The sequence below is a fragment of the Streptomyces sp. NPDC029296 genome, assembly GCF_055569255.1.
On sequence record NZ_JBVHXT010000021.1, the window covers coordinates 1 to 56,504 of the forward strand.

49 protein-coding genes and 1 pseudogene are annotated in these 56,504 nt (G+C 70.8%); 24 read left to right on the forward strand and 26 right to left on the reverse strand.

Translation table 11 applies throughout. The features are described from left to right. Positions 1-94 precede the first annotated feature (94 nt). On the reverse strand, positions 95-1,921 hold the full coding sequence (locus tag ACZ4W9_RS19510) for an endonuclease/exonuclease/phosphatase family protein (RefSeq protein WP_467937302.1): 1,827 nt from the start codon (positions 1,919-1,921) through the stop codon (positions 95-97). A gap of 267 nt (positions 1,922-2,188) precedes the next feature. Between ACZ4W9_RS19510 and ACZ4W9_RS19515 the strand changes: the two genes are divergently transcribed. Together ACZ4W9_RS19515 and ACZ4W9_RS19520 are read left to right on the forward strand one after the other, a co-directional pair. Next, positions 2,189-3,613 carry a hypothetical protein gene (locus ACZ4W9_RS19515; protein ID WP_467937304.1) on the forward strand — a complete coding sequence of 475 codons (1,425 nt, stop codon included), beginning with the start codon at positions 2,189-2,191 and terminating at the stop codon, positions 3,611-3,613. Between the two features lie 415 nt (positions 3,614-4,028). Beyond that, a complete protein-coding gene (locus ACZ4W9_RS19520; protein ID WP_467937306.1) occupies positions 4,029-5,483 on the forward strand; it encodes an alkaline phosphatase PhoX in 1,455 nt (484 codons plus the stop codon). Between the two features lie 135 nt (positions 5,484-5,618). Here the strand turns inward: ACZ4W9_RS19520 and ACZ4W9_RS19525 are convergent, their stop codons facing one another. Further along, positions 5,619-7,067: an MFS transporter gene (locus tag ACZ4W9_RS19525; RefSeq protein ID WP_467937308.1), complete on the reverse strand. Its 1,449-nt coding sequence runs from the start codon at positions 7,065-7,067 to the stop codon at positions 5,619-5,621. Positions 7,068-7,217: 150 nt separating this feature from the next. Here ACZ4W9_RS19525 and ACZ4W9_RS19530 point away from each other — a divergent pair, with 150 nt between their 5' ends. Then, entirely contained in the window at positions 7,218-7,793 is a 576-nt protein-coding gene (locus ACZ4W9_RS19530; protein WP_467937310.1) for a TetR/AcrR family transcriptional regulator, read from the forward strand. Positions 7,794-7,956: 163 nt separating this feature from the next. Here ACZ4W9_RS19530 and ACZ4W9_RS19535 read toward each other — a convergent pair whose 3' ends face one another. The 7 genes from ACZ4W9_RS19535 to ACZ4W9_RS19565 all read right to left on the reverse strand — a co-directional run bounded on the left by ACZ4W9_RS19535 (position 7,957) and on the right by ACZ4W9_RS19565 (position 15,262). Further along, a complete protein-coding gene (locus tag ACZ4W9_RS19535; RefSeq protein WP_467937312.1) occupies positions 7,957-9,138 on the reverse strand; it encodes a TerD family protein in 1,182 nt (393 codons plus the stop codon). Positions 9,139-9,208: 70 nt separating this feature from the next. After that, a complete protein-coding gene (locus ACZ4W9_RS19540; protein ID WP_467937314.1) occupies positions 9,209-10,198 on the reverse strand; it encodes a zinc-dependent alcohol dehydrogenase family protein in 990 nt (329 codons plus the stop codon). Beyond that, entirely contained in the window at positions 10,195-11,019 is an 825-nt protein-coding gene (locus tag ACZ4W9_RS19545; protein ID WP_467937316.1) for a carbohydrate ABC transporter permease, read from the reverse strand. The genes ACZ4W9_RS19540 and ACZ4W9_RS19545 overlap by 4 nt, the downstream gene beginning before the upstream one ends. Then, complete coding sequence (locus tag ACZ4W9_RS19550; protein WP_467937318.1) at positions 11,016-11,951, reverse strand: carbohydrate ABC transporter permease; 936 nt, start codon at positions 11,949-11,951, stop codon at positions 11,016-11,018. Before ACZ4W9_RS19550 ends, ACZ4W9_RS19545 begins: the two co-directional genes overlap by 4 nt. Further along, positions 11,948-13,318: an ABC transporter substrate-binding protein gene (locus ACZ4W9_RS19555; protein WP_467937320.1), complete on the reverse strand. Its 1,371-nt coding sequence runs from the start codon at positions 13,316-13,318 to the stop codon at positions 11,948-11,950. Before ACZ4W9_RS19555 ends, ACZ4W9_RS19550 begins: the two co-directional genes overlap by 4 nt. A gap of 79 nt (positions 13,319-13,397) precedes the next feature. Then, complete coding sequence (locus tag ACZ4W9_RS19560) at positions 13,398-14,168, reverse strand: DeoR/GlpR family DNA-binding transcription regulator (RefSeq protein ID WP_467937322.1); 771 nt, start codon at positions 14,166-14,168, stop codon at positions 13,398-13,400. A 284-nt stretch (positions 14,169-14,452) separates the two neighbouring features. After that, positions 14,453-15,262 (reverse strand): NAD-dependent epimerase/dehydratase family protein, encoded by an 810-nt coding sequence (locus ACZ4W9_RS19565; protein WP_467937326.1) that lies wholly within the window; start codon positions 15,260-15,262, stop codon positions 14,453-14,455. A gap of 240 nt (positions 15,263-15,502) precedes the next feature. Here ACZ4W9_RS19565 and ACZ4W9_RS19570 point away from each other — a divergent pair, with 240 nt between their 5' ends. Together ACZ4W9_RS19570 and ACZ4W9_RS19575 are read left to right on the forward strand one after the other, a co-directional pair. Continuing rightward, on the forward strand, positions 15,503-16,444 hold the full coding sequence (locus tag ACZ4W9_RS19570) for a 5-dehydro-4-deoxyglucarate dehydratase (RefSeq protein ID WP_467937329.1): 942 nt from the start codon (positions 15,503-15,505) through the stop codon (positions 16,442-16,444). Further along, complete coding sequence (locus ACZ4W9_RS19575; RefSeq protein WP_467937331.1) at positions 16,441-17,604, forward strand: hypothetical protein; 1,164 nt, start codon at positions 16,441-16,443, stop codon at positions 17,602-17,604. Before ACZ4W9_RS19570 ends, ACZ4W9_RS19575 begins: the two co-directional genes overlap by 4 nt. Before the next feature lie 70 nt (positions 17,605-17,674). Here ACZ4W9_RS19575 and ACZ4W9_RS19580 read toward each other — a convergent pair whose 3' ends face one another. Together ACZ4W9_RS19580 and arr are read right to left on the reverse strand one after the other, a co-directional pair. Next, positions 17,675-19,384, reverse strand: a complete 1,710-nt coding sequence (locus ACZ4W9_RS19580; protein ID WP_467937333.1) for an RICIN domain-containing protein — start codon at positions 19,382-19,384, stop codon at positions 17,675-17,677. A gap of 103 nt (positions 19,385-19,487) precedes the next feature. After that, positions 19,488-19,916 (reverse strand): NAD(+)--rifampin ADP-ribosyltransferase, encoded by a 429-nt coding sequence (gene arr, locus ACZ4W9_RS19585; protein ID WP_467937335.1) that lies wholly within the window; start codon positions 19,914-19,916, stop codon positions 19,488-19,490. Positions 19,917-20,141: 225 nt separating this feature from the next. Between arr and ACZ4W9_RS19590 the strand changes: the two genes are divergently transcribed. The 13 genes and pseudogenes from ACZ4W9_RS19590 to ACZ4W9_RS19650 all read left to right on the forward strand — a co-directional run bounded on the left by ACZ4W9_RS19590 (position 20,142) and on the right by ACZ4W9_RS19650 (position 34,985). Further along, positions 20,142-20,798 carry a GntR family transcriptional regulator gene (locus ACZ4W9_RS19590; protein ID WP_467937337.1) on the forward strand — a complete coding sequence of 219 codons (657 nt, stop codon included), beginning with the start codon at positions 20,142-20,144 and terminating at the stop codon, positions 20,796-20,798. Continuing rightward, positions 20,795-21,706 carry a dihydrodipicolinate synthase family protein gene (locus ACZ4W9_RS19595; protein ID WP_467937339.1) on the forward strand — a complete coding sequence of 304 codons (912 nt, stop codon included), beginning with the start codon at positions 20,795-20,797 and terminating at the stop codon, positions 21,704-21,706. The genes ACZ4W9_RS19590 and ACZ4W9_RS19595 overlap by 4 nt, the downstream gene beginning before the upstream one ends. Then, positions 21,703-23,436: an L-arabinonate dehydratase gene (gene araD, locus ACZ4W9_RS19600; RefSeq protein ID WP_467937341.1), complete on the forward strand. Its 1,734-nt coding sequence runs from the start codon at positions 21,703-21,705 to the stop codon at positions 23,434-23,436. The genes ACZ4W9_RS19595 and araD overlap by 4 nt, the downstream gene beginning before the upstream one ends. Positions 23,437-23,515: 79 nt before the next feature. Continuing rightward, positions 23,516-24,451, forward strand: a complete 936-nt coding sequence (locus ACZ4W9_RS19605) for a carbohydrate ABC transporter permease (protein ID WP_467937343.1) — start codon at positions 23,516-23,518, stop codon at positions 24,449-24,451. Next, a complete protein-coding gene (locus tag ACZ4W9_RS19610; protein ID WP_467937345.1) occupies positions 24,448-25,332 on the forward strand; it encodes a carbohydrate ABC transporter permease in 885 nt (294 codons plus the stop codon). Before ACZ4W9_RS19605 ends, ACZ4W9_RS19610 begins: the two co-directional genes overlap by 4 nt. A 175-nt stretch (positions 25,333-25,507) precedes the next feature. Beyond that, positions 25,508-26,647 (forward strand): Gfo/Idh/MocA family protein, encoded by a 1,140-nt coding sequence (locus tag ACZ4W9_RS19615; RefSeq protein ID WP_467937347.1) that lies wholly within the window; start codon positions 25,508-25,510, stop codon positions 26,645-26,647. Then, a complete protein-coding gene (locus ACZ4W9_RS19620; protein WP_467937349.1) occupies positions 26,647-27,492 on the forward strand; it encodes a DUF6807 domain-containing protein in 846 nt (281 codons plus the stop codon). The genes ACZ4W9_RS19615 and ACZ4W9_RS19620 overlap by 1 nt, the downstream gene beginning before the upstream one ends. Beyond that, entirely contained in the window at positions 27,489-28,994 is a 1,506-nt protein-coding gene (locus tag ACZ4W9_RS19625) for a glycoside hydrolase family 43 protein (RefSeq protein ID WP_467937351.1), read from the forward strand. The genes ACZ4W9_RS19620 and ACZ4W9_RS19625 overlap by 4 nt, the downstream gene beginning before the upstream one ends. Before the next feature lie 29 nt (positions 28,995-29,023). After that, positions 29,024-30,118, forward strand: a pseudogene (locus ACZ4W9_RS19630) (pectate lyase family protein); the annotation flags it as partial. Between the two features lie 89 nt (positions 30,119-30,207). Continuing rightward, complete coding sequence (locus ACZ4W9_RS19635; RefSeq protein WP_467937353.1) at positions 30,208-31,548, forward strand: ABC transporter substrate-binding protein; 1,341 nt, start codon at positions 30,208-30,210, stop codon at positions 31,546-31,548. A gap of 106 nt (positions 31,549-31,654) precedes the next feature. Next, a complete protein-coding gene (locus tag ACZ4W9_RS19640; protein WP_467937355.1) occupies positions 31,655-32,434 on the forward strand; it encodes a rhamnogalacturonan acetylesterase in 780 nt (259 codons plus the stop codon). A gap of 97 nt (positions 32,435-32,531) precedes the next feature. Next, positions 32,532-33,818 carry a pectate lyase family protein gene (locus ACZ4W9_RS19645; RefSeq protein ID WP_467937357.1) on the forward strand — a complete coding sequence of 429 codons (1,287 nt, stop codon included), beginning with the start codon at positions 32,532-32,534 and terminating at the stop codon, positions 33,816-33,818. Positions 33,819-33,869: 51 nt separating this feature from the next. Then, a complete protein-coding gene (locus ACZ4W9_RS19650; RefSeq protein ID WP_467937359.1) occupies positions 33,870-34,985 on the forward strand; it encodes a pectinesterase family protein in 1,116 nt (371 codons plus the stop codon). Positions 34,986-35,013: 28 nt separating this feature from the next. Here the strand turns inward: ACZ4W9_RS19650 and ACZ4W9_RS19655 are convergent, their stop codons facing one another. The 5 genes from ACZ4W9_RS19655 to ACZ4W9_RS19675 all read right to left on the reverse strand — a co-directional run bounded on the left by ACZ4W9_RS19655 (position 35,014) and on the right by ACZ4W9_RS19675 (position 39,585). Continuing rightward, the gene (locus tag ACZ4W9_RS19655; RefSeq protein WP_467937361.1) at positions 35,014-35,871 is read right to left on the reverse strand and encodes a hypothetical protein; all 858 of its coding nucleotides are present in this window, start codon (positions 35,869-35,871) and stop codon (positions 35,014-35,016) included. Then, positions 35,868-36,437 carry a SigE family RNA polymerase sigma factor gene (locus tag ACZ4W9_RS19660; protein ID WP_467937363.1) on the reverse strand — a complete coding sequence of 190 codons (570 nt, stop codon included), beginning with the start codon at positions 36,435-36,437 and terminating at the stop codon, positions 35,868-35,870. Before ACZ4W9_RS19660 ends, ACZ4W9_RS19655 begins: the two co-directional genes overlap by 4 nt. Positions 36,438-36,717: 280 nt before the next feature. Further along, positions 36,718-38,172 carry a peptidoglycan D,D-transpeptidase FtsI family protein gene (locus ACZ4W9_RS19665; protein WP_467937365.1) on the reverse strand — a complete coding sequence of 485 codons (1,455 nt, stop codon included), beginning with the start codon at positions 38,170-38,172 and terminating at the stop codon, positions 36,718-36,720. Between the two features lie 113 nt (positions 38,173-38,285). Next, positions 38,286-38,786, reverse strand: a complete 501-nt coding sequence (locus ACZ4W9_RS19670; RefSeq protein ID WP_467937367.1) for a GNAT family N-acetyltransferase — start codon at positions 38,784-38,786, stop codon at positions 38,286-38,288. Positions 38,787-38,811: 25 nt separating this feature from the next. Next, positions 38,812-39,585 (reverse strand): IclR family transcriptional regulator, encoded by a 774-nt coding sequence (locus ACZ4W9_RS19675; RefSeq protein ID WP_392076441.1) that lies wholly within the window; start codon positions 39,583-39,585, stop codon positions 38,812-38,814. Positions 39,586-39,731: 146 nt separating this feature from the next. On the opposite strand from ACZ4W9_RS19675, the gene ACZ4W9_RS19680 reads away from it, so the two are divergent. Continuing rightward, positions 39,732-41,261, forward strand: coding sequence for an aldehyde dehydrogenase (NADP(+)) (locus ACZ4W9_RS19680; protein ID WP_467937369.1), 1,530 nt, complete (start codon positions 39,732-39,734; stop codon positions 41,259-41,261). Here the strand turns inward: ACZ4W9_RS19680 and ACZ4W9_RS19685 are convergent. Continuing rightward, on the reverse strand, positions 41,239-42,615 hold the full coding sequence (locus tag ACZ4W9_RS19685; RefSeq protein WP_467937371.1) for an MFS transporter: 1,377 nt from the start codon (positions 42,613-42,615) through the stop codon (positions 41,239-41,241). The genes ACZ4W9_RS19680 and ACZ4W9_RS19685 overlap by 23 nt on opposite strands. 70 nt (positions 42,616-42,685) lie before the next feature. Between ACZ4W9_RS19685 and ACZ4W9_RS19690 the strand changes: the two genes are divergently transcribed. Continuing rightward, on the forward strand, positions 42,686-43,663 hold the full coding sequence (locus ACZ4W9_RS19690) for a GlxA family transcriptional regulator (protein WP_467937373.1): 978 nt from the start codon (positions 42,686-42,688) through the stop codon (positions 43,661-43,663). Positions 43,664-43,855: 192 nt separating this feature from the next. Here ACZ4W9_RS19690 and ACZ4W9_RS19695 read toward each other — a convergent pair whose 3' ends face one another. The 3 genes from ACZ4W9_RS19695 to ACZ4W9_RS19705 all read right to left on the reverse strand — a co-directional run bounded on the left by ACZ4W9_RS19695 (position 43,856) and on the right by ACZ4W9_RS19705 (position 46,157). After that, positions 43,856-44,461, reverse strand: a complete 606-nt coding sequence (locus ACZ4W9_RS19695) for a protein kinase (protein ID WP_467937375.1) — start codon at positions 44,459-44,461, stop codon at positions 43,856-43,858. A gap of 370 nt (positions 44,462-44,831) precedes the next feature. After that, entirely contained in the window at positions 44,832-45,179 is a 348-nt protein-coding gene (locus tag ACZ4W9_RS19700) for a hypothetical protein (RefSeq protein WP_467937377.1), read from the reverse strand. 27 nt (positions 45,180-45,206) lie between these two features. Next, on the reverse strand, positions 45,207-46,157 hold the full coding sequence (locus tag ACZ4W9_RS19705) for a radical SAM/SPASM domain-containing protein (RefSeq protein WP_467937379.1): 951 nt from the start codon (positions 46,155-46,157) through the stop codon (positions 45,207-45,209). A gap of 417 nt (positions 46,158-46,574) precedes the next feature. On the opposite strand from ACZ4W9_RS19705, the gene ACZ4W9_RS19710 reads away from it, so the two are divergent. Together ACZ4W9_RS19710 and ACZ4W9_RS19715 are read left to right on the forward strand one after the other, a co-directional pair. Beyond that, entirely contained in the window at positions 46,575-47,912 is a 1,338-nt protein-coding gene (locus ACZ4W9_RS19710; protein WP_467937381.1) for a hypothetical protein, read from the forward strand. A gap of 25 nt (positions 47,913-47,937) precedes the next feature. Beyond that, positions 47,938-48,546: a YdcF family protein gene (locus tag ACZ4W9_RS19715; protein WP_467937383.1), complete on the forward strand. Its 609-nt coding sequence runs from the start codon at positions 47,938-47,940 to the stop codon at positions 48,544-48,546. Between the two features lie 656 nt (positions 48,547-49,202). Here ACZ4W9_RS19715 and ACZ4W9_RS19720 read toward each other — a convergent pair. The 3 genes from ACZ4W9_RS19720 to ACZ4W9_RS19730 form a co-directional block, all read right to left on the reverse strand. Further along, complete coding sequence (locus tag ACZ4W9_RS19720) at positions 49,203-50,102, reverse strand: radical SAM/SPASM domain-containing protein (RefSeq protein ID WP_467937385.1); 900 nt, start codon at positions 50,100-50,102, stop codon at positions 49,203-49,205. A gap of 163 nt (positions 50,103-50,265) precedes the next feature. Then, positions 50,266-50,469 carry a hypothetical protein gene (locus tag ACZ4W9_RS19725; protein ID WP_467937387.1) on the reverse strand — a complete coding sequence of 68 codons (204 nt, stop codon included), beginning with the start codon at positions 50,467-50,469 and terminating at the stop codon, positions 50,266-50,268. A gap of 217 nt (positions 50,470-50,686) precedes the next feature. Then, positions 50,687-50,914, reverse strand: coding sequence for a hypothetical protein (locus ACZ4W9_RS19730; protein ID WP_467937389.1), 228 nt, complete (start codon positions 50,912-50,914; stop codon positions 50,687-50,689). 382 nt (positions 50,915-51,296) lie between these two features. Between ACZ4W9_RS19730 and ACZ4W9_RS19735 the strand changes: the two genes are divergently transcribed. Beyond that, on the forward strand, positions 51,297-52,268 hold the full coding sequence (locus tag ACZ4W9_RS19735) for a helix-turn-helix domain-containing protein (RefSeq protein ID WP_467937391.1): 972 nt from the start codon (positions 51,297-51,299) through the stop codon (positions 52,266-52,268). A gap of 910 nt (positions 52,269-53,178) precedes the next feature. Then, the gene (locus ACZ4W9_RS19740; protein WP_467937393.1) at positions 53,179-54,099 is read left to right on the forward strand and encodes a hypothetical protein; all 921 of its coding nucleotides are present in this window, start codon (positions 53,179-53,181) and stop codon (positions 54,097-54,099) included. 612 nt (positions 54,100-54,711) lie between these two features. Here ACZ4W9_RS19740 and ACZ4W9_RS19745 read toward each other — a convergent pair. The 3 genes from ACZ4W9_RS19745 to ACZ4W9_RS19755 all read right to left on the reverse strand — a co-directional run bounded on the left by ACZ4W9_RS19745 (position 54,712) and on the right by ACZ4W9_RS19755 (position 56,465). Next, on the reverse strand, positions 54,712-55,191 hold the full coding sequence (locus tag ACZ4W9_RS19745) for a hypothetical protein (RefSeq protein ID WP_467937395.1): 480 nt from the start codon (positions 55,189-55,191) through the stop codon (positions 54,712-54,714). Between the two features lie 13 nt (positions 55,192-55,204). Then, the gene (locus tag ACZ4W9_RS19750; protein WP_467937397.1) at positions 55,205-55,492 is read right to left on the reverse strand and encodes a hypothetical protein; all 288 of its coding nucleotides are present in this window, start codon (positions 55,490-55,492) and stop codon (positions 55,205-55,207) included. A gap of 271 nt (positions 55,493-55,763) precedes the next feature. Continuing rightward, a complete protein-coding gene (locus ACZ4W9_RS19755) occupies positions 55,764-56,465 on the reverse strand; it encodes a hypothetical protein (RefSeq protein WP_467937400.1) in 702 nt (233 codons plus the stop codon). Positions 56,466-56,504: the final 39 nt, after the last annotated feature.

Consider the following 56,504-nt stretch of genomic DNA (forward strand, 5'->3'; position numbering starts at 1 on the left):
CTGCCCGACCGGAGCGGGCAGCCGGTGCTCGCCGTGGAGAACCTCGCCATCGGCTTCCCGGACCGGCACCGGGGCGTGGACATCGTGTCCCGGGTTACGGGCGCAGCCGCAGCACCTGCGGGTCGTGGTCGCTGATCTGGTCGTGGAACTCCGAGTTGATGTGCACGCTGTCGTAGTCGAAGTCACCGCCGCGGCGGATCGCCGGGCTGATCAGGATCTGGTCCAGGACCTGCTGGTTGCCCTGGTAGTCGTAGGTGTAACGCTCGCTCCCCGGCAGGGACTTGATCGCCGACCACAGCGCCCCGTCGTCCTCCAGGATTTTCGTGGTGCCGGAGAACTCGAAGTCGTTCATGTCACCGAGCGCGATCACGTCCGCGTTCTTCTGCACGGCCAGGACGTCCTTGACGAACGCGTTCACCGCCGTCGCCTGGGCGTGCCGCTGGATCTCCGAGCTGCGCACCGGGGGCTGGTACTGCGAGGTCAGAGGCTGGTCGCCCCCCTTGGAGTTCAGGTGGTTGGCGATCACGAACACGGTCTTGCCGCGGAAGACGAACTCGCCCGCCAGCGGCTTGCGGCTGTTGGTCCAGGCCGCGCTCGCCGGGTCGATCCGGCCCGGCGACACCGTCAGCCGCGCCTTGCCGTGCACCTTGGCGACCCCGACGGCGGTGGTCGAGTCGCCGCCCGCGCGGTCGGTGAAGGAGACCCGCTCGGGGTTGAACAGGAACACCTGGCGGATGTTGCCGCCGGGCTCGCCGCCGTCCTGGCCGTCGACCGGGTTGACCGAGCGCCAGTCGTACACCGGGCCGCCCGCCGCGGCGATGGCGTCGATCAGCTTGGTCACGGTCCGGTCCGCGTCGACCGTGCCGTCGTTCGTGGCGCCGTTGTTGTCCTGGATCTCCTCCAGGGACACGATGTCCGGCGACTGGAGGTGGTGCACGATCGCGGCGGCGTGCTGCTCGAAGGTGGCGTCCGACGGGTCGAGGTTCTCCACGTTGTACGTCGCCACCGCCAGCTCGCGGCCCGACTGCTTCCGCGTCGTCTCGCGCTCCAGACCGCCGCTCTCCAGCGTGCCGAGGCCGCTCGCGACCAGCGTGTAACCGCCGTACTGGTTGAAGTCCAGCGGGCCGGTCGTCGTACCGGAGAGGGTGTCGCCGACGTCCGCCTTCGGGAAGTCGGCGGCGGAGCCCAGCGACTGGATCTGGAGCCGGCCGGTGTTCTGGGAGTCGTAGGAGCCGTAGACCGTGCCGCCGCGGCGGTTGCGGTGCTCCCACGGCTTCACGGTGACCCACAGCTCGCTGTGCGAGTCGGTCGCGGTGACCACGCGGGCGTCGGCGACCCGGACGTTCATGCCCTCCAGGGACTCGTAGTAGTCCAGCGCGTACGCCGACGGGTCCAGGGCGAGGCCGTTGACCGAGCCGCCCGCGGCGGTGTCGCCCGCGGGCGCGTAGGCGTCCGGTACCGCGTCCTCGTCGATCACGGCCGGCGCCGGGACCGCGTTGCCGGTGGAGACGGTGGTGACCTGCGGCTTGGTGATCTCGGTCAGCGACTGGTTGCCGGAGGAGGCGCCGCCCGGGACGTACTCGGTGACCGTGCCGGTCACCGTCACCGCGTCGCCGACCGCGACCTTCGGCGTGGAGCTGGTGAAGACGAAGACGCCCTCGCTGGTGGCCGGGTCGTCGTCCGGGGCCGCGTCCTGGAGCCAGAAGCCCCGGGAGGAGCCGTAGGTGCGGGTGGCGGTGACGATGCCGGGCACGTCCGTGACCTTCTGCCCGGCGTACGGCGATATCCGGGTCGTGCCCTGGATGTCGTGGACGCGCACCGAGTCGGCGTGCGCGGGGGAGGTGAGGACGACGGCGGACGCCGCGCCGCAGACGGCGGCGACGGTGAGCGCGGCGAGGCGCGCGGAAGACCTGCTCGGCAAGGGATTCCCTCCGGGACGTGCGTGGGCGCCGGGACGAGGACGGAAACGGAGACCGTGTGGGGCGGGTGGCCCTGTGTGACACGCGTAGAGCCGAGTGAACAGTTGTCCCCCTGCTTCTACGCGCGTCAATCTCCTGCCTGCCCCGGGGAGTTGTCAAGGTTTCGGCCATGTACGACTCCTTGCGCGGAGATGAACCGGGCGGCATGGGTGGAAATCCGTCTAGGCTGAGCGGCTGAGCCCGTTTCACGGTCCGAGGAGATCCAGCCGATGTCAGACAGCTCCCCCCTGCCGCCCGCGCGGCTGCACCCCGAAGCGGAGCTGGCGCGTGCCGCGCTGTCCACCCCCCTGCTGTCCCGGGCCGCGCGCCTCGCCCGCTGGGCCGGGCCGGACACCCGGGTGGACGCCGGCGGCTCGCTGGCCGAGGAGCAGCTGCCGGCCGCCGCCGGCCTGCTCGGCCTGACCGGGGACGACGCCGCCGCCTACGCCGGCGAGGCCTGGCGGGTCGCCGTGGACGCGGGCCTGATCGAGATCGTGGACGAGGAGGCCGGGACCGTCCGCGCGGGGGAGAGCCTGGCGCTGCTCACGGGCTCCCCGCGCGAGGTGCTCGCGGTGTGGCGCACCGCGCTGGAGACCGTCATCGCCGACGCGGCCGTCCCCGACCTGGACGACCTGGCCGACGCGATGGACGAGAGCGGCAAGGTCGATTTCTCGTCACTCGACTGGGATCCGCGGGCCGAGGCGGACTTCCTGGACGGCGTCCTCGGCAACCTCTATCTGCTGACCGTCGGTGAGGACGGCCCCGACGGGGTGCCCGTGCCGCTGCCCGCCCTCGCCGCGTCGATGCTCGTGCCCGACGGCATGGGCGAGCCCACCAACGACGTCCTGGAGCAGGTCTCCGACGCGATGATGCGGCTCGACGACCAGTTCCGCGCGCTGGAGCCGGCCGGGGTCGTGGCCTACCGGCCGGTGGACGAGGCGCTGATGGCCGACGCCGAGGAGGAGCCCGCGGCGCCCGTGGACGAGACCGACGTCTCCCGCTACGGCGTGGTCCGGCTCACCCCGCTCGGCGTGTACGGGCTGCGGGCCCGGCTGCTGGAGGCCGGGTTCGACGCGCCGGCCGTGGGCGACCTGGCCGACAAGGGCGCGGACGCGCTGCTCGACGGCACCGCCCGGTTCGGGCAGTCCGCCGCCCGCGCCGAGACCGAGCAGTGGCTCGCCCGCCGCGAACCCCTCGCCGGGGCCCGGGAGCTGCTGGCGGCGGCGCGCGGCGCGGACGCCGGGGGCCCGCTGCGCCGGCTGCGCTGCCAGCAGGCGCTGTCGCTGGTGGGCGCCGAGGCCGAACCCGCGCTGCGGGAGGTGCTGGACGACCCCGAGCTGGGCGGTCTGGCCCGGGTGTGGCTGAGCGAGCGGGGGGCCGAGGAGGTGCCGGCGCCCTCCCAGGAGCTGGTGTTCTGGCTGACCATCGACACGCTGGCCGCGCAGCTGGCGGCCGAGGGCAACTCCGAGGAGCTGCGGGCGCTGGTGGAGGGGCTGGCGGCACCGCACAGCGGGTTCTTCGCGGCGGCCTGGCGGGTGGACCACCCCGCGACCGCCGAGGTGCTGGACGCGATGGGCCGGCTGCACCCGGACAAGAAGGTGGCCAAGGAGGCCCGGAAGGCGGCGTTCAAGGCACGGTCGCAGCACGGGGGATGAGCGCGGAGGGGCCGTGGTGACGGGCGCGGGCGGCCAGGCGGTCGCCGATGCCCGGGGCCGTGGACTGCTGACGCCCGGGGCGTGGGGCGTCGGTGCCCGGGGCCTTGTCGGCCAGGGCCCCGGGCGGCGGCGTGCCCCGGCCCGGCCGGATCCCCGAGGGGGTGGCGGTACGCGGGCCCGGACCGGCGTCCGGCCGCGAGGTTCCCCGCGTCCCTCGGGCGCTGCCCGCCGTACCGGGTTCCGGTCCGGGCCGTCGTCCTCTACGCGGTCATGGTCTGCCGCATACGGATTCATGGAACAGGCGCCGCGGTGGTCGTCCGGCGTTCAACTCCTGTTCACGGATGGGCGGGAGCGTGGCGCCGAACCGAGGCCCCCCACCCTCCACGACACCGCAACCGTCGTCACAGGAGACACCATGTCGCTCACCCGCAGGGACTTCGCCAGGACATCCGCGCTCACCGGCGCCGGGGTCGCCCTGGCGGGCAGCGTCGGCGCCCTCGCCACCGCGCCGAACGCCCTTGCCGCCACGGAGACCGGGAGCGGCGAAGCCGCCTCGGCGCACGGGGGCCACGACCACCACGGCGTCGGCTACGGCCCGCTGCTCCCCGACCCGGACGGCATCCTCGCCCTGCCGGCCGGCTTCCGCTACGAGATCATCACCTACAGCGGCCGGACCCGCCTGGAGTCCGGCGAGTTCACCCCGTCCAACCACGACGGCACCGCCGCCTTCGAGGGCCGGCGCGGCACCACCCTGCTCGTCAACAACCACGAGCTGGCCGGCGCCCGCGCCCAGTGGCCGCACCCGGTGCCGCTCACCGAGGGCCTGGTCTACGACCCGGCCGCGGCCGGCGGCTGCACGGTGGTCGAGGTCCGCCGGGGCGGGGAGGTCGCCGAGTGGGTGGGCATCGCCGGCACCGCCACCAACTGCGCGGGCGGCAGCACCCCCTGGGGCACCTGGCTGACCTGCGAGGAGACCGAGGACAAGGCCGGGAAGAACGGTTTCACCAAGGACCACGGCTATGTCTTCGAGGTCGACCCGGAGGACCGCCGGGCCAACCGCGACCCCAAGCCGGTCAAGGCGTTCGGCCGCTATGCCCACGAGGCCGTCGTCATCGACCCCAAGCGGGGCCACGCCTACCTCACCGAGGACGCCTCCGGCCCCAACGGCCTGTTCTACCGCTGGGTCCCGCCGACGGGCTTCCGGCACGGCCGCGGCAGGCTGCGCACCCTCGCCGACGACGCGGGCGTGCTCCAGGCCTTCAAGTGCTTCGACTCCGGCGGCCGGTTCGTGGACGACCTCTCCCGCGCCACGAAGACCGGCACCGTGTACGGCGTGGACTGGGTGGACGTCCCCGACCGGGACGCCCGGACGGTCTCGGTGCGCAAGCAGTTCACCGAGGGCCAGGTCACGCGCGCCCGCAAGCTGGAGGGCATGTGGTGGGCCGACGGCGGTGTCTACGTCGTCTCCTCCTTCGCCCGCCAGGAGAGCCCGGTCCAGCACGACGGCCAGGTCTGGTTCTACGACCCCAAGCGGCGCACCCTGACGCTGAAGGTGCTGCTCGGGGTGAACCCGGACCCGGCCGTCGACGGTGCCTTCGACGGCCCCGACAACATCACCGTCTCCCCTTACGGGGGCCTGGTCATCGCCGAGGACGGCGAGGGCGTCCAGCACCTGTTCGGCGCCACGGAGAGCGGCCGCACCTACCCGATCGCCCGCAACGAGCTGAACATCGGCACCCCCCGGGAGCCGGAGTACAGCGAGTTCACCGGTGTCACCTTCTCGCCCGACGGCCGGACCCTGTTCGCCAACATCCAGACGCCCGGCATCATGCTCGCCATCACCGGCCCCTGGAAGCGGCACCGCCGCTGATCCTCCCGGATTCCCAGCCGTCGACCACGCCTGGACGCCGCGGCGGCCGTCGTGCCCGTCGCGGCGCCGGCGTGGGACGGGGCGGTGATCGGCAGGGCCGGTGCGCAGGCGCCGGTGGCCCGTCGGACGCCCCCTTCACGCGCGGAGACTCCGGCGCCCGCCGGTCAGGACCGTGGCCGCCACCAGCAGGGCGGTCAGTGTGAGCAGGGCACCGGCGGCGAAGGCGTGGGCGGTGCCGTGGGTGAGGACGGCGTCCGGGGAGCCGGTGGCGTGCCGGGTCGCCGTGCCGTACACCGTGACCAGGACGGAGAGTCCGACGGTGCCGCCCAGCCACTGGAGGGTCTGGAGCAGGCCGGAGGCGGCGCCGGCCTGCCGCGGGGTGACGGCGGACAGGATCGTCGCGTTGAGCGGCAGGAAACTCAGGCCCATGCCCAGGCCGATCAGGGCCAGCGGGCCGAGCAGTCCGCTCGCGTAGCCGTCCCCCGGCCCCAGCAGGGCCAGCCGGCCGGTGCCGAGCGTGGCCAGGGACAGGCCGCTCAGCAGCACCGGCCTAGTGCCGAACCGGGCCAGCAGCCGGGGCACCAGCCGTACGGTCGTGAACATCACCAAGGTCAGCGGCAGGAAGGCGAACCCCGCGCGGAGCGGGCTGTAGCGCAGCACCTGCTGGGCGAACAGGGTGAGGAAGTAGAACGCGCCGAACATGCCCGCGGGCAGCAGCAGGATGCTCGCGTACCCGCCGGCCCGGTCCCGGTCGGCGAACAGGGACAGCGGCAGCACGGGCTGGTCCGCCCGGGACTCCAGCAGCAGGAAGCCGGTGAGCAGGACGGCCGCGGCGGCGAAGCCGGCCGGCGCCCCGGGGTCGCTCCAGCCGCCCTCCGACACCCGGATGAACGCGTACACCAGCGAGGTCGTGCCGGCCGTTCCGGTGAGCGCGCCCGGCAGGTCGAACCGGCCCGCGTGGCGCCCGGTCTCGGGGACGAAGCGGGGCAGGGCGAGGGCCAGCGCCAGGCCGAGGGGGACGTTGACCAGCAGCGCCCAGCGCCAGGACGCCCACGAGGTGAGCATCCCGCCGAGGACCAGGCCGACGGAACCGCCGATGCCGGCCATGGAGGAGTAGACGCTCAGCGCGCGGTGCCGGGGCGGGCCGTCGGGGAAACTCGTGGTGATCAGGGCCAGGGTGTTCGGCGCGATCAGGGCGGCGCCGACGCCCTGGAGCGCGCGGGCGGCCAGGAGCCGGCCGCTGTCGGTGGCGAGGCCGCAGAGCAGGGACGACAGCGCGAACAGCAGGACACCGGCGGTCAGGGTGCGGCGGCGGCCGAGGAGGTCGCCGATCCGTCCGCCGAGCAGCAGCAGGCCGCCGAAGGCGAGGGTGTAGGCGTTGAGCACCCAGGACAGGGCGGTGGGACGGAAGCCGAGGCCCCGCCGGATGTCCGGCAGCGCGACGTTGACGACGGTGGAGTCGACGCCGACCATCAGGTAGGCGGTGACGATGACGAGGAGGGTGGTGGCGAGCCGCGCGGGGGCCGGTGCCAAGGGGGCGGCGGAGGACGATGCCGACGTGGACGGGGTGGACGGGGTGGACATGCGGTCTCCCGGTCTGGGGTCCCCGGGCGCGCGGCTTCACGCGGGCAGGGGTGAGCTGCCCACGGAGTACTACGGCGGTAAGCGGGGACTGTCTCCGTTTAGTGCTCGATAAGATACGGAGACGGTCCCCGGTTGGCAAGGAGTGAGTGGATGACGCAGGCCAGGCCCATGCGCGCGGACGCTCGGCGCAACTACGAGCGGTTGCTGAAGGTGGCGGCACAGGCTTTCGCCGAGCATGGAGAGAACGCGTCACTCGACGACATCGCCAAGCGGGCGGGGGTGGGCTCGGGCACGCTGTACCGGCATTTCCCGACCCGGCAGGCGCTGTTGGAGGCGGCGTACGTGGACCGGATCGAGGCGCTCGGGGCGCGGGCCGACGAGCTGGCGAAGCGGCTGCCCGCGGGGGAGGCGCTCGCGGAGTGGCTGTACGAGCTGGCCGTCGGCACGATCCAGGTGCGCGGGATGAAGGCGCTGCTCGGCTCCGCGGTGACGGACGGCGGGGCGGCGGCGCTGACGACGTGCGGGAACGTGGTGAAGGCGGCCGTGGCGAGGCTGGTGGTGGCGGCGCAGGCGGAGGGGGCGCTGCGGGGGGACGTGGAGCCGATCGAGGTGCTGCGGCTGACGCACGGGGTGGCGTCGGCGGCGGAGCTGGCGGGGGCGGGGGAGGAGGAGATCCGCCGTTATCTGCGTCTGCTCGGCGAGGGGTTGCGGGGCGGCGGGGACTGACCGGCCGAGGTGCTCGCCGCTGCGGGCTGCCGGCCGGCCGAGGGTGCCCTTCGGCGCGGGTGGGGCGGTGCCGGGCGGGGGCGGGATCCGCTCGTCCGGGCCGGCGGGGTGCCTTACCGGCCCGGGGCGGGGGTGGAGGCCGCCCCGGGGGTGTGCCGGTGTCCTACAGGGCCTTCGCCGCCGGGTCGACCATGTTGCGTACCGTGCGGGCCTTGACGAAGTCGCCCATCGCCGTCATGTCCCATTCGCCGGAGAACTGGCGGATGAGCTTGGCCATCATGACGCCCGTGCGGGGCTCCGCGGCGGTGAGGTCGAAGCGGACCAGTTCCTCGCCCGTGGCCGCGTCGATCAGGCGGCAGTAGGCCTTGGCGACCTCCGTGAACTTCTGGCCGGAGAAGGAGTTCACGGTGAAGACCAGGCCGGTGACCTCCTGGGGCAGCCGGCCGAGGTCGACCGTGATGACCTCGTCGTCGCCCCCGCCCTCGCCGGTCAGATTGTCACCGGAGTGCCGGATCGCGCCGTTGAGGATCACCAGGTTGCCGAAATAGCAGCTGTCGATGTGGTTGCGCTGCGGGCCGTAGGCGATGACCGAGGCGTCGAGGTCGATGTCCCTGCCCCGGAACGCCGGTTCCCAGCCGAGGCCCATCCGCACCTGCGACAGCATCGGCCGGCCGCCCTTGACCAGGGACACCGTCTGGTTCTTCTGGAGGCTGACCCGGCCCTTGTCCAGATTGATCTTCCCGGCGCCCGGCACCGGCGCGGGCGGCGGGGCCGCCGGCTGCGGCGGGGTCACCGGCTGCGGCGGTGCCTGGGGAGCCGCGGGGGCCGCCGCAACCGGCGTGGCGGCGGCCGGCTCCTCCACCGTCACCCCGAAGTCGGTCGCGATGCCCGCGAGCCCGTCGGCATACCCCTGGCCGACCGCCCGCGCCTTCCACTGGCCGCCCCGGCGGTAGATCTCCACGATCACCAGCGCGGTCTCGGTGCCGAGCCGCGGCGGGGTGAACGTCGCCAGCACGGCCCCGCCGTCCGCGTCCCGGATCGTGGCCGTCGGCTCGATGCCCTGGAAGGTCTGGCCGGCCGCGTCCGGGCTGGCCGTGACGACGATCTTCTCGATCTGCGGCGGGACGGCGGCGGTGTCCACCGTGACCGCGTCGGGGGCCGTGCCGCCGCCCGAGCGGTAGGTCACGCCGGGGCCGCTGGGCTGGTTGTAGAAGATGAAGTCGTCGTCGGAACGCACCTTGCCGTCGCCGGTGAGCAGCAGGCCCGACACGTCGAGCCGCACCGGGGCGGACACGTCCACCGTCACGCGCGCGGTCGGCAGAGGGATGTTCGAGCCTGGGGTCATAGCTGTCATGCCGGGTGAACGAACGACACCGCTTTACCGTTCCCTTACCGGCCACAACCCGCCGAACGGACTACGGCACCACCACGATCTTCCGCCCCACGCCCGCCGCGAACTGCTCCAGCGCCTGCGGGTAGCGCTCCAGCGGGACGCGGTCGCTGATGAACACCTCCGGGTCCAGCACCCCGTTCGCGAACAGCTCCGCCGCCCGCTCGAAACTGTGCAGCACGGCCATGGAACCGGTGATCGTGATCTCCTGGTTGTAGATCCGGTACGGGTCGATGGTCACGCGGGTCGCGTAGTCCGCCACGCCGAACTGGAGGAACGTGCCCGCCTTCGCCACCCGGTCCAGGCCGTCCTGGATCGCCGCCGCGTTGCCGGTCGCGTCCACGACCACGTCCCAGCCCCGCGGCCGGTCCAGTTCGTCCGCGCTGCCCGCCGCTGCCGACACGCCGAGCCGGCGGGCGGTCTCCAGGCGGGCCGGGTTCACGTCGACCACGTCCACGCTCGCCGCGCCGGTCCGCTTGGCCAGCTCCAGCATCATCAGGCCCATCGTCCCGGAGCCGTAGATCAGCACGTGCGCGCCGAGGCGGGCGCGGAGCACGTCGTAGCCGCGGACCGCGCAGGACAGCGGCTCCACCAGCGCCGCGTCCTCGGTGCGCACGTGCTCGGGCAGCCGTACGCAGTTCGCGACGGGGGCCACGGCGTAGCGGGCCGCGCCGCCCGCCGTCGTCACGCCGATCGCCGCCCAGCGCTCGCAGAGGTTGTTGTGGCCCGTACGGCAGTAGCGGCACTCGTGGCAGTACAGGGAGGGGTCGACCGCGACCCGGTCGCCGACCGCCACCTCCGTGACCCGGGTGCCGACCCCGACCACCTCGCCGGCGAACTCGTGTCCCGGCACGATCGGCAGCTTCGGCGCGAACTCGCCCCGGAGGATGTGCAGGTCCGTGCCGCACAGGCCGCAGGCGGCGACCTCGACGACGACCTCGCGGGGTCCTGGCGTCGGGTCGGGCACCTCGGCGACGACGGCGCGGCCCACGGACTCGATGACGGCGGCCTTCATTTCACGGCTCCCAACGACAGGCCCTGGACCAGCTTGTCCTGGGCGGCGAACCCCGCGGCGAGCACCGGCAGGGAGATGACGAGCGACGCGGCGCACACCTTGGCCAGGAACAGGCCCTGACTGGTGATGAAGCCGGTCAGGAAGACGGGGGCGGTCTCGGCGACCACGCCCGTCAGGACCCGGGCGAAGAGCAGTTCGTTCCAGCTGAAGATGAAGCAGATCAGGGCCGTGGCGGCGATGCCGGGCAGGGCGATCGGGGCCACCACGCGGGTGAGGACGACCGGGAGGCGGGCGCCGTCCACCCGGGCCGCCTCGATGACCGCGACCGGCACCTCGGCGAGGAAGGACTGCATCATCCACACCGCGATCGGCAGGTTCATCGAGGTGTAGAGGACGACCAGCAGCCAGACGTTGTCGAGCAGGCCGGCGTTCCTGGCGAAGAGGTAGACGGGCAGCAGGCCCGCCACGGCCGGCAGCATCTTCGTCGACAGGAAGAAGAACAGCACGTCCGTCCACTTGCGCACCGGCCGGATCGACAGGGCGTAGGCGGCCGGGAGGGCGAGCAGCAGGACGAGGAGCGTGGAGGCGACCGAGGCCACCGCGGAGTTGGCCAGCGCGGGCCAGGGGCTCGACCCGCCGCCGCTGCCGAAGAACTCGCGGTAGCCGTCCAGGGTCAGCGCGGCGGTGAAGGACGGCGGGTTCGTCGCCGCGTCCGTCTCCGAGTGGAGGGACGTCAGCGCCATCCAGGCGATGGGCAGGAAGAACACGATCCCGGCGAACCAGGCCAGCAGGCCCGGCCCGTGGCGGCGTACGGCCCTCATGCGCGGGACACCTCCTCGCGGAACAGGGACGACACCACGCGCAGCGCGAACGTGGCGATGACGAGGGAACCGATGACGACGAGGACGCCCGCGGCGGAGGCGAGGCCGTTCTCGTGGGCCTGGTAGAAGCTCTGGTACACGGTGTAGGGCAGGTTCGCGGTGCCCAGGCCGCCGGAGGTGATCGTGAACACCGCGTCGAAGTTCTGCACGATGTAGATCGAGCCCAGCAGGGCGCCCAGTTCGAGGTAGCGGCGCAGGTGCGGCAGCGTGAGGTGGACGAAGATCTGCCAGTCGCCCGCGCCGTCCACCCGGGCCGCCTCGACCTGCTGCTGGTCCCGGCTCTGCAGCCCGGCCAGCAGGATCAGCATCATGAACGGCGTCCACTGCCACACCAGGGAGGCCTCCACGGCGAGCAGCGGGGTGCGGGACACCCAGTCCGGCTGCGGGCCGCCCACCGCGTGCGACAACCCGTTCAGGAGGCCGTATTCGGGGTTGTAGAGCACGTGCTTCCAGAGCAGGGCCGCGGCCACCGGCACCACCAGGAACGGGGCGATGAGCAGGGTGCGCACGATGCCCCGGCCGCGGAACCTCCGGTCCAGCAGCAGCGCCAGCGCCAGTCCGAGGATCAGGCTGGCCAGCACCACCGCCGCGGTGAGCAGCACGGTCGTCCACACCGAGTGGCGCAGGTCCGCGTCGGTCAGGACCTGGCGGTAGTTGTCCAGGCCGGTGAAGCGGCGGGCCTTCGGGTAGAGGGCGTTCCAGTCGAAGAAGGAGATCACCAGCGTGGCCACGAACGGCAGCTGGGTCACGGCGATCAGGAAGACGAGGGCGGGCAGCAGCGGGGCCCGGGTGGCCCAGGCGCGCAGCCGGGCGGGGGGCCGGCGCGCGGCGCGTGCCGGGGCGCGGGTCGGGGGCGCGGTCGTCGCGGTCATCGTCCCTCGTACTCCTCGGAGATCCGTTCGGCGAGCCGCTGGGACTTGCGCAGGGCCGAGGCGACGGACTGGCGTCCGGCGATGGCCGCGCTGATCTCCTGGGAGACCTTGGTGCCCAGATCGGTGAACTCGGGGATGCCGACGAACTGGATGCCGGGCGCGGGGCGCGGCTGGACGCCGGGGTCGTTGGGGCGGCTGCTCTCGATGGCCTTCCTGGTCATCTCCTGGAAGGCGGCGGCGGAGGCGCGGTAGTCGGCGTCGGCGTACGTGGACGCCCGTTTGCCCGCGGGCACGTTCGCCCAGCCGCTGGTCTCGCCGACCAGCCGTTCGTAGCCCTTGCCGGACGCCCAGGACACGAACTTCCAGGCCTTGTCCGGGTTGCGGGAGGAGCGCTGGATGCCCCAGGCCCACGTGTAGAGCCAGCCGGAGGACCCGGTGCGCTCCACGGGCGCGGGGGCGTAGCCGAGCCGGCCGCGCACCGGGGAGCCCTTCGCCTCCAGCAGGCCGGCCGCGGAGGTGGCGTCGTACCACATGGCGGTCTTGCCCTGGGTCATGTTGTTCAGGCACTCGGCGAAGCCGGACTGGGCGGCTCCGGACTCGCCGTGCCGGCGCACCAGGCCGACGTAGAACTTGGTCGCCTTCTCGAAGGCGGGGGAGTCGAGCCGGGCCGTCCAGTCCTTGTCGAACCAGGTGCCCCCGAAGGTGTTCACGACGGTGGTGAGCGGCGCCGTCAGCTCGCCCCAGCCGGGCAGGCCGCGCAGGCAGATGCCCCGCATGCCGGGCCGGGCGCCGTCCGCCTTCGCGGCCAGCTCGGCGACCTGCCGCCAGGTGGGCCGGGCCGGCATCGTCAGGCCCTTCGCGGCGAACACGTCCTTGCGGTACATGAGGAAGGACGACTCGCCGTAGAAGGGCTGTCCGTAGAGCTTGCCGTCGGTGCCGGTGAGGGCCTCGCGCATGGGCCGCAGGATGTCCGGTTCGTCGTACGACGGGTCCTTCGCCACGTACCGGTCCATGGCGTGCAGCCAGCCGTTGCGGGCGTAGATCGGTATCTCGTAGTTGGACAGGGTGGCCACGTCGTACTGGCCGGCCTGGTTGGCGAAGTCCTGGCTGATCTTGTCGCGGACGTCGTTCTCCGGCAGGACCGTGAAGTTCACTTCGATGCCGGTGTCCCGGGTGAAGTGGGCGGCGGTCAGCTTCCGCAACTCGGTCATCTGCGGGTTGTTGACCATCAGGACGTTGATGGCGTCGCCGCCGGAACCGGACCCGCCCGCACCGGCCCAGCAGCCGGACAGCAGCGGGGCGAGCAGCGTCCCGGCGGCGGCCGCGGCGAGCGCGGCTCGCGGCCTCGGTCGGCTCGGGGTGCGCATGGATCGCTCCTGGATATAGGGGGAGATAAGGGGCGTGAGAGGGTGTGCCGCGGCCCTGCGGGGAGGGCGGGCCGGGCGGTCAGACGCGGATGACCTGGGGGCCCAGCAGGGAGTAGCGGTGGGCCTCGGCGGACGGCAGGAGGGTGCTGGTCACGATCGCCTCCAGCGAGCCGACCTCCGCGAACCGGCAGAAGCTGACCGCGCCGAACTTGCTGTGCACGCCCACGAAGACCGTACGGCGGGCCGCCCGCACGGCCTGCGCCTTCACCTCGCTGACCGCCGGGTCGGGGGTGGTCAGGCCGTACTCGCGGGATATGCCGTTGGCCCCGATGTAGGCGAGGTCGATCACGAAGCCGGCCAGCATCTTCGTCGTCCAGTGGTCGACGGTGGCCAGCGTGCCCGGGCGGACCCGGCCGCCGAGCAGCAGCACGGACGCGTGGTCGGCCTCCGCGAGGGCGCCCGCGACCGGCAGGGAGGCGGTGACGACGGTCAGCGGGCGGTCCCGGGGCAGCGCCTCGGCGATGAGCCGGGGGGTGAAGCCCTCGTCGACGAAGACCGTCTCGGCCTCCCCGAGCAGCCCGGCCGCCGCGGCGGCGATCCGGCGCTTCTCGGGCACCCGGCTGGTGGCGCGGAAGGCCAGCGTCGTCTCGAATCCGGCGCTCTCCACCGGATAGGCGCCCCCGTGGGTGCGGCGGACCAGGCCGTGGTCCTCCAGTGCCCGCAGATCGCGCCGGATGGTCTCCTTGGCCACGCCGAGTTCGGCGGCGAGGGCGGTGACGTCCACCGAGCCGGCGGCGCGTGCGACGCGCACGATCTCCCGTCGGCGTGCCTCCGCGGTCCAGGCGTCCATGTCGTCACCCGCTTCCCTGGGGAATCGCCCGTTCGGGCCCATGGGGGAAGTTCTACCGTCGGCGACCGGCGCTGACCAGGTCTGTCATGGGCCCGATCCTGCCCGTTCGGGCCCGCTTCGCACGGGGCGCGCCCGCGGCGGACCTGCGCGGCCGTCCGCGGCGGGGTGGGTTCGGGCACGGCGGATGCCCGGATGCGGCGGCGGGCGGGCCCGTTCGGTGCCCGCCCGCGCGCGTGGACGTCCGTTTCCGGCCGCCGGGCGGTCACCCGGGAGCCGGCCGGGGTTCAGTACGGCCAGATCGGCGGGTCGTTCACGAAGTGGCCGCCCAGGTGGGCGTGGGCCGGGTTCTCCGGGTCGAGTTCGCCCTGTTCGGCGATGAGCTTTCGCGCGTACGGCTCGGAGTCGTCCCGGGGTTCGTAGCCGAGCGCCCGCGCGCTGCTCAGGTCCCACCACAGGCGGGTGTTGGCGGAGGAGCCGTAGACCACCGTGTGGCCGACCCCCTCGGCGGTCAGGGCCGCGTGGAAGAGGCGGGCGCCGTCGGCCGGGCTCATCCACACCGAGAGCATGCGCACGCTGGTGGGCTCGGGGAAGCAGGAGCCGATGCGCACGGACACGGTCTCCAGGCCGTGCTTGTCCCAGTAGAACTGGGCCAGGTCCTCGCCGAAGGACTTCGACAGGCCGTAGAAGGTGTCCGGGCGGCGCGGGGTGTCGACCGGGATCGGCGGCTCGCCCGCGCGGGGGGCCGGGGTGAAGCCGACGGCGTGGTTGGAGGAGGCGAAGACGATCCGCCGCACGCCCTCCTCGCGCGCGGCCTCGTACAGGTGGTAGGTGCCCTCGATGTTCGACTTCAGGATCTTCTCGAAGGGCGCCTCCAGGGAGATGCCCGCGAGGTGCAGGACGGCGTCCACGCCCCGCACCGCCTCGCGCAGCGCGTCCTTGTCGGTGAGGTCGGCGGTGACGGCGTCCGGCTCGCCCTCGACGGGCCGGACGTCGAACAGGCGCAGCGTGTAGCCGTACTCCGGCAGCAGGGACCGCATCAGGGTGCCGAGCCCGCCGGCGGCGCCGGTGAGCAGGACGGTGCGGGGAGCGGGCATCCTTCGATCTCCTTGGGGTCCGAGAGCCGGTGTCCTCGACGGCCGCATGCATGGACGGGGTTCACATTCGTGGACACGCTAGGGAGGGGTGCCGTGCCTCGTCAAGTGTGCCCCGCCAGGGGGAAATCCGCTGCTCTGTTGCCCGTTCTCCGGCTTGACCCGCCGCAATTGCGGCCCTTAGCGTGAGGCTGTTCAGAAATATAGACACTGGTCAGAAACATGCACTGTCAGGGAGCGCCTGTGACGCCAGCCCCTCTCGCCGCCCGGCTCCGCGATCCGCGCGGGCCGCTCTTCTTCCCCGTCACGGCCTACGGCCCCGACGGCTCGCTCGACCTCGACGTCTACCGCACCCATGTGCGCCGGGGCGTCGAGGCCGGAGCCGCCGCCGTCTTCGCCGCCTGCGGCACCGGGGAGTTCCACGCGCTGCTGCCGGAGGAGTTCGAGGCCTGCGTCCGCGCGGCCGTCGAGGCCGCCGACGGGCGCGTCCCGGTCGTCGCGGGCGCCGGATACGGCACCGCCCTCGCCGTCCGCTACGCCCGCCTCGCCGAGGGAGCGGGCGCCGACGGCCTCCTCGCCATGCCGCCGTACCTCGTGCTCGCCGGCCAGGAGGGCCTGCTGCGGCACTACCGGGAGGTCGCCGCGGCCACCGCCCTGCCGGTCGTCGTCTACCAGCGCGACAACGCGGTCTTCACCCCGGAGACCGTCGTCGAGCTCGCCCGCACCGACGGCGTCGTCGGTCTCAAGGACGGCCTCGGCGACCTCGACCTGATGCAGCGCGTCGTCAGCGCCGTCCGCACCGAGGTCCCCGGCGACTTCCTGTACTTCAACGGCCTGCCCACCGCCGAGCAGACCCAGCTCGCCTACCGCGCGCTCGGCATCACCCTGTACTCCTCCGCGGTGTTCTGCTTCGCACCGGAGATCGCCCTCGCCTTCCACCGCGCCCTGCGCACCGGCGACCTGCCCCTCGCCCACCGCCTGCTGGACGGCTTCTACGGCCCGTTCGCCGACCTGCGCGCCCACGGCCGCGGCTACGCCGTGTCCCTGGTCAAGGCGGGCGTACGGCTGCGCGGCCTGGACGTCGGCGAGGTCCGGCCCCCGCTGCACGAACCGGCCGAGGACCACGTCAAACAACTCGCCCGGCTGATCGAGCGCGGGCAGGCGCTGCTGGAGGAGGACGCGTGAGGACCTCGGCGTTCGTCTACCCCTGGGACGTCAACGGAGACCCGGAGGCGCCCGCGCGCATCGCCGGTCTCGGGATCGAGCAGGTCACCCTCGCCGCCGCCTACCACTCCACCCGCGCGCTGACCCCGCGCCACCCCCGGCGCCGCGTCGTCACCGCCGAGTACGCGGCCGTCCTCTACCCGCCCGGCGACCGCTGGGCGGGCCGGGGCCTGCGCCCCTACCCGGCCGGCCGCTGGGCCCCCGGCGACGCCTACGCCGACGCCGCCGGGGCCCTGGCCGCGGCCGGCCTGGAGGTGCACACCTGGGTCGTCCTCGCCCACAACTCCCGCATGGGCGCCGAACACCCCGACACCTCCGTGGTCAACGCCTACGGCGACCGCTACCCGTGGGCGCCCTGCATCGCCCAGCCCGGCACCCGCGCGTACCTGACCGACCTGGCCGCCGAGGCCGCCGTACGCCCCGGCGCACGCGGCACCGAACTGGAGTCCCTCGGCTGGTACGGGCTCCAGCACCTGCACGCCCACGACAAGACCGCCGGCGTGGCCCTCGGGGAGGCCGGGCAGTACCTGATGTCCCTGTGCTTCTGCCCGTCCTGCCGGGACGGCTACGGCGAAGGGGGCCTGGACGCCGACGCGCTGGCCGCCGCCGTACGCGAGGCGCTGGAACCGCTGTGGCGGGGCACGGCCGACGACACCGGCTGGCCGGCGGTGGAGAAGCTGCTCGGCGAGGAGACGGCCGCGGCCACGCGCGCCTGGCGGGACACCACCGCCCGCACCCTCCAGGAGGAGGCCGTCGCCGCCGTGCGCGCCGCCGCGCCCCGGGGCTTCCGGGTGCTGCTGCACGCCGACCCGGTCTCCTACCACTGCGGGGCGAACGCGGGCGTCGACCCCGCCCACATCCTGTCCGTGGCCGACGGCGTCGTGGTGCCCTGCACCGGCGGTACGGCCCTGCTGGCGCCGTTCGCCGCCGCGGCCCGGGAGGGGACGGTACTGGCCGCCAACCTCACGGTCGTCAGCGGCATGGGCGGCAGCCCCGGCACGCTCGCGGCGGACGCGGCCCGGGCCCGGGCCGAGGGCGCGACCGAACTGCGGCTGTACCACGCCGGGCTGGCGTCGGACGAGGACCTGGCGGCGGTCCGGGCGGGGCTGTCGGCTCTCTGAGGGCGGGGGCGGGGGCGGGGGCGTTCGTAAGGCCCCCACCCCCGCCCTCCGGCGCAACGGTGTCAGTGCGTCAGAACCCCTTGACCCGCCACTCCTGCGAGTCGTTGCCGGTCTTCGACCACAGGGTCAGATAGGTACCGTCGTCCAGCGAGTCCCCCTTGGGCGTGACGGCCTTGCCGAGGCGGTTGGTCACGGCACCCCCGTCCTGCTTGAACAGCTGTGACGCGTTGCCGTTGCAGGTCCACAGGGTCAGTACGGCGCCGTTGGTGTCCTCCGCGTCGGCCTGCGGGGTCAGGCACTTGCCGCTCGCCTTGTGGACGAGGCGGCCGTCCTGGAAGGCCCACCGCTGGCTCTCGGACCCGATGCAGTGCCAGACCGTGACGATGGTCCCGTTGGCGGTGCCGTCGCCCTTGGGCGTCGCACACGTGAAGCCGGGCTTGGTGAAGTTGGACATCCACCCCCAGCCGTCTACCGCCGCCCCGGCGGACGGGTTGATGGAGAACACCACACGCTTGGGGCCGACCCCATACGGGGGGTCCTTCTCCGCGAGGGCTTCGTTGAGGCCCCACAGACGCCCGGCGTTCGGATCCCAGGAAAGACTCTCGGTCAGCCCCGGCGCCTGCGTGAGGACGTGTGTTGCCTCACCCTCCGCCGCCACGTGGACGCACGAGTAGCCCGAGGGCCAGGACGACGGGCAATCGCCGCTCAGGTAGAAGTGCGTGCCGTCGGTGGCCGCGCCCTGCACGCTGAGGACCGGGTCGGCGTAGTAACCGCGGGAGGACGAGGTCACCTTGGCGGGGAGCTGGGTGCCCAGTTGTGCCAGCGGCCAGCGCACGATGCGCGCCCCGGTGTTCTTGCCGATGTTCTCCACGGAGACCAGGCTGGACGTCGACCGGTCGACGCTCAGGCCGCTCAGGCACAGCACGTCCTTGGCCGGGCCGCAGGTCCGCACGCCCGCGCCGAACGGCTGGGGATCGGTGTCGGTGACGGCGCCCGGCTTGGTGGTGTAGCGGGCCAGCAGCGGCAGGGCCCACCTGTGCCAGCGGGCGGAGGCGCGCCCTCCGCTCATTCCGGTGTCGGCACCGCCCGCATCGCTCGTGTCGTTCATGCTCCACAGGTGGCTGAGGTCGTACACCTGCAGTTCCACGCCGTTGGCCACGAAGAGCCGGTTGCCGTACCAGGCGATCCCGTCCGCGTGCGACTTGTAGGACAGCTCCTTGAAGTTGCCCCGCACCGGTTCCACCAGCGCCACGTGCCCGTACGTCACCTGGTCACCGGTCGACTGGGTGATCGAGATCCGGGTGTACTGCTCGTTTGGAGCACCGGTTGCGGAATCGAACTTGCCGTAATACCACGAGGCGATGTACAGGTGCCGGCCCTGGTACAGGCCGTCCGCGTAGGCGTCGTGCGAGCCGGTGAACCCCTGCGGCATCCAGCCGCCGTCCCCGACGTCGTACCGGGAAGTGTCGTCGTCGCGGTCCCAGCAGAAACCGTCGTAGGCCAGCGCGCCGTTGAGCCCGGTGCCGTGGCACAAGTGGGCGATTCCGGTGCGGGAGCCCAGGACGTCGGTGACGGCCGCCCTCGCGACACCGGCCGACTCCGCCGACTCGATCAGGGGCTCCTTGTCACCGTCGACTCGCGTCAGGGTGAAGTCGGCGTCGAAAGACGTCAACTGGGAGGCCGCCTGGGCGGGCTGTGCGGGAAGCAGCAGACCGGCGGCCAGGGCCGCGCCGGCCACCGGGGTCAGGACACGCCGTACGTGTTCGAACAATCGTTTCACGGCGGACAAGTCAACCACGCCGCGGCCGGGGAGCCCTCGCGGTTTTCGCCGGGCCCCCGGCCGCGAACCGTAGGCGGCCGGTCCTCCGCTCCCGGCGGCCCCGTCAGTCCAGGATCGTGGCGATGCCGCGGCGGCGGAGGTCGGCCAGCGCGTCGCGCATGGCCTCGATCTGCTCGGGGGAGTGGCCGGTCCAGTCCCTCAGCTCCGACACGACACGCACGGGCTCGCGCGTGCGGTAGGAACGGGTGGGGTTGCCGGGGAACTTCTTGTCGGTGACGTTGGGGTCGTCCTCCAGGGTGCCGGTCGGCTCCACCACGTAGATCCGGCCCGGCCCCTCGCCGGCCGCCAGCTCGGCGCCCCAGGCGGCGGCGTCCAGCGTCTCGGAGACGTAGACGTGACGGGATGTGCGACCCTCCTCGTAGTTGGACGCGTGACCGGGGGTCAGCACGTCCCCCGGAGCGAGGTCCGCCTTCGTCCCGTGCAGACAGGTCCCCGCCTCGTACACCTGGAAGGGGACAGGGGTGCTGGTCATGGGGGTGCTCCTCAGTCCTCGGCTCGGGAGGACAGGGAATCACGGCGGCTGCCGGAACCGCACACGAGGGGCGCGGTCCGCTTCCCCTCCCGTGAAACGGAACCCCCGTCACCGCAACTTCCTTTGTCAGAAGCATTGACGAAGCTTCCGGCCGCTCCTACCTTCAACGCGTCGTACTTCGTACGTCATATATGAGACGCGATATGTGAGATCCGAGAGGGCCGCATGACCTCTGTGCCCACGCCGATCCCGTCCCGCACGCAATACGTGCTGGACGCGATCAAACACCGCATCCTCACCGGGCAGTTGACGCCCGGTCAGGCACTGGTCGAGACGGAACTGGCCGCGCAGTTCGGGGTGTCCAAGACCCCGGTGCGCGAGGCGCTGAAGACCCTCGCCGGAACCGGTCTGGTCGTGATGAGCCAGTACAAGGGCGTCACGGTGCGCATGGTGGACGCGGACATGGCGCGCGAGGTGTACGACGTACGGCTGCTGCTGGAGCCGGAGGCGCTGCGCCGGGCCGTGACCAAGGGCTCCTCCCTCGACGCCGCCCGCTCCGCGCTGGCCCGCGCCGACGACGCCACCGACACCGCCGAACGCTCGCTGGCCAACCGCGAGTTCCACCGCGCCCTGTACCTGCCGTGCGGCAACCCGCTGCTCGCCCGGATGCTGGACCAGGTCCGCGACCAGGCCGCCCTCGTCTCCGCCGTCGCCTGGGCCACCGACCCCTCCTGGGAGCGGGAGGCCGCCGAGCACCGGGAGATCCTGCGCCTCGCGCTGGACGGCGACGCGGACGGGGCCGCCGGCGCCCTGCACGCCCACATCGCGTCCTTCGTCCACCGGGCGTTCCCCGAGCCCCTCCCCACGGAAGGTGAGCAATGAGCAGCGTGACCTTCGAGGCCCAACGGGCGGCCCTGGCCGACGTGGTGGCCATCCCGGTGACCCCCTTCGCCGCGGACGGCACCGTCGACACCGCCACCCACCGGGCGCTGCTGCGTCGCCTGCTCGACGGCGGGGTCACCACCCTCACCCCGAACGGCAACACCGGCGAGTTCTACGCCCTCACCCCCGAGGAGCGCCGGCTGGTCGCCGAGATCACCGTGGCCGAGGCCGGCGACCGCGCCGTGATCCTGGCCGGCGTGGGCCACGACCTGCCCACCGCGATCGCCTCCGCCCGGTACGCCCGCGACCTCGGCGCGCAGATGGTCATGGTCCACCAGCCGGTGCACCCCTACGTGTCCGCGGCCGGCTGGGTCGACTACCACCGCGCCATCGCCGAGGCCGTCCCCGAGCTGGGCGTCGTGCCGTACATCCGCAACGCGCAGCTGCCCGGTGCCCGGCTCGCCGAACTCGCCGGCCACTGCCCGAACGTCATCGGCGTGAAGTACGCCGTCCCGGACGCCGCCCACTTCGCGGCCTTCGCCCGCGACGCCGGTCTGGACCGCTTCGTCTGGGTGGCCGGACTCGCCGAACCGTACGCCCCCTCCTACTTCTCCGCGGGCGCCACCGGCTTCACCTCCGGGCTGGTCAACGTCGCCCCGGCCGTCTCCCGGAACATGCTGGACGCCCTGCGCGCCGGCGACTACCCGGCCGCCATGAAGGTCTGGGAGCAGATCCGCCGCTTCGAGGAACTGCGCGCCGCGCAGGGCAGCGCCAACAACGTCACCGTCGTCAAGGAGGCCCTCGCCGCGCTCGGCCTGTGCCGCCGGGACGTCCGCCCGCCCAGCAGGCCGCTGCCCGAGGACGAGCGCGCCGAGGTCGCCGCCATCGCCGCCGGATGGTCCATGTGAACGCAACCCCCAAGCGGCCCGAGGAACTGCGCAGCCACCAGTGGTACGGCACCGACGGGCTGCGGTCCTTCAGCCACCGCGCCCGCACCCGCCAGCTCGGCTATCTGCCCGAGGAACACCTGGGCAAGCCGGTCATCGCCATCCTCAACACCTGGTCCGACATCAACCCCTGCCACGTCCACCTGCGCGACCGCGCCCAGGCCGTCAAGCGCGGCGTGTGGCAGGCGGGCGGCTTCCCGCTGGAGTTCCCGGTCTCCACCCTCAGCGAGACCTTCCAGAAGCCGACCCCCATGCTCTACCGCAACCTGCTCGCCATGGAGACCGAGGAACTGCTGCGCTCCTACCCGGTCGACGGGGCGGTGCTCATGGGCGGCTGCGACAAGTCGACGCCCGCGCTGCTGATGGGCGCGGCCTCCGTCGACCTGCCCGCCGTGTTCGTGCCGGCCGGCCCGATGCTCCCGGGCCACTGGCGCGGCGAGGTCCTCGGCTCCGGCACCGACATGTGGAAGTACTGGGACGACAAGCGGGCCGGCCTCATCGGCGACTGCGAACTGGCCGAGCTGGAGAGCGGCCTGGCGCGCTCGCCCGGCCACTGCATGACGATGGGCACGGCGTCCACGCTCACCGCCGCCGCCGAGGCGCTCGGGGTGACCGTGCCGGGCGCGTCCAGCATCCCGGCGGTGGACTCCGGGCACGACCGGATGGCGGCGAAGGCGGGCATGACCGCCGTCGACCTCGTCCACCGGGACCGCAGGCTGTCCCACCTCCTCACCCGGGAGGCCTTCGAGGACGCCGTCACCACCGTGCTCGGCCTCGGCGGCTCCACCAACGCGGTGATCCACCTCATCGCCATGGCCGGCCGGGCCGGGGTCCGGCTCACCCTGGACGACTTCGACCGCATCGCCCGCACCGTCCCGGTCCTCGCCAACGTCCGTCCCGGCGGACAGAAGTACCTGATGGAGGACTTCCACTTCGCCGGCGGCCTGCCCGGGTTCCTCTCCCGGATCACCGACCTGCTCCACCTGGAGCGTCCGACGGTGTGCCACGACACCCTGCGCGAGCAGATACGCGGCGCCCGGGTCCACGACGGCGACGTCATCCGCACCCGGGACAACCCGGTCGCGAGCGAGGGCGGGGTCGCCGTGCTGCGCGGCAACCTCTGCCCGGACGGCGCGGTCATCAAGCACATCGCCGCCGAGCCGCACCTGCTCAGGCACACCGGCCCGGCCGTCGTCTTCGACGACTACAAGACCATGCAGCGCACCATCAACGACCCCGCGCTCGGCATCACCGCCGACAGCGTCCTGGTGCTGCGCAACGCCGGCCCCAAGGGCGGCCCGGGCATGCCCGAGTACGGCATGCTGCCCATCCCCGACCACCTGCTGAAGCAGGGGGTGCGGGACATGGTCCGGATCTCCGACGCCCGGATGAGCGGCACGAGTTACGGCGCGTGCGTCCTGCACGTGGCCCCCGAGTCCTACGTCGGCGGCCCCCTGGCCCTGGTGCGCACCGGGGACCTCATCACGCTCGACGTCGGGGCGCGCACGCTCCGGCTCGACGTGGACGACGCGGAGCTGGAGCGCCGCAGGGCCGAGTGGACACCGCCGCCCGTGCGCTACGAACGCGGCTACGGCGCGCTCTACAGCGAGCAGATCACCCAGGCGGACACCGGCTGCGACTTCGAGTTCCTCGCCCGGTCCGGCACGGTGCAGGACCCCTACGCGGGCTGAACCGCCCTCGCCACGACCCCATGCGGTCGAGATCCCGAACATCGATCGGAAAGCGCTTCACCGAGAACGGAGAACAGTCATGGCCCAAGCCGCAGCCGTGGCGAAGCCGCCCGCGCCACCCCGGCGGCGCCGTGCCTCCGCGACCCCGCGCAGGCTGCCGTATCTGCTGATCGCCCCGGCGGCCCTGCTGATGCTGGGTTTCATCGCCTACCCGGTGCTCAGCGTCTTCTACTACAGCCTGCAGAACTACAACCCCACCAAACCCTGGCGGAACGGCTTCGCGGGCCTGGACAACTTCACCCACGCGTTCGCCCACGACCCGCAGTTCTGGGACACCCTGACCTTCAGCGCCAAGTGGGTCGTGGTGGAAGTCGGGCTGCAGCTGCTGTGCGGTCTCGCCCTGGCGCTCATCGTCAACCAGACCTTCGTGGGCCGGGCCGTGGGCCGCGCGCTCGTCTTCTCGCCCTGGGCCGTCTCCGGCGTGCTGACCTCCGCCATTTGGGTGCTGCTCTACAACTCCCAGACCGGCATCAGCCGTTACCTCGCCGACGCGGGCCTCGGCTCCTACGGCACCAGCTGGCTGTCGGACACCTCCACGGTGTTCCCGGCGGTGGTGGTCGCCGACCTGTGGCGCGGGGTGCCGTTCTTCGCGATCCTCATCCTCGCCGACCTCCAGTCCGTCTCCAAGGACCTGTACGAGGCCGCCGAGGTCGACGGGGCGAGCCGGCTCAAGCAGTTCTGGCACATCACCCTGCCCCACCTGAAGGACGCCATCGTCCTGTCCACGCTGCTGCGCGCGGTGTGGGAGTTCAACAACGTCGACCTGCTCTACACCCTGACCGGCGGCGGCCCGGCCGGCGAGACCACCACCCTGCCGCTGTACATCGCCAACACGTCCGTCGACGCCCACAACTTCGGCTACGCCTCCGCCCTCACCACGGTGGCGTTCGTGATCCTGCTCTTCTGCTCGATCGTCTATCTGCGGCTGAGCAAGTTCGGAGGTGAGTCCAGGTGATCACCGAGATCGCTCCCGCTCCCGACCGCGTGGCGGCCGAGCCCGCCCGGCCCGGCGGGAAGCGCCGCGCCTGGGACGAGGTCCCGCGCTGGCAGATCTACGTCCCGCTCTCCGTCTACCTGCTGTTCACGCTGATCCCCTTCTACTGGATCCTGCTCTTCGCGCTCCGCCCGGCCGGCTCCACCTCCCTGGTGCCCTGGCCGATGACCTTCGAGCACTTCGAGAAGGTGTGGACCGAGCGCAGCTTCGGCACCTACTTCACCAACAGCGTCTACGTCGGCCTCGCCACCCTGGTGCTGACCACCGTCGTCGCCCTGGCCGGCGGCTACGCGCTCGCCCGCTTCGAGTTCCGCCTCAAGCGCGGCTTCATGCTGGCGCTGCTGTGCTCGCAGTTCGTGCCGGGCGCGCTGCTGCTGGTCCCGCTGTTCCAGATCTTCGCCAACCTGCGGATGATCAACTCCCTGGGCAGCGTGGTCATCGCCGAGACCGTCTTCCAGTTGCCGCTGTCGATGATCCTGATCAGCGGGTTCATCCGGAACGTGCCGTACTCCCTGGAGGAGGCCGCCTGGGTGGACGGCTGCAACCGCCTGACCGGTTTCCGGATCGTGGTGCTGCCGCTGCTGCGGCCCGGGCTGATCGCCGTCGGCTCCTTCGCCTTCGTGCACGCCTGGAACCACTTCCTGTTCGCCCTGATGTTCCTCTCCGACCAGGGCAAGCAGACCATCCCGGTCGGCCTCAACACCCTGATGAGCGCCGACAGCGTCGACCTGGGCGCCCTGGCGGCGGGCGGCATCATCGCGGCCGTGCCCGTGGTGATCGTGTTCGCCTTCATCCAGAAGTGGCTGATCACCGGCTTCAGCGCGGGGGCGGTGAAGGGATGAGGCCCGGGGGAGGCCGTCCGGTCGGCCTGCTCGCCCTTGGCCCCGCCTGCGACCGTGGCGGCGAGCGCGACCTGACGGGGGACGCCGGCCGGACGCCCGTCCCGCACGGGAGGACCGACAGCGCGGCGGCGGCCCACCGGGCCGTGGCGCGCGGCGCGGGCGCGGGGAGGATCCCATGACCGTACCCGTCGTCCTCGCGGGCGCCCGCGGTCACGGCCGCTGGCATCTGGACAACATCCGCCGGCTCCAGGCCCGGGGCGTGGTGCGGCTCGCCGGGATCTGCGAACTGACCCCGCTCACCGGGGCGGAGATCCCCGACGGCCTGGGCACACCGGAGCAGTCCGCCGACCTCGGCGCGCTCCTGGACACCACCGGCGCGCGGATCGCCGTGATCTGCACGCCCATCCCCACCCACACCGAACTGGCCCTGACCGCCGCCGCGCGGGGTGTGCACCTGCTGCTGGAGAAGCCCCCCGCGCCCTCCTACGCCGAGTTCCGCCGCATGGCCGACGGGGTCGCGAAGGCGGGGGTGGCCTGCCAGATCGGCTTCCAGTCGCTCGGCTCGCACGCGGTGCCCGCGATCCGGCGCCTGATCGCCGAGGGCGCCATCGGGCGGGTCGCCGGGGTCGGCGCGGCCGGGGCCTGGGCCCGGGACGAGGCCTACTACCGGCGGGCGCCCTGGGCGGGCCGGCGGCGGCTGAACGGCGCCGACGTGGTCGACGGGGTCCTCACCAACCCCCTCGCGCACGCCGTCGCCACCGGCCTCGCCGTGCTCGGCACCACCCGCGCCGAGGACGTCACCGGCATCGAGACCGAACTGCTGCGCGCCAACGCCATCGAGTCCGACGACACCTCCTGCGTCCGCGTGCGCACCCCGCGCGGACCGGTCACGGTCGCCGCGACCCTGTGCGCCGAGCATCCCGGCGAGCCGTATGTGCTGGTGCACGGCGACGCCGGCCGGATCACCTTCTGGTACAAGCAGGACCGGGTGCTGCTCCAGCGCACCGGGCACGGCCCGGAGGAGACCGAGTACGGCCGCACGGACCTGCTGGAGAACCTGGCCGGCCACCTGGAACACGGCACCGGGCTGCTGGTGCCGCCGGACCGGACCGGCGCCTTCATGCGGGTCGTCGAGGCGATCCGCTCCGCCCCGGACCCGGCGCCGCTGCCGGACACCGCCTGGCGGCTGCTGCCGGACGAACGGCGCCGGATCGTGCCCGGCGTCGACGGCCTGGTCGCGGCGGCGGCCGACACCCTCGCCCTCTACTCCGAACTGGGCGCCCCCTGGGCCCCGCCGAACGAGGTGAGTACCTGATGACAGCCCACGACAGCCTGGTCCTGCGGGCCGCGGGACGCCCGGTCGGCCGCTATGTCACCCGGCCCGAACTGCCCGCCCGGCTCGCCCCGCGCCCCTATCTGCACCCCGTCACCACCCTGGCCGGCACACCGGTCACCGAGGTGAGCCCCGCCGACCACGCCCACCACCTCGGCGTCGGTGTCGCCGTTCCCGACGTCGAGGGGCACAACTTCTGGGGCGGCCGGACCTTCGTGCGCGACCGGGGGCCGACCGAACTGGACAACCACGGCGCCCAGCGGCACACCGGCTTCCAGCTGTGCGACCCCGACGGCTTCGTGGAGGAACTGCGCTGGGTCGCCGCCGGCACCGAGCTGCTGCGCGAGCGCCGCACGGTCGCGGCCACCGGGCTCACCGGGTCCGCCTGGGCGCTGGACTTCACCTTCTCCCTCACCAACGTCACCCCCGGCCCGCTGTCCCTCGGCAGCCCCGCCACCAACGGCCGGCCCGGCGCGGCCTACGGCGGCTTCTTCTGGCGGGCCCGCAAGGAGTCCCGGCCCCCGGAGGTCTTCACCGCCGACCGGGAGGGCGAGGCCGAGACGCACGGCGCCCGTGCCGACTGGCTCGCGCTGGCCGGCGCGGACTGGACGCTGGCGTTCGCCGGGGCCACCGACGGCACCCGCCGCGACCCCTGGTTCGTCCGGGCCGCCGAGTACCCCGGCGTGGGCTCCTCGCTGGCGCACACCGAACGGCTGGCCGTCGCGCCCGGCGAGACCCTCGTCCGCCGGATCGTCACCGTCGTCGCCGACGGCCGCCCGGCCCGCGACGAGGTGGCCGCCCTGGTCCGCAAGGCGGTGGCCCAGTGACCGCGACCTACCGCAACCCGGTGCTGAACGCCGACTGGTCCGACCCGGACGTGGTCCGCGTCGGCGACGACTTCTACCTCACCGCCTCCAGCTTCGGCCGCGTCCCCGGACTGCCCCTGCTGCACTCCCGGAACCTGGTCGACTGGACCCTCGTCGGCCACGCCCTCGAACGCCTGGAACCGGAGGAGGAATTCGCGCTGCCCCGGCACGACCGCGGGGTCTGGGCGCCCTCCATCCGGCACCACGACGACCGCTTCTGGATCTTCTGGGGCGACCCCGACCAGGGCATCTTCCAGGTCAACGCCCCCGAGATCAGGGGCCCGTGGACCCGGCCGCACCTGGTCAAGGCGGGCAAGGGCCTGATCGACCCGTGCCCGCTGTGGGACGACGAGAGCGGTGAGGCCTACCTCGTGCACGCCTGGGCCAAGTCCCGCTCCGGCGTCAAGAACCGCCTCACCGGCCACCGGATGCACCCCGACGCCACCTCGCTGCTCGACGAGGGCAAGGTGATCGTCGACGGCGACCGCGTCCCCGGCTGGTTCACCCTGGAAGGGCCCAAGCTCTACCGGCACGACGGCTGGTTCTGGATCCTCGCCCCCGCCGGGGGAGTGGAGACCGGCTGGCAGGGGGCGTTCCGCTCGCGCGGGTTCTTCGGCCCGTACGAGGAGCGGATCGTGCTGGAGCAGAAGGACACCGACGTCAACGGCCCCCACCAGGGCGGCTGGGTGCGCACCGCGGCCGGCGAGGACTGGTTCCTGCACTTCCAGCAGCGCGGCCCCTACGGCAGGGTGGTCCACCTCCAGCCGATGCGCTGGGGGAGGGACCACTGGCCGGTCATCGGGGACGAGGGCGCCCCCGTCGCCGTACACCGGCGGCCCGCCCTGCCGCCGCAGCCGCCCGCCGCGCCCGCCACCGACGACGACTTCCCCGGCGGCCGGTACGGCCGGCAGTGGCAGTGGACCGCCAACCCCGGCGACGGCTGGGCCACCCAGCACTCCGGGGACGGGCTGCGGCTCGCCTGCGTCCGCTCCGCCGACGCCCAGGACCCGCGGAAACTGCCGAACGTCCTCACCCAGCGGCTGCCCGGGCTGCCCGGCACGGCCGAGGTCGAGCTGCGGCTGGACGCCGGCGAGCCGGGCGCCCGCGCGGGACTCGTGGTGCTCGGGGACGCCTTCTCCTGGATCGGGCTGGAGCGCGGGGCCGACGGCACGGTCCGGCTCGTGCACCGGTTCGGGGAGACGGTCGCCGAGCGGGAGCGCGACGCCGGGGTGCCGTGCGCCGCGCCCGAGGGCCGGGCACGGCTGCGGATCGAGACCGGACCCGGGGCGCGCTGCCGGTTCTCCTACGACACCGGGGACGGCTTCCGCCCCTCCGGCCCGGTCTTCGCCGCCACGCCCTGGCGCTGGGTCGGCGCCCTGCTCGGCCTGTTCGCCGTCGCACCCGAGGGGCCCGGGCACGCGGGCTCGGCGACCTTCACCCGGTTCCGGATCACGCCCCTGTAGTTCCTGAAGAAGCCCTGTTGGGAGCCGCAATGACGCACATCCCTGGCAAGCGCTTGCCCCGGCCGGCCACCGTCCTGGCCGCCGTGGCCGCCCTCGCCGCCACCTTCGCCCCCGGACCGGCGGGCCGGGCGGAGGCTGCGGAACCGGCGGTGGCCGCCGCCCCGGCACAGCCCCCCGGGCCGGCCGCCGGGCCCTTCGACGACCGGCCGCACGGCTTCGCCTCGCTGGCCGGCGGCACCACCGGCGGCGCCGGCGGCCGGGTCGTCACCGTCACCGACCAGGCGTCCCTCGCCCGCTACGCGTCGGCCCCGGAGCCGTACGTCATCCGGGTCGCCGGATCGATCGCGGTGGAGCCCTTCGGCTCGGACATCGCGGTCGCCTCGGACAAGACCATCGTCGGCGTCGGCGACACCGGCGAGATCGTCCACGGCGAACTGCACCTGGACGGCACGCACAACGTCGTCATCCGCAACCTGACGATCCGGGACTCCTACGTCGAGGGCGACTGGGACGGCAAGACCACCGACTTCGACGCCCTCCAGATGGACGGCGCCGACCACGTCTGGATCGACCACAACCGCTTCACGCACATGGGCGACGGGCTGCTCGACATCCGCAAGGACAGCCAGTACGTCACCGTCTCCTGGAACCGGTTCACGCACCACAACAAGGCGCTCGGCATCGGCTGGACGAGCAACGTGCGCAGCCAGATCACCATCGACCACAACTGGTTCTCCGGCACCAAGCAGCGCAACCCGTCCGCCGACAACTGCGCCTACGCGCACCTGTACAACAACTATCTGTCGGGCCAGGTGGCCGACGGCGACCCGGTGTGGACGTACGGCAACTGGTCGCGCGGACGGACGAAGATGGTCATCGAGAACAGTTACTACGACGGTGTCCAGCACCCCTACCAGGCCGACGCCACGGCCGAGCTGGTGCAGCGCGGATCGATCCTGAGGAACACCGGCGGGCGCACCGACGAGCACGGCACCGGCTTCGACCCGCACGCCTTCTACGCCTACCGGCCGGACCCGGCCGCCGCCGTCCCCGCCCTGGTCAAGCGCTTCTCCGGCCCGCAGGAGCGGATCGGCGCCGTGCCGCGCGTGCCGGACGACCGGGCGCCGTACGCCCGCCGCTGACCCGTCCCACGACTTCGCACCGACCCCCACACCCGTTGTCCCCGCCCGATCCAGCAGAAGAGAGCCGACCAATGACAAGCAGCATCCACACCCGCGGAAGCAGGCGCGCCGCCCTGGCCGCGGCCCTGGGCGCCGTCCTCGCGCTGACCGCCACCGCCTGCGGCGACGACGGCAGCGGCAGCGCGGGACAGAAGGGGAACGAGGGGTCCGGCAAGGGCGAGATCACCTTCTGGGACAACAACGGCGGGGTCCGCACCGACGTCTGGAAGCAGATCATCGCCGACTTCGAGGCCAAGTACCCCGACATCAAGGTCAAGTACGTCGGCATCCCCGCCGCGAGCGTGCAGTCCAAGTACGACACCGCCATCCAGGGCGGCGGCCTGCCGGACGTCGGCGGCGTCGGCACCGCGATGCTCGCCGAGGTCGCCGCGCAGGGCGCGCTGGAGCCGCTGGACCAGCGGCTCTCCTCCAGCCCGCTCGGCGGCACGCTCAACGCCAAGTTCCTGGAGAGCGTCAAGGCGGCCGGCGGGGACGGCAAGACGTACACGGTGCCGACGTCCGCGAACAACGGCACGCTGTGGTACCGGACCGACCTGTTCGGCGCGGCCGGGCTGGAGCCGCCGACCACCTGGACGAAGTTCTACAAGGCCGCCGGCAAGCTCACCGACAAGGACAAGAACGCCTTCGGTTACACCATCCGCGGCGGTGAGGGCTCCATCGCCCAGGCCCTGGACGCCATGTACGGGCAGAGCGGCATCACGTCCTTCTGGAACGGCGACAAGACCACCGTCAACGACCCGAAGAACGTGGCCGCGCTGGAGAAGTACACCGGGCTGTACAAGAAGAACACCCCGGCCGCCGACGTCAACAACGACTTCACCAAGATGGTCGCCCAGTGGGACTCCGGCACGATCGGGATGCTCAGCCACAACCTGGGCTCCTACGCCGACCACGAGAAGGCGCTGAAGGGCAAGTTCCGGGGCATCCCCAGCCCGACCCTGGACGACGGGACGCGGGTGCAGGTGTCCAACCCGGTCGACGGGCTCGCCCTGTTCAAGCCGGGCAAGAACAAGGCCGCCGCCTGGAAGTTCATCGAGTTCGCCGCCTCGCACGAGTCGAACAGCAAGTGGAACGAGTCGGCCGGGTCGGTGCCGGCCAACACGGAGGCGGCGAAGGACGCCTGGGTGCGGGCCAACGAGCCGACGAAGCTGGCGACCGAGGCGCTGGACGGGGCCGGCACGAAGATCGTTCAGCTGCCGTACTACCTGCCCGACTGGAACACCATTTCCAAGGCCGACAACGAGCCGAACTTCCAGAAGGTGCTGCTCGGCAAGATGAGCGCGAAGGAATTCCTGGACCTGCTGGCCGACCAGCTGAACAAGGCACAGGAGGACTGGAAGCAGAACCACTGAGAGTCCACTCGGATGGTCGCGGGGGCGGGGAACCGCCGGCCGGTGACGGGCCGGTCGCGCGTTTCCCCGCGCCCCCCGACCGAGACACAGGTGAAAGGCGCAGGTTGTGTCCCTTACGCGCAGACAGGTCACGTCCGCCGCGATCGCCGCGGTCCCGCTGGCCCGGCGTTCGCCGAAAGACGCTCGCCGCCTCTACATCGCCGGTGATTCGACGGCCGCTGTGAAATACGCCGACGCCGCCCCCGAGACCGGCTGGGGAATGGCGCTGCCCTTCTTCCTCCACAAGGAGCTGGAGGTCGTCGACCACGCGGTGAACGGACGGAGTTCGAAGAGCTTCGTCGACGAAGGCCGGCTGGACGCCCTTCTCGCCGAGATCCGGCGCGGGGATCTGCTGGTCGTCCAGTTCGGGCACAACGACGAGAAGGCCACCGACCCCACCCGCTCCACCGAGCCGTGGACGACGTACCAGGGGTATCTGCGGCTGTATCTGGACGGGGCCCGCGCGCGTGGTGCCCGGCCCGTCCTCGCCACCTCCGTGGAACGCCGCAGGTTCGACGCCGGGGGCACCGCCCAGCCCACCCACGGCGACTACCCGGCGGCCATGCGGGCGCTCGCCGGGGAGGAGAAGGTCGCGCTGCTCGACATCGAGGCGCTGTCGCTCGCGCTGTGGCAGCGGCTCGGCCCGGAGGAGACGAAGACCTACTTCAACTGGACCGCCACCGAGCAGGACAACACGCACTTCAACCCGCCGGGCGCCATCGCCGTGGCGCGGCTGGTGGCGCGGGAGCTGCTGCGCACCCGGGTGCTGGCCCGGCCCGACGTCCGCCGGCTGGACGAGGACGTCCCGGCGTCCTGGATCACCTGGCCGCCCGCCCCCGCGCCCTGACCAGCGCTCACCGAGCCACCGGACCACCGATCCACCGATCCACCGATCCACCGAGGAGAGCCGCACAGTGCGTACCCATAGATGTCATGGACGGGTCATGAGTGCCCTGGTGGGCGCCACCGCCCTCGTCCTCGCCGTCACCGGCACCGCGTCCGCGCACCCCGCCCACCACGCCGGCCCCGAGCGGCAGACCTTGCCCGCCCGGGACGGCTGGGCCGCGTACGGCACCGGGACGACCGGCGGGGCCGCCGCCGACCCCGCGCACGTCTACACCGTCGGTACCTGGGAGCAGTTCAAGGCCGCCCTCGCCGACGGCGGCAGCGCCCCGAAGATCGTCCGGGTGAAGGGCACCCTCGACGCCGACGGCCCCGGCTGCGACGCGTTCGCGGTGCCCGGCTACGACTTCGACGCCTATCTGAAGACCTACGACCCGGCGGTGTGGGGCCGTACCAAGACCCTCGACGCCGAGCCCGACGACAGCCCCGAGGGCCTGCGCCGCGCCTCGGCCGCCCGCCAGGACGCCTTCATCAAGGCGGCCGTCCCCGCCAACACCACCATCGTCGGTGTCGGCCGCGACGCCGGGTTCAAGGGCGCCAGCCTCCAGATCAAGGGCGTCGACAACGTCATCGTGCGCAACCTGGCCTTCGAGAGCCCCCTCGACTGCTTCCCGCAGTGGGACCCGACCGACACCGCCGACGGCAACTGGAACTCCGAGTACGACAGCGCCGTGGTGTACGGCTCGACCCATGTGTGGATGGACCACAACACCTTCACCGACGGCGAGCACCCGGACAGTACCCTGCCGTCGTACTACGGCCGGATCTACCAGCAGCACGACGGCGAACTGGACGTCGTCAAGGGCGCGGACTACGTCACCGCCTCCTGGAACGTCTTCGAGGACCACGACAAGACGATCCTCGTCGGCAACAGCGACAGCGCGGCCACCGCCGCCGTCGACCGCGGGCACCTGAAGGTCACCTTCCACCACAACCTGTTCCGGAACCTGGTCGAGCGGGCCCCGCGCGTCCGCTTCGGGCAGGTGGACTCGTACAACAACCACTTCGTCGCCGGCGACGGCTACTCCTACACCTACGGCATCGGCCTGGAGTCCCAACTGGTCGCCGAGCACAACGCGTTCACCCTGCCGGACGGTGCCCGGGCCGGAGCGGTGCTGAAGAAGTGGAAGGACGCCCCGGTCACCGCCGCCGACAACCACGTCAACGGCCGGCCGGTGGATCTCCTCGCCGTCCACAACGCGGAGGTGCCCGGCGAGGTCCTGCGGTCCGGGGCCGGCTGGACGCCGAGCCTGCGCACCAGGGTGGACCGGCCGCAGGCCGTCCCCGGCATCGTCGGCCACCACGCGGGCGCCGGACGCCTGCGCTGACCTTTTGGCCGGGGCGTGTCCCGCCCCGGTCACCCGAGAGGGAGGACGCCCATGCCCTTGACCCGACGAGGTCTCCTCACCGCGAGCACCGGAGCCGCCGCCGCGCTCGCCCTGACACCCGCCCCGGCACACGCCCGCCCCCGCCCCTTCGGCCGCTACGGCTCCCCGGCCCGCCGCCTCACCCCGGACACCCTGTACGTCGACCCGCACGGCCGGGGCGACTTCTCCTCCGTCCAGGCCGCGGTCACCGCCGCCACCGGCACCGGCCGGACCCTGGTCATCGCCCCGGGCACCTACCGCGAGACGGTCGCCGTCGACCCCGGCCGCACGGAGATGACCTGGATCGGCGCCGGCGAGGACCCGCGGGAGGTGGTGATCGTCCACGACAACGCCGCCGGCACCCCGGCACCCGGTGGCGGCACCCACGGCACCAGCGGCTCGGCGACGGTCACCGTCCAGGCCGACGGGTTCACCGCCCACCGGATCACCTTCGCCAACGACTGGCTGCGCGCCGACCACCCCGGCACCACCGGCACCCAGGCCGTCGCCCTCAAGGCGCAGGGCGACCGGAACGCCTTCCGGCACTGCCGCTTCCTCGGCCACCAGGACACCCTGTACGCCGACTCCACGGTCCTGTCCGCCTTCGCCCGGCAGTACTACGCGCACTGCTACGCCGAGGGAGACGTCGACTTCGTCTTCGGCCGGGCCGCCGCCGTGTTCGAGCACTGCCACTTCCGCACCCTGGACCGCACGGACCTGCCCGCCGCGCCCTACGGCTTCGTCTTCGCGCCCTCCACCGCCCGGGCCAACCCGCACGGCTTCCTGGTCACCCGGAGCCGGGTCACCAGCGAGGCCCCGGACGCCTCCTACAAGCTGGCCCGGCCCTGGGTGCCCAGCTCCGACCCCACCGCCCACCCGATGCTCACCGTCCGCGACACCCGGCTCGGCCCCGGCATCGACCCGGTCGCCCCCTACGCCAGCATGCGGGACGCCTACCCGTGGCAGTCCATGCGCTTCGGGGAGTACCGCAACTCCGGGCCCGGCGCGGTGGTGAGCGTGCCCGCCGACCGGCCGCAGCTCACCGCCGCCGAGGCCGCGCGGCACACCCCGGCCGCCTGGCTCGGTGACTGGGACCCCCGGCGACGCTCGCGCATGTCGATCGGGTGAGCGCGGGCACGGCCGGAGCCGGCCGGCCCTAGGAGGGGACGTGCGGGGCGAAGTCGCCGGCCACCGCGTAGGTGCGCCCGCCGGCCGTCCCCGTCATGACATAGCCGTCGTCCTTCGCGTCCCGCCCCCCGCGGGCGTGGTCGTACTGCCCGGCGAACACCCACTCGCCGGCCGGCACCGTACGCCCCCGCCGCAGCGTCCACGTGTAGACGACGAACCCGTCCTTTTCCACGACGCGCTGGGCGAAGTCCGCCTCGGGCAGCGAGCGCCAGGCGCCCGTGGAGGTCACCCCGCCGGTCTGCGCGATCCGCAACTCCACGGTGAGGGACGTGAGCCGGTCCGACGTCTTCAGGGTCAGGTTGCTCTGCGCCCAGAAGCCGTTGCTGTGCGGGTCGACCGAGCCGTCCGACCACAGGGGGCCGCTCCGCTCGGCACGGGCCGGCGGCGGCGCGGCCGGGGCGGTGGCCCCCGGGGTGGCGGAGGCGGGGGAGGAGGGCGAGGAGGACGGCGCCCGGGAGGGGGCGCCGGGCGTCCCGCCGGGCGTCGGGCGGGCCGTGCGGACGGGGGGTGCCGGGGCCGTGGTGCGCTGCGGGGACCCGCTGGGCGTCGGCGAGGCCGCCACCGTCCGGCGGGCCGGCGGCTCGTCCTTCACCGCGGACGCCACCGCGTAGCCGCCGACCGCGAGCACACCGGCCACCGCGGCCGTCGCGGAGGCCACCCGGAACCACCCCACCACCGGCGGGCGCACGGCGCGGTGGCCGGGGCGGGACGGCTCGGCCATGCCGCGCTCCACCCGGGCCAGGATGCGTGCGCGGTCCGGTTCATGGGCCCCGGCCGCCTCGTGCAGCCGGGCGCGCAGCTCGTCGTGCACGTCCTGCCGCCTCATCGGTTCCTTCCTCCGCTCTCCCCGCCCCGGGCCGCCATCGCCGCGTGCACCCACCGCGGGTCGCCCTGCGGGCCGAGCAGTCGCTGGAGTTCGGCCATGCCCTTGGACGTCTGGCTCTTAACCGTACCCACCGAGATCCCGAGCGCGAGCGCGGTGTCCTTCTCCGACAGGTCGAACGCGTGCCGGAGCACCACACACGCCCGCTTCCGGAACGGCAGTCGGCGCAGCGCCCCTTGGACGTCCACCACGCCGGCGACGTCCGGGTTCTCCGTCCGCTCCTCGCCGCGCGGCCAGAACAGGGCGATCCGCCGCCGCTCGCGCACCGCGCCGCGGATGCGGGTGCGGGCCAGGTTGGCGACCACGCCCCGCGCGTACGCCACCGGACGGTCGGCCGCGCGCACCCGGTCCCAGCGGTGCCACAGGGCCAGCAGGGCGTCGGCCGCCAGGTCGTCGGCGGCGTCCGGCTCGCCGGTCAGCAGGTGGGCGAGGCGGGCCAGTTCGGCGTAGTGCCGTTCGAAGAAGGTATGGAACTCCACGGAGGCTGCGTCGTCGACGACTGTGCCCACGGGTGACCTCTTCTCGATACGCGCTCTGGAGGTGAGTGTCATGTGAATGACATGCGAGAAGTCCAGGGAGGCCCGGACGGAGATCCGGAAGCGTAGCAGTGATCGTTTACGTGTTCTCGTACGGGGGGCCGGACGGTGTATGACGGACCGAACCCGTTGAGGGAACACGGAAATGACCCGAAGAGGGTTCACAAGGAAGGGGAAACAGGGGGGATCCGCGCCGGACGGGGCCGGGGGAGTGGGTGGCGCCCCGCCCCCCGCCGGGGCGCCACGGACGGGGCTACTTCAGCGCCGCCTGCATCATGGCCCGGGCCACGGGCGCCGCCAGGCCGTTGCCGCTCACCTCGGAGCGGGCCGCGTCGGACTGCTCCACCATCACCGCGACGGCCACTTCCTTGCCGTCGCCGTCCGACTTGCCGTACGAGGTGAACCAGGCGTACGGCGTCTTGCTGTTGTTCTCGCCGTGCTGCGCGGTGCCGGTCTTGCCGCCGACGGTCACCCCGTCGATCAGCGCGTTGGTGCCGGTGCCGTCCTTCACCACCGTCACCATCGCCGACTGGAGCTGCTCGGCGGTGGCGGAGCTGATGATCTCCGAGGTGCCGGTGTCGTCGTCGTAGTCCTTCAGCACGTCGCCGCCGCTGTCGGTGATCCGCGCGACCATGTGCGGCGAGGCCAGCTTGCCGTCGTTGGCGATGACCGCCGAGACCATGGCCATCTGCAGCGGGGTGGCGGTGACGTCGAACTGGCCGATGCCGGACAGGGCCGTCTGCGCCTTGTCCATGCCGGAGGGGTAGACGCTCGGGTAGGCGCGCACCGGGACGTCCCGCTCCTCGTCGTTGAAGCCGAACTTCTCGGCCATGTCCCTGACCTTGTCCTGCCCCAGCTCGACGGCCATGTGGCCGAAGACGTTGTTGCACGAGTAGCGCAGGGCGACCCGGATGGAGGCGTTCTCGCACGGCGCCGACGTGTTCTCGTTCTTCAGCGGGAGCACCGTGCCCGGCATGACGTACGGATCGGGGCTGTCGGTGGGTTCGTCCACGTCCTTGTACAGCCCGTCCTCCAGCGCGGCGGCGGCGACGACCAGCTTGAACGTCGAGCCGGGCGGCAGCGGCTGGCGCAGCGCGCGGTTGGTGAGCGGCTTGTCCTCGTCCGCGTTGAGCGCCTTCCACGCCGTGCCCGCGGTGCTCGCGTCGGTGAGCGCGGAGGGGTCGTACGACGGCGTCGAGACCACGGCGAGGATCTTCCCGGTCTTCGGGTCGATCGCGACGGCCCCGCCCTTCTTGCCGCCCAGCGCGCGATAGCCCGCCTTCTGCACGGCCGGGTCGATGGTCGTGATGACGTCGCCCGGGTCGGCGCGCTCCCCGGTGACGGTGTCCATCACGGTCTTGAGCTGGTTGTCCGTGCCGTTGAGCAGGTCCTTGTAGATGCCCTCCAGCTGGGTGGGGGCGTAGGCCTGCGAGGCATAGCCCGTCACCGCGGCGTACAGCTCGCCGTCCGTGTACGTCCGCTTGTACGCGAGGTCGCTTCCCTTCGTCCGCGCGGAACCGGTGATCGCGTCCCCGGCCACGATGATGTTCCCCAGGGGACGCGAGTACGTCGCGATCACGTTCCGCCGGTTGTCGTTGTCGTCCGCGAGGGCCTGGCCGTCGTACACCTGCAGCCACGTCGCCCTGACCAGCAGGGCGAGCACGAGCAGCAGCGCGAAGACGGACGCCCGCCTGATCGTCTTGTTCATCCCGCCCGGAAGACGAGCGGACCGGGGGTGAACGTTCCCGTACGCCCCGTTTTTTCATCCCGCTTTCAGGAAGCGGCCCGGCGCCGCGCCCGGGAGGGGAGTGCCGCCGGCCGTCAGGAAGCCGCCCGTCCGGGCCGGTCCGCGCCGCCCTCCAGGACGAGGACGACCTCCTCGATCTCCCGGCCCCGCGCGTTCGCGAACCCCCGCGCCCGGGCCGCCTCGCGGAACCCGCACTTCTCCAGCACGCGCAGCGATCCCGCGTTGTCCGCCGCCGCCCGCGCGTACAGCGGCCGTTCGGGGACCTCCGCGAGCAGGGCCCGCAGCGCGGCCGTCGCCACGCCCCGGCCCCAGTACGCGCGGTCGATCCAGTACGTCACCTCGCGCTCGCCGGCCACCCCGTAGACGGCGGCGTTGCCCGCCACCACCCCGTCGGCCAGGACGGTGCGCAGCACGGCGCAGGTGGCGCGCAGCCGCCGCCAGTAGACCGCGAAGGCCTCCGGGCAGGAGGGGTCCTCCGGGCCGAACGCGGCCATCCGGACGGCCTCCGGGTCGGTCATCTGGCGGTGGAACACCGGCACGTCACTGTCCCGGACGGCGCGCAGCGCGATCTTCATGCGGCCGAGCCTACGGCCCCCCGGCTCACAGGCGCCGGGTCGCCAGTGTCAGCCGGTCCCGGGCGTCGAACAGCGCGTCCTTGATCATCTGCTCGTGGGCCGGGGTCAGCCGGGCCACCGGGACCGAGCAGCTGATGGCGTCCCGGGCGGGCGTGCGGTACGGGATGGCCACGCCGAAGCAGCGCAGGCCCAGCGTGTTCTCCTCGCGGTCGACGGCGAAGCCCTGCTCCCGGACCTGGTGCAGCTCCTCGATGAGCCGCTCCCGGTCGGTGAGGGTGTGCTCGGTGAGCGCGGGCAGCGTCTCGGGCAGCAGCTTGCGCACCTGCTCGTCGGTGTAGGTGGCGAGGATCGCCTTGCCGAGGGAGGTGGAGTGGGCGGGCAGCCGGCGGCCGACCCGGGTGAAGGGCCGCAGGTAGTGCTGGGACTGGCGGGTGGCCAGGTACACCACGTTGGTGCCGTCGAGCCGGGCCAGGTGGATGGTCTCCGTGGTGTCGTCGGAGAGCCGGTCCAGGGTGGGCCGGGCGGCGGCCACCACCTCGTCGCCGTCGATGTAGGAGGTGCCCACGAGCAGCGCCCGCACCCCGATGCCGTACCGCGTGCCCGTGGCGTCGGTCTCCACCCAGCCCAGCTCCACCAGCGTGCGCAGCAGCATGTAGAGGCTGGACTTGGGATAGCCCACGGCCTCCTGGACGGCCGCGAGGGAGTGCATACCGGGCCGGCCGGCGAAGTACTCGAGCAGTTCCACGGTCCGTACCGCGGACTTGACCTGCGCCCCGCCCCCTGTGTCGCCTGCCGTCATCGCCCTTGACCCCTTCGTTCGACGAGGACCTCAGATATATAGTCTCAGCAGCGTTCATCATCAGAGACGGCGTTCAGTATATCGAACGCGGCGAGGGGTGACGCGCATGGTTCGGGATAGTGCGGCCTTTTTGGGAGGGACCCGCGGTGGCAGCAGCACCAGTCTGGAGCGTCGACCCGCGCACCGGGAAGCAGCGTGAACAGGTTGCGGCCGAGGCCACAGCCCAGGAGGTCGACGCGGCGGTCCGCGCGGCGCAGGCGGCGCGCGCGGCGCTCGCCGACCGCGCGGTCCGCGCCGCCTTCCTGCGCTCGGCCGCCGCGGGCCTGGAGGCGGCCCGGGACGGCCTGGTCGAGACCGCCGACGCCGAGACCGCCCTCGGCCAGGTCCGGCTGAACGGCGAACTCGCCCGGACGGCGTACCAGTTGCGGGCCTTCGCGGACATCGTCGACGAAGGCGCCTTCCTCGACGTCGTCATCGACCACCCCGACGACACCGCGACCCCGCCCGTGCCGGACCTGCGCCGCTACAAGGTGCCGCTCGGCGTCGTCGCCGTCTACTCCGCCTCCAACTTCCCCTTCGCCTTCTCCGTCGCCGGCGGCGACACCGCGAGCGCGCTCGCCGCGGGCTGCCCGGTCGTGGTCAAGGCCCACCCCGACCACCCGGCGCTGTCCGAGCGGGTCGCCGGGGTGCTGCGCGAGGCCGCCGCCGCGCACGGCATTCCCGAGGGCGTCGTCGGCCTGGTGCACGGCTTCGAGGCGGGCCTCGAACTGATCAGGCACCCGCTGGTCGCCGCCGCCGGCTTCACCGGCTCCGTCCGCGGCGGCCGGGCACTGTTCGACGCCGCCGCCGCGCGCCCGGTGCCGATCCCGTTCCACGGCGAACTCGGCTCGCTGAACCCGGTCCTGGTGACCGAGGCCGCCGCGGCCGAGCGCGCCGAGGAGATCGGCGGCGGGCTCGCCGGGTCGATGACCCTCGGCACCGGCCAGTTCTGCGTCAAGCCCGGCCTGGTGCTGGTGCCCTCCGGCGCGGGCGGCGACCGGCTGGTGAAGTCCCTGGCCGACGCCGTCGCCGGCACCGACGCCGGGGTGCTGCTCGACCACCGCATGCGGGACAACTTCGTCGCCGGCGTGGCCGAACGCGCCGAACTGCCGGACGTGGACGCGCCCGTCACCCCGGGCGAGGGCGGCGAGCACACGGTCAGCGCGGGCTTCCTCACCGTGCCGGCGGCGAAGCTGGCCGAGGAGGGCGACCACGACCTGCTCCTGGAGGAGTGCTTCGGGCCGGTCACCGTGGTGGCCCGCTACACCGACGAGCAGGAGGCCAAGACCGTCCTGTCCCGGCTCCCGGGCAACCTCACCGCGACGGTCCAGCTCTCCACCCAGGAGGCCGCGGGCAACGGCCGGGGACCGGAGCTGCTCGCCGAGCTGACCCCGCTGGCCGGGCGCGTCCTGGTCAACGGCTGGCCGACCGGGGTCGCCGTGGCACCGGCCCAGCACCACGGCGGTCCCTACCCGGCGACCACCTCCACCTCGACCTCCGTCGGCGGCACCGCCATCGAGCGGTGGCTGCGGCCGGTCGCCTACCAGAACGCGCCCGAGGCCCTGCTGCCGGCCGAGCTGAAGGACGACAACCCGCTCGGCCTGCCCCGCCGGTTCAACGGGCGGCTGGAGCGGTAACCCGCCGGCAGCCGAGCAGGAACGTCAGGGCGAGCAGGGCCGCCGCCACGGCCAGGCTCGCCCGCTGCCCGGCGGCGAAACCGCCGGCCACCAGGGCGCCGAACACCGCGACGCCGAGCCCGCCGGAGATCTGCCGGGCCGCGTTGAGCACCCCGGCGGCCAGCCCCGCCCGCCCGGCCGGCACGGCGTCCATCATCACCGTGGTGAGGGCCGGGATGGCCAGCGCGACACCGACCGCCATCGGCACCAGCAGCACGGCCACCACGGCGGCCGGTGTCCGCGCGTCCACGGCGAACAGGCCCAGCAGTCCCGCCACCGCGAGCGCCTGGCCGAGCAGCAGCGGCACCCGGGGCCCGTAGCGTCCCGCGAGCCGCCCGGCCACCACGTTCGTCACCGTGACCAGCCCCGTCATCGGCAGGAACAGCAGCCCGGCGGCGATCGCCGAACGGCCCTGCACCCGCTGGAAGAACAGCGAGAACAGGAAGATCAGCCCGTAGAACGCCACGCTGCACGCCGAGCCCGTGGCCACGGCCAGCCGCACCGTCCGGTCGCGGAACAGACCGAGCGGCACCACCGGGTGCGACCGCCGCGTCTCGATCCGTACGAACGCGACGGCGGCGGCCACGGCCACGGCACCGGAGACGAGGCCCGCCGTACCGCCCTCGATCACCGCGAACGTCAGCGCGGTCAGGGCGAGCACCGCCGTCGCCTGGCCCGGCAGGTCCAGCGGCGCGGGCCGGGGCGCCGAGCGGGGCGCACGCACCAGCAGGACCAGGGCGGCCACGCCCAGCGGCAGATTGACGAAGAAGATCGCCCGCCAGTCCCACCAGGTGGTCAGCATCCCGCCCGCCACCGGGCCGAGAGCCAGCGCCGTCGAGCTGCCGGCCGCCCAGGTGGCCACCGCCCGGCCCCGCCGGGCCGGATCCGGGTAGGCCTGGCGCACCAGGGCCAGCGAGGCGGGCAGCACCACGGCCGCCGCCGCGCCCTGCGCCGTCCGCGCGCCGATCAGCGCCGCCAGGCCCGGCGCCAGCCCGCAGGCCGCCGAGGCGAGCGTGAACACCGCGATGCCGAGGGCGTACGCGCGGCTCGCCCCGGCCCGGTCCGCGAAGGCGCCCGTGGAGAGCATGAGGGCGGCCAGCGCGAGGGTGTACGCGTCCACCACCCATTGGAGTCCGGACATCCCGCCGCCGAGGGACGAGCCGATCGCCGGAAGGGCGACGGTCACGATGGTCGCGTCGAGGGTGATCAGGGCGGTCCCGAGGATGGCCGCCACGAGGGTGAGCGCCGGTGCCGTGCCCGTCTCCTTGTCTCCGCCGGTCGGTCGAGGGGTGATCAGAGTCTGTCCGTTCGGCATGCCGCCATGGTGCTGATCTTTCCCGCCGTACAGTAGCGGCCTGAATGCCATGCATCCGGAGGTTCTGGCCATGCTGCGTGTCGCCGTCGTCGCGTCCCCGCCCGTGTCGATGTTCAACCTCGCCATCCCCGAGCTGCTCTTCGACAAGGTGCGGGTCGACGGGGAGCCGGGCTACGAGGTGGTGATCTGCGCGCCCGAACCCGGCCCCATGCCCACCACCGGCACGCTGGACCTGTACGTGCCCCGGGGCCTGGAGGCGCTGCGGGAGGCGCACACCGTGATCGTCGCGGGCACCGGCCGGCCCCTGTCCCCGGACCCGCGGGTGGTCGAGGCACTGCGCACAGCCGCCGGGGAGGGCAAGCGCATCGCCTCCATCTGCTCCGGCGCCTTCTCGCTCGCCGAGGCCGGCCTGCTCAAGGGCCGCAAGGCCACCACCTACTGGGCGCAGGCCGGGGAGCTGCGCCGCCGCCACCCCGACATCGACCTCCAGGGCGACGTCCTGTTCGTCCAGGACGGCCCGTTCCTGACCGCCTCCGGCTACGCCGCCGGCATCGACCTGTGCCTGCACATCGTCCGCACCGACTACGGCGCCGCCATCGCCAACGAGGTCGCCCGGCTCGCCCTGGTCGCCCCGGTCCGGCCCGGTGGCCAGACCCAGTTCACCCAGACCCCGCTGCCGCCCGAGCGCGGCACCGCCTGCGCCGACACCCGCGGCTGGGCGATGCGCAACCTGGACAAGCCGCTCACCCTGACCGACCTGGCCCGGCACGCCGGTGTCTCCGTGCGCACCCTCACCCGCCGCTTCCAGGCCGAGAGCGGGGTCAGCCCGCTCCAGTGGCTGCTGCACCAGCGCATCGAGCGGGCCAAGGAACTGCTGGAGACCACCCGGCTGCCCATGGACCAGGTGGCCGCCGCCTGCGGCCTGGGCACCGCCGACTCGCTGCGCGCCCACCTGGTCCGCCGCACCGGCCTCACCCCGAGCGCGTACCGGGCCCAGTTCAGCCGGCACGGAAACCCGACCGGATCCGGCACGCCCGCCGTGGCCTGAGGGCGACCCTCCGGACCACCACGGCCGAGCCGGACCGCAGCCCGTCCACCATCAGCCGGGAGATCCCTCCGCGACCGGCACCCCGTGAACGGTCAGTACCGGCCGCGCGCCGCGCACGCCCGGGCACGTGCCCCAAGGGCACCGATCCGTCCCGGCACAGCCGTGCACACATCGATGCCGTCGCCGCCGAACTCAACAGCTGACGACGATTCCGCGATGATCTGTCCATGCCTGGCAGGCGGAGACCATGGCGTTCAGCCACTCGGCCTCAGGGTTGCGCTGCGCGTAGGTCCGGTGCATGCGCAGGCTGGCCGCCGCGAAGGCGTCCACTGCCCCGGGCTGTGCCTGGTGCCATGCGGGGCACTGCGTGGCGCACCGTTCGGCGTGGCCTGGATCGTGGCCGGCCGCGATGAGCTGCACGACCAGGAGGGCGACATCGATGAATCCCGCGCCCCTGGTCGGCCATGCCCAGTCCACGACCCAGTCCCGTGTGGAGCCGATCAGGAAGTTGCTCGGGTTGATGTCCGTGTGCAGCAGGGAGTCACCCCGGAACAACGATGCCTCGGCGGGGTCTGCGGTGAAGCGGTCCCACCGGGTCTCGGTCCAGTGCTCGGCGACCGGGGGGAGGGGCAGCTCCCCGATCCGGCAGACGAGATCGACCACCTTCGGCACGTCCGGGGAGCCGGGCGCGAGATTCGCCGTCCGGGCCGGTACCGCCTCGAACCCCAGGATCAGCCAGTCGTCTTCGACCTCCCAGAGCAGGGGCGGCGCGATCGGGCTCGTGTAGTCATTGATCATCTGTTCCCGGATCAACGACGTACGCCGTCCCCCCGCACGGTTGCGGACCGCCTTGACGAAGAACGCTCCCTTCTCACAGTCGACAAGGGCGGTCAGGTCCGAGCTGAATCCCCGATCGGTCCGCCGGATGCTGCTCACCTCCCCCGTGTGCCGCCGGATGAACGGAAGGATCTCTAACTCTGGACTATCTGCGCTCATATGCCGCTCAGTTCCTCGGAGAACACGAAAGGACCGGGGTTCATCGGCGGCCGGACCACCAGTGAGGTCAACATCCTGAGCCCTCAGCCGCCCTCAGCCACATGGCACCGCCCCGAACCTCCACCGTCGATCACGCCGTAAGCGCATCAAAGGAACAATGGGAGTGGGCCGGTCAGCGAGTCGTGTGCGCCGGAGCGGACTCGGCGCGAAGAGCAGCCAGTCGCCGTTGGTACAGGGGACCGACAGCGTGAGCACCCCTGGCCTCACTGGGCGTGGCCTGTTCGATCAGATGATGGGCGACAGCCTTGAGGTGTGCGGCCCACGCCAGCACATGCTGTTGTGCCGTCCGCCCACATTCCCGGGGCTCGCCGGGAAGGCACAGCGGGAGTTCCGGCCCCAGCTTGTTGGCCGCGTGCCGCACGTACCGCGCGATGGTCAGCCACTCGTCCTCGGTCCGCTGAACGGCGTTGCTTTCGCTCTCCCACCCCCACGGGCCGAAGCCGTCCCCGTGATCGTCCATGCGTACGCTCCTTGACAGCGAAGCGGGTCAGACCGGTGGGCCGATGGTAGCGGCACTGTCCGCTTCCTTGGGATCACAGTGCCCGACCGAGGGAACGCACGGCGAGCACGGCCCGCACATCGGCAGGAATTGCGGAGGAGTGCACGACTGGACTCCTTCACCGTGCACCGCGCGGATATCGGCGAGTACTTCTCCCCAGCGCAGCCCGCCCCAGATCTCGGACAAGGGGGCTTCCCGGACGTTCCCCACCTTGAGGAACCTTCCCAGCACGCACGGCCACACGTCGCCGGTCGGGCCGATGGCACATTTGTCGTGCCCACAGTGCCCGCACAGATCGGTGATGGCCGGCGCCGCCCCCTTGCTGCCTCGGCCGAATGCCCGCGTACGGTCTCTGCCGACCTGTTCCACCCCCAGGGACAGAAGGTCTCGCGTCGCTTCTCGGACTCGCTGCTCCGGCCGCACGGCGACGACTCCTCCTCGCAGCGGAATACCGAGGCACAGTGCCTTTGCGATGTTCTCGCGCGTCCGCTTGTGGGAGCCGCGCAGCTTGGTGACGGCCTCGTGATCCTCCGCGCTGTCGGAGTAGTACGAGGTGGCGAGCCTGACACCGCATTCGCCGAACACGTCCCACAGTTCCGCCCTGATGTGGGTCATGTTCGAGAAGACCTCGATGCTCAGCCCGGACGCGTGCGCGTACCTGATGAGCGCGGGGAGGTAGGGGTGCAGGGCCGGTTCTCCGCCGATGAACTGAACGTCCCGTGTTCCCATGTCGGAGAGTTGCGAAATGACGCGTACCCAGTCCCGAACGGTCATGGTGCCGTGATCACCCCTCGGGGACGAGTCCGCGTAGCAGTGATCGCAGTTCTCGTTGCACAGTCCGGTGACCTCCAACCACGCGAACCTCAGCGAGTTTTCGGCAAGGGACACCTCGTTCACCTCTCGCCGGCCCCGGACCGTCATGCCGGGCACCTGACGCATGTGTACAGCCGGCCGTTGGGCTCCTCGCCGGACGGCTGCACCCGCCGGACCGGTTCCAGACCGCCGAATGGCTTGTGGCACCTGCGGCACCTCTCACCCTTGGGTGCGTACGTCGTGTACTCGCGCCGGAGCGCGCTGGTGTCAGCCTCTGCCTCCCGGCGACTTACCGGGTGCCTGCCTGCGGCTTGGGTCACTGGTCAACCTCCACGGTGTCGATGGCCACGCCCCGGACGTTCGCCCGTCGCGGGGTCTTTGCCGTCTGGAGAGCTTCCACCGCGCCCGGCTCCGCACGGAACAGCCAACGGGGAACCCCACATGCCCCTTTGGGGACCCCCGTTCCGACTCGTTCGGGGTTCTCCGTGGGAGTCCTGAGGCTAGGCTGGAGGGAGATCACTTCGGTCCTTGGCAGGTGGCTCCATGGATGACCGCGCGGCTCGGCGGAGCGGATATGCGTTGACGATTCCTGACACGCTCCTCAACAGCGCAGCCATGCGACAAGCCTGTGCCGCCCGCGACTTCCAAGAAATCTTCCGGCTCGTCAATCGCCGTACTGGATCAAGTCATGCCGTGATGGCGGCGGCTGTCGGGAAGATGACCAGTTCCCGGGTCAGCGACATCATTCGTGGTGTCCGGGGAATCCGGGGGCGGGAAGTCATCGAACGTGTAGCGGACGGGCTCGGCATCCCAGGGGAGATGCTCGGGCTGCCTGCGCGTCCATGGGAAAGCAGCAGCGACTCCACTCATTCGGATGTCGCCCTGCCGGACTCCACCCCACAGTTCAACCGGGGAAAGCGTGTAATTCAGGCCCTCGAAGTAATGAGCAATGACAGCGCCGACGCGTTGCCTGTCGTTCTCGGTGAGCTCATCGGACACTACGCTCTGGCGATCTGCTCCATGCCGCCGGCAGATGTCTATGAGGAACTGCTCACCGTCAGGAACTATGCGAATACTTTTCTCGGTGCCTCTTTGCCCGGTGGTCACCGGAAAGAAGTTGCGCTATCCGTCGGCTGGCTTTCGTGTCTGCTGGGCGTTGCCGCGTGTGACATGGGGTCGCATGCGGCAGCACATGTCTGGTGCAGTGACGCCGAACGGCGAAGTCAAGAAGTCGGACATCCGGAACTGTCGGGGTGGGCTGTTCTTACGAAGTCGCTGATTGCTTTCTATCAGGGGCGACCTCACCAGTCCGTGATGCTCGCTGAGCAGGGGCAGGGCATCACCACATCGGGGACTCTGGTTCATGCGAAGCTAGCCACCCAGGAAATGCGGGCAGCGGCGATGACCGGCGACGCCGATCGTACGGAAACAGCAAGGCGCTATGCGTCGAAGGAAATGGCTGGACTGCCTCACGACGTGGCTGTTGTAGGCGCGTTCTCGATCTCCCCCGGAGAAGACCCGCCGTACACCGCCACATCGTTGATGCTGTTGGGGCGGCATCAAGAGGCAGTGACTGCCACGAACCGCGTACTGAAAACGATCTATCGGCCCGAAGCGCGGCAGCGCGGTGAGCATCCATCCAGTTATGCCCGGGCCCTGCTGATTCTGGGGCTTGCGCAAGCAGGATCCGGAAACCTCGATGAAGCCGTGTCCGCTGGCCATGACGCGCTTGCGGGAAGTCGTCCGGCATGGCCGACCGTGACTCTTGCCGGAAAGCTCAGCCGTGTGCTCGAACGTCACTTCCCCAACGCTGGTCTGGTGGAGGAGTACCGATCTCGATATCAGGAAGTTGTCGGCCGGTTAATGGGAAATACAATCTAGCCATTCACTTGACTGGAGGGGTGCAATGAGTGCTGTCGATCCCGGTGTGGAGCAGATCCGTGACATCGTGGATTTCGTGGACATCGAGGCGCCACCGCCGCAGGACGAGCCAACCGCTCACTTCCTGTTCGGAACCAGCCAGACTCGGCCGGTCGAAATCACAGCACGGCAATATCACAAAGGGCTTGCACCGCTGATCATCGTAAGCGGAGGGGTCAACCGGCACACAGGAATCGTGGAGGCTCGCATGTTCCGTGAGCTTCTCATCGAACACGGAGTCCCTGACGGCGTCATCCGGTGCGAAGATCGGGCAGCCAATACCTGGCAGAATGTGGAGTTCTCTCGCCCTTATGTGCGGGAGGCGCTGGAATCGGGATTGAAGGTCACCGCGGTCAGTAAGTGGTTCCACCGCCGAACTCTCCATTGCCTGGCGACAGTGGTCCCCGACATCGGACCCTTTTATGCGATGTCCTGGGAGCCGGTTTACGCGGGCCGGGTGGTCAGTCGCACTGATTGGCTTGATATTCCTGATGGAAAGCGGCGAGTGCTCCGTGAATGGGAAGAAGTTCCCCGGCGGGTCTCCGAGGGAAGTTTCAGGGACGTGACTCTTATCGGTGGAGCCTGGCAGAGCTGACCTGACGCGGGCCTCGATCCGGGCGGCCGGGAATACCCCGCCCTGTTTGAATGTTCACGTACCCGGCCCGGGGAGATCCGCCGCGGCCGTACCGTACGACCTGGAGAGAGAGCCGAAGACATGCGCGTCGAGATCTGGAGCGACATCGCCTGCCCGTGAACCAACGGAACCACAGGTTACCGCAGGGCTGTTGACCAGGGCAGATGAACGAGGGAAGCCCCGCCCATGCGCCACGGGGGACGGACGCACGGACGGGGCAGTCAGGGGGGCAGCGCAGCCGGTCAGCGAGGGCTGTGCGCCGGAGCGGACTCGGCGCGCAGAGCAGCCAGCCGCCGCTGGTACAGGGGACCGACAGCGTGAGCACCCCTGGCCTCACTGGGCGTGGCCTGTTCGACTAGATGATGGGAGACGGCCTTGAGGTGAGCGGCCCACGCGATTACGTGCTGTTGAGCCGTCCGCCCGCATTCCTGCGGTTCACCAGGGAGACACAGCGGGAGTTCCGGCCCCAGCTTGTTCGCTGCATGCCGGACGTATCGAGCGATGGTCAACCATTCGTCCTCGGTCCGCTGAATGGTGTCGCTGTCGCTCTCCCACCCCCACGGGCCGAAGTCGTCCCCGTGATCGTCCATGTGTGCGCTCCCTGGTGATTGCAGCGGTTAGGCCGGTGCGCCGATGGTAGCGGCGTTGTCGGCTTCCTTGGGGTCGCAGTGCCCGACCGAGGGAACGCACGGGGAGCACGGTCCGCACATGGGAAGGAATTGCGGGGGCGTGCAGGACTGCACCCCGTCACCGTGAACCGCGCGGATATCGGCGAGTACCTCCCCCATGCGCAGCCCGCCCCAGATTTCGGCCAGCGCGGATTCCTGCGCATTGCCGATCTTGAGGAACCGGCCAAGCACGCACGGCCACACGTCACCGGTCGGGCCGATGGCACATTTCTCGTGTCCGCAGTGCCCACACAGATCAGCGATGGTCGGTGCGGCTCCCTTGCTTCCCCGGCCGAATGCCCGCGTACGGTCGCCGCCGACCTGTTCCACACCGAGGCTCAGAAGATCCTGTGCCGCCTCGCGGACTCGCTGTTCCGGCCGGACGCCGACGACTCCGCCCCGCAGCGGGATACCCAGAGCCAGTGCCTTTTCGATGTTGGCGCGGGTGCGCTTGTGGGAGCCGCGCAGCTTGGTCACGGCGTCGTGATCCTCGGCGCTGTCGGAGTAGTACGACGTAGCGAGTTTCACCCCGCATTCGCCGAACACGTCCCACAGTTCCGCCCGGATGTGGGTCATGTTGGAGAAGACCTCGACGGCCAGTCCGGACGCATGCGCGTACCTGATCAGCGCGGGGAGGTAGGGGTAAAGGGTCGGCTCCCCGCCGATGAACTGAACGTCCAGCGTGCCAATGTCGGCGAGTTGTGAAATGACACGCACCCAGTCCCGGACAGTCATGGTGCCGTGGTCACCCTTTGGCGACGAGTCCGCGTAGCAGTGATCGCAGCTCTCGTTACACAGTCCGGTGACCTCCAACCACGCGAACCGCAGCGGGTTTTCGGCAAGAGGCATCCCGTACCACCTTTCAGGTTGAGGGACTTCCAGGACCCCCGGCAAAATCCCCCGGGGGGCTGCCGGAAAGCGATCTAAGCGCCCCATCCTCGGGCGACTACCAGGGCAACAACAGTCGCCCATACCAGCTCAGCCAGCACGACCAGGAGACTGCGTAGCCGTCTCACCGGTCGGTGAGCGGACACAGGTCCGAGGGCGGGGCCATCCACTCGTGCCCGTTGTCGGAGCGGACGAATGCCATCGGCCGCTTTCGGCGCTTGGGCGGTAATACCGACGGGTCTTCCCAATCTTTGATGATTTCCTTCAGGATGCCGACGCGCTGGCCATCCGTGACCTTGCAGCCGATCCACTCACGGGTGAGGGTCACTACGCCCCCTCTCGGCACCGGATGCACGGCCGGTCCACACACAGCGCGTGGGGCGGGAACGCGATCACGCCGGATGCCCCGTCACGGACCCCGCCGTAGGACACCCACCAGTCGGGTTGTATGGCCGTCTGCGGGTCTACGGGCCCGTCCGGGAGGCTGACTAGCTCCGGGTCCGGTAACGCGCTCTGACGGGCGTTCTGGCGCTTCTGAGGGACCGTCACAGCACGTACCCCTGGACCAGGTGCCCGTACAGCTTCACCTGTTCCTGTGCCAGCTCCGCCAGCTCGGGCAGCGTGGGGGCTTCGAGCCGCTCTTTCATGTCGGCCGCGCGGTCCCCGTACACGCTCTTGATCAGCAGCACGGGAAAGGGCGAGAACGTGAACCAGTAGGACTTGCCGTCTCGCTTGCGCTGGAACTTGGGGAAGTGGGGCGGTAGTTCCGTCACTCGGCACCTCCCGGCGGGCACTCGACACAGGCGTACGGTCGGCCGGTCGGTTCCTCGCCGGACGGCTGCACTCGCCGGACACGCTCCAGACTGCCGAACGGCTTGTGGCACCTGCGGCACTTCTCACCCTTGGGTGCGTACGTCGTGTACTCGCCTCGCAGCGCGCTGGTACCCGCTCCCGCCCGCTGGTCCCTTTCGAAGCGTCTGGCTGTAGCTTTAGGCACTGTCGTCAACCTCCCGGGGTTGATGGCCACGCCCCCGGACGTTCGCCCGTCGCGGGGGTACTTGCGTCTGCCTATGTTTCGACGTCCAGGGACTACGCGGGAGTTGACCAGGGTTGACTAATCTGGAAGCACAGCCGGTCAACCCTCAGAGGTTCACGATGCGTGACGACTTTTCCGATCTTGCCCGCCGGGCACTGCGCGACGCCGGATACTCGATGAAGGCTGCCGCACGGGAAATGCACTACGACCTGGCGTACCTCTCGCGCGTGCTGAACGGAAAACAGCGCCCGTCGAAAAAGCTCGCCCACGCGCTGGATTCCCTCACGGGCTCCGGTGGCGCACTGGCCGGAACGGTTTTGGATGAAGACGACGCGTCTAGGGTCGCCCGCAGCGCGGAGAACCCTTCCCGACTGGACGGAGGGACCGTTGACGCTCTCGCTGGCGTACTGGCCGCTTACCGGCGGCTGGACGATACGACAGAGCCGCGCACCGTAATTCCGGCAACGATGGCTCAAATGCGGGAAGTTACTCGCATGCTCAAGGAAGCGCGCGGCCCGCACCGTGACCGACTAGCTGACGTAGCGTCAGAGTGGGTGCAGTTTTCAGGATGGCTGTTCGCGCAAACTCGCCAATTTGGGGAGGCGGTACCGCTGCTCAATGAAGCTGTGGAACTCGCCGACGAAACCGGAAATGGCACTCTCGCTGCGCAGGCACTCAATTTCAAGGGTTACATTGCGCGGCAGCAGGGGCGACCTCAAGGAATCGCCCGCTGGTTCGGGGCAGCAGCGAATACCCCCGGCGCACACCCCGCACAACGGATCGGAGACTACCTCCAGGCGGCGGGTGGACTCGCTGAAATGGGTGAGGCGGACGCAGCATTGCGCATGGTGGAAGATGCCGAAAAGCTCATGGACAAGGCCGCGAAACTCCCTCCGCCCGAGACCGCGTATTGGCTTACTCCCAACTTCAACCGGCTGAACATGGGCATTTGCACCCTCGCGTTGGGGCGATACAGCGAGGCGGCTGACCATCTAAGGGCCGGTCTCGCTGGCCTGCCGGACGAACTCAAAGACGCTCCTTGGACGTGGGAGCACAAGGACGCGCTACGGCGGGCAGTGGAAGCCGCCTAAGAATCGAAGGGTGCCCAGAACCCTTGGGCTCACTGGGCAGCACGCATCCGCCACCCCCGAGCCGGCGAGCGGGTCACCCTTGGTTTCGAAGGTGGCCATCAGAAACGCAGAAAGCCCCGTATCGGCTACCTGATGAAAGGCAGCGGATACGGGGCTCAGTCACACGGTTCCGATGGGTCTATTCAGTCAGTCTCAGCCCAATCGGTCACACGCTCGTCATGCTCGGAGATACGGAAAACTTCATCAGAGGCGCACCAGGCAAAGCGCCTGCGAGAGCGTGCAGCCAAAAATGCCGTTCGCTCGGCAGGGTCTATCTCCCACAGCGGGCGCGCTAGCTCCTCATCGGAAAGCAGCAGGAACGCCGCAACACGCTCCCTGTAAATGGTCGTCATAGATACTCTCAGGCAAGCAGAAAGCCCCGGCCACACACTGGCCAGGGCGTGAAGAAGAAGGGAAGGTAGCTAACTTTCCTCAGGGCGGGTAATTGCCGTCTGATACTCCCGCGTGATGTGGGCAGGCAGGCCAGCATCACGGACACGCGCCATAGCACGAGCCGGGGACTGTCCGTAAGCCACGAACTGGGCGGGGAGTCCAGCTGCAATACGGTCACGCGCTAGCTGACGTTCCCTTTCGCGGCCCCTGCGCTCGGCAGCTACTATCCGCTCCGCATACGAGGCAAGCTCAGCGCGGAATTCGTGATCAAGAATGAGCATGTGTTCCTCTCGAAGAGTCGGTTATGTACCAAGGTTTGTCCCACAAGAACGGTCTAATCATCCATCACGCCCTTTTCCCTCCCTGCCGCTCTGGGTCGCAGAGGGAGGGGAGTCGCCCCCCAGGGGTGGCATTCGCGCTCTCTGCTAGTACCGGAAAATCCCTCACACGGGGCACCGCTGGCAGGCATACTCGGCACATGGACAAGCGAGAGCGATGGTTCAGCGAGGGAGCACCGCTGTTCCGGCGGGTAATGGGCCGAATGGGGATCGCTGATCGGCTTCCCACCGATGATCCCTACTATGCATGCCCGTGCTGTCTGTATGCCTTCCCGTTTGAAGCGGTGGCCGCGCAAATCTTGACTGTTGAGCACGTGCCGCCGGAAGCGCTTGGAGGAAAGGGAATACTGCTCACCTGCAAGCGCTGCAACAATGATGCGGGACGTGACTTCGACTCTCACGCACAGAGGCGTGCAGAGTTTCACAACTTGATGACAGGCAAGGGTACAAAGCGGCCTATGCGTGCTGTCTTTGAAGCTGGGGGCATTCTGGTCAACGGGGAGGTTCAGAGCACGGGGAATAGCTGGTTCCTGCAAGGCGTACCCAAGCAAAACCATCCCGCAGTGCTCGACGCTCATGAGAAGGAATTGCGCGCCGCATCCGAGGGTCATGAAACAGCGGGATTCAAGTTCACGATCAAAGAGCGATTCTCGTCAAGGCTTGCCGATATCTCATGGGTGCGCTCCGCCTACTTGGCTGCATTCTCAGCCTTGGGCTGGAGCTACATTCTCCAGCCAGCTTTGAACCCCATACGAGAACAGATCAAGCCGGGCTCAACTGCCACCTTGCCGTCAATCATCGGCTTTAACCCAAGCCATGATGCCGACACTCGACAAATAATGATTGTCGAAGAACCGCAGGATCTGAGCAGCGTGGTCGTAAAAATCGGCCCATACACAGTGTTCCTCCCTGATTTGTGGGGCACCAGGAGCCTCGAACAGTTGGCGGAGTCAATTTCCGGATTGCGCGGTGACGATGGCGCGGTTCCATTGTCCATGAATGGCAAGATCGTGCCCTGGCCGACCGAGCCAATGTACGCGCTGGACACACTGACTCCATAGCGCCAGCACACGCACCGGTGAAGCAACAGTGCGCCATACTCGCAGGTCAGGGGGGCTGTAGGGGTTCGCCGGCTCGGGGTGGCATCTTGCGGCAGCGAACAGGCCGTGCCGTTGGCAGGGGAGGTCCAAATGGCACGGCCAGGAAGGGCTACGCAGGCGGGATCACCGGGGGATTAATCGGGTTTCCCGCAGCGTCACGAGGCGTCAGGTCGAATCCAACCCGCTTGCCGCTTGAAGTGGTCAGGTATTCCGTGCCTCGTCGCATTACCGGTCCGGTGTAGTCAGCCGGTACGGAATCCGACCACGCCGGGGAACCATTCGGCAGACGAGGGAAGTGCGGGTAATCGCCATTCGAGCCAGGGTCTAGCGCATCGTACGGCATTAGGGCTCCAGCTTGGGAATGGCAAGCAGTGCAGGGCGACCGTGGTCTAGGCAGTGAGCCGACGCAGGAAGGATGTTGTACAGCTCTCCTGTTATCCCTCGTGCGTAGCGAATGGGATTACTGTTCGCGTCCACCGGCTGCACGGGGTTACCACCCGCGTCGCGCGGCCAATTCGGATAGGTGTCATCAATGCCAGGATCAAGCAGATTATCAGAAGTGGTCGTCATTTCTTACTGCCCCCCATTCACGTAGGCGTCGCGCTTAGCCTCCAGCTCATCCGCGAAGTCAGCGGCGATGTCGCGCGCACGATCTTCGGCGGCCTCAACAATGTCATCCGCTAGAGAGGCGTCATATAGCCGATTCTCCGGAATGGTGATCGTCTGACCCAAGAGGCCCTGCGCATTCTGTGCTGCGTTGAGAATGTGGCCCCTCTTGTATCTGTGCGCGCGGTATTCGGCAAACGCTATGAACCAAGGCTCCTGAGAGATCATTTCAAGGAACTTAGCCTTGGCGATCCGCTCAGCCTTGCTGTTTGCCTCATCATCGGCACGCCATGAGTTCAGGACGTCATGAGCGTGCTTAGTTTCCCGCTTGTGCCGCTCATTCGCATCCTGAGCGGCCTTTTCTGCTTCGACAGCCTCAAGGGCAGCCAGCTCCTCCGCAGCCTTTGCAGCAGCCGCACGCGCCTTCTGTAGCTTCGCGTCAGTCATCGGTAAGACCCTCTCAGTTAGCCGGGGTGGAAAGCGTGCGGTACGCAGCCGCCAGCTTGTCGTCGCCGCTGGAGTTCACCGGAGCGGAAACATCACGGCCCGTAGCAGCGGCAGCCTTTTTGGCGTCCTGATAAAAACCCAAGGCCATACGAGCCGAGGGGCTGAGCTGCTCCCCGTTCGCAACAAGCTCCGCAGCCTTTTCCATCTCCGAACTGTGCCGCCACGCGTTAGCGCGAGAACGTAGAACACGCTCAAGGGATTCCTGAGTCAGGCCAGTAATGTCAAGGTTGTCAGTGGTCATTGAAGATCCCTTACTGTGCAGGTTCATTTGAAGTCGGGTGCTGCTCGGCGAGCCGAGATAGGACGTCGAATGAGCGCAGCAGCGTTCCTCGCTGCATTTCGTCCTTCGGCACGGTTGTGTGTGTAGCGATGATGTTCAGCGCTACACGCGCTGTGATGACCTCAGGGGGCATGATTCCTCTTAGCAGTGCTTTTTCGGGATTCACTCACGGGGGAGGGAAAGGGGGTCGGCCGGCTCGGGGTCCGGAATCGCCTCAGCTTTCCCTATCTGCTCAGGCAGCCACAATCCCGAACAAGGTGATTCCCTGCATGGTTTTCTTGCGGCTCACGCCCATACAGTCAAGGGCTTGATAGAAGTTGATGCGGCCCATTCGATACCGGCGAGGAATCTCCTCCCGCTCGCACCAGTTTGCGTACAGGCGGAATGCTTCATCACCCAACATGCGTGCATCCTCGGCAGCCGGAATCAGCACACCGGGGAAGAACCCGTGAAAGACACTCTCACGGGTCATAGCACGCTCAGCCTCACGCTTCTTTCGGTCGGCCTGCTCCTTGAGGATTCGAGCCTGGCGAGCCTGATGCTTGGCGAACTGCTCAGCTTCCTGCGCCGCAATTACGGCCTCATTGATTTCGAATTGCCGGGCGCGCTGCTGAGCCTCAACCTCTCGACGTTCGTCCGTGAGGCGAGCCCAAGCCTGCGCCTTTATCCGCTCTACCGCAGCGTCAAGACCAGAGAGACCGACACGACGGTAAGCGGCATCAAAGAGACGGTGATCCCTGCGACACAGAGGAATGTAATAAGCCGTGCTCTCCGACCAAACCAATCCGTCTGCCTCACGCTGATTGGGGTCTTGCCAGGTGTAAGCCCAATCCGTGGCCGTGCCCCCGCAGAACTTGCAGGCATTGACATTTGCCTTACCGTGGCACAAGACCACATCCCGGTGAACACGGGCGTACTCATACTGAGCGCTCATGAGCGGAGTCCATTCGGTGTGGTGTCAGAAAATAAAACA

What these genes read in the sequence shown, in the direction of transcription:
- ACZ4W9_RS19605 (WP_467937343.1), top strand. Translation starts at nt 23,516, where the DNA reads ATGGCCCAAGCCGCAGCCGTGGCGAAGCCGCCCGCGCCACCCCGGCGG.
- ACZ4W9_RS19635 (WP_467937353.1), top strand. Translation starts at nt 30,208, where the DNA reads ATGACAAGCAGCATCCACACCCGCGGAAGCAGGCGCGCCGCCCTGGCC.
- ACZ4W9_RS19535 (WP_467937312.1), bottom strand. Translation starts at nt 9,138, where the DNA reads ATGACCCCAGGCTCGAACATCCCTCTGCCGACCGCGCGCGTGACGGTG.
- ACZ4W9_RS19670 (WP_467937367.1), bottom strand. Translation starts at nt 38,786, where the DNA reads ATGAAGATCGCGCTGCGCGCCGTCCGGGACAGTGACGTGCCGGTGTTC.
- ACZ4W9_RS19565 (WP_467937326.1), bottom strand. Translation starts at nt 15,262, where the DNA reads ATGCCCGCTCCCCGCACCGTCCTGCTCACCGGCGCCGCCGGCGGGCTC.
- ACZ4W9_RS19750 (WP_467937397.1), bottom strand. Translation starts at nt 55,492, where the DNA reads ATGACCACTGACAACCTTGACATTACTGGCCTGACTCAGGAATCCCTT.
- ACZ4W9_RS19560 (WP_467937322.1), bottom strand. Translation starts at nt 14,168, where the DNA reads ATGGACGCCTGGACCGCGGAGGCACGCCGACGGGAGATCGTGCGCGTC.
- ACZ4W9_RS19665 (WP_467937365.1), bottom strand. Translation starts at nt 38,172, where the DNA reads ATGAACAAGACGATCAGGCGGGCGTCCGTCTTCGCGCTGCTGCTCGTG.
- ACZ4W9_RS19590 (WP_467937337.1), top strand. Translation starts at nt 20,142, where the DNA reads ATGACCTCTGTGCCCACGCCGATCCCGTCCCGCACGCAATACGTGCTG.
- ACZ4W9_RS19735 (WP_467937391.1), top strand. Translation starts at nt 51,297, where the DNA reads ATGCGTGACGACTTTTCCGATCTTGCCCGCCGGGCACTGCGCGACGCC.
- ACZ4W9_RS19530 (WP_467937310.1), top strand. Translation starts at nt 7,218, where the DNA reads ATGACGCAGGCCAGGCCCATGCGCGCGGACGCTCGGCGCAACTACGAG.
- ACZ4W9_RS19715 (WP_467937383.1), top strand. Translation starts at nt 47,938, where the DNA reads ATGAGTGCTGTCGATCCCGGTGTGGAGCAGATCCGTGACATCGTGGAT.
- ACZ4W9_RS19615 (WP_467937347.1), top strand. Translation starts at nt 25,508, where the DNA reads ATGACCGTACCCGTCGTCCTCGCGGGCGCCCGCGGTCACGGCCGCTGG.
- ACZ4W9_RS19695 (WP_467937375.1), bottom strand. Translation starts at nt 44,461, where the DNA reads ATGATCAATGACTACACGAGCCCGATCGCGCCGCCCCTGCTCTGGGAG.
- ACZ4W9_RS19555 (WP_467937320.1), bottom strand. Translation starts at nt 13,318, where the DNA reads ATGCGCACCCCGAGCCGACCGAGGCCGCGAGCCGCGCTCGCCGCGGCC.
- ACZ4W9_RS19525 (WP_467937308.1), bottom strand. Translation starts at nt 7,067, where the DNA reads ATGTCCACCCCGTCCACCCCGTCCACGTCGGCATCGTCCTCCGCCGCC.
- ACZ4W9_RS19690 (WP_467937373.1), top strand. Translation starts at nt 42,686, where the DNA reads ATGCTGCGTGTCGCCGTCGTCGCGTCCCCGCCCGTGTCGATGTTCAAC.
- ACZ4W9_RS19705 (WP_467937379.1), bottom strand. Translation starts at nt 46,157, where the DNA reads ATGCGTCAGGTGCCCGGCATGACGGTCCGGGGCCGGCGAGAGGTGAAC.
- ACZ4W9_RS19655 (WP_467937361.1), bottom strand. Translation starts at nt 35,871, where the DNA reads ATGAGGCGGCAGGACGTGCACGACGAGCTGCGCGCCCGGCTGCACGAG.
- ACZ4W9_RS19595 (WP_467937339.1), top strand. Translation starts at nt 20,795, where the DNA reads ATGAGCAGCGTGACCTTCGAGGCCCAACGGGCGGCCCTGGCCGACGTG.
- ACZ4W9_RS19755 (WP_467937400.1), bottom strand. Translation starts at nt 56,465, where the DNA reads ATGAGCGCTCAGTATGAGTACGCCCGTGTTCACCGGGATGTGGTCTTG.
- ACZ4W9_RS19515 (WP_467937304.1), top strand. Translation starts at nt 2,189, where the DNA reads ATGTCAGACAGCTCCCCCCTGCCGCCCGCGCGGCTGCACCCCGAAGCG.
- ACZ4W9_RS19740 (WP_467937393.1), top strand. Translation starts at nt 53,179, where the DNA reads ATGGACAAGCGAGAGCGATGGTTCAGCGAGGGAGCACCGCTGTTCCGG.
- arr (WP_467937335.1), bottom strand. Translation starts at nt 19,916, where the DNA reads ATGACCAGCACCCCTGTCCCCTTCCAGGTGTACGAGGCGGGGACCTGT.
- ACZ4W9_RS19745 (WP_467937395.1), bottom strand. Translation starts at nt 55,191, where the DNA reads ATGACTGACGCGAAGCTACAGAAGGCGCGTGCGGCTGCTGCAAAGGCT.
- ACZ4W9_RS19710 (WP_467937381.1), top strand. Translation starts at nt 46,575, where the DNA reads ATGGATGACCGCGCGGCTCGGCGGAGCGGATATGCGTTGACGATTCCT.
- ACZ4W9_RS19720 (WP_467937385.1), bottom strand. Translation starts at nt 50,102, where the DNA reads ATGCCTCTTGCCGAAAACCCGCTGCGGTTCGCGTGGTTGGAGGTCACC.
- ACZ4W9_RS19620 (WP_467937349.1), top strand. Translation starts at nt 26,647, where the DNA reads ATGACAGCCCACGACAGCCTGGTCCTGCGGGCCGCGGGACGCCCGGTC.
- ACZ4W9_RS19540 (WP_467937314.1), bottom strand. Translation starts at nt 10,198, where the DNA reads ATGAAGGCCGCCGTCATCGAGTCCGTGGGCCGCGCCGTCGTCGCCGAG.
- ACZ4W9_RS19520 (WP_467937306.1), top strand. Translation starts at nt 4,029, where the DNA reads ATGTCGCTCACCCGCAGGGACTTCGCCAGGACATCCGCGCTCACCGGC.
- ACZ4W9_RS19685 (WP_467937371.1), bottom strand. Translation starts at nt 42,615, where the DNA reads ATGCCGAACGGACAGACTCTGATCACCCCTCGACCGACCGGCGGAGAC.
- ACZ4W9_RS19650 (WP_467937359.1), top strand. Translation starts at nt 33,870, where the DNA reads ATGCCCTTGACCCGACGAGGTCTCCTCACCGCGAGCACCGGAGCCGCC.
- ACZ4W9_RS19550 (WP_467937318.1), bottom strand. Translation starts at nt 11,951, where the DNA reads ATGACCGCGACGACCGCGCCCCCGACCCGCGCCCCGGCACGCGCCGCG.
- ACZ4W9_RS19675 (WP_392076441.1), bottom strand. Translation starts at nt 39,585, where the DNA reads ATGACGGCAGGCGACACAGGGGGCGGGGCGCAGGTCAAGTCCGCGGTA.
- ACZ4W9_RS19645 (WP_467937357.1), top strand. Translation starts at nt 32,532, where the DNA reads ATGAGTGCCCTGGTGGGCGCCACCGCCCTCGTCCTCGCCGTCACCGGC.
- ACZ4W9_RS19700 (WP_467937377.1), bottom strand. Translation starts at nt 45,179, where the DNA reads ATGGACGATCACGGGGACGGCTTCGGCCCGTGGGGGTGGGAGAGCGAA.
- ACZ4W9_RS19545 (WP_467937316.1), bottom strand. Translation starts at nt 11,019, where the DNA reads ATGAGGGCCGTACGCCGCCACGGGCCGGGCCTGCTGGCCTGGTTCGCC.